The sequence below is a fragment of the Acidovorax sp. LjRoot38 genome (genome assembly GCF_964252975.1).
In the GTDB taxonomy this organism is placed as follows: Bacteria; Pseudomonadota; Gammaproteobacteria; order Burkholderiales; family Burkholderiaceae_C; genus Acidovorax; species Acidovorax facilis.
In genome coordinates this window covers 1-47259 of record NZ_CAXUPT020000023.1, presented here as the reverse complement: position 1 = coordinate 47259, position 47259 = coordinate 1, and the positions used below count along the sequence as shown (strand labels likewise).

Below are 47259 nucleotides of genomic sequence, written 5' to 3'. Positions count from 1 at the left end.
GTGCGCAGGGCTTCGGCTGCCTGGGCACGCACTGCCGCGCGGTCAGCTGTGGAGGTGTATGTCACCACGCGCGAGCCAGCAGGTTCTTGGCTGCGGGTCTGGGCCACCGTGGCGGCTTCAGCGGCCACTTCAGCACGGGTGCGGTTGGTGTCGAATTGGAGCGCAAATTGCGAGCCATCAGCTTCGTCTGCGTGGGCGCCGAAAGAGGCGAAAGCAGCAACAGCGGCGATAGAGAGGAAACGGGCAGTCGTGTTCATGGTGCAAATCCTTGGATAAAAAGCGTCTCAAAAAAAGCCGGAATAAAGCGCCAGAAGCGGATGCTGAAAACTGCTTCAAACCGGGTTCGGTGAGTCGCCTTGCGGGTTCGGCTCATCGATGGGTTGAACTGTACGCCGGTGCTGTTCAGAGAAAAACTACCCAGTCGCAAACTAACTGTTCCAGTATTGGAAACAATTGATCTGCTGCGCCAAGAAGCGCTTCGCAGGGAGGGGTATGCAGGGATTGGAGGCCCATGGGCGTATTTCACCCACTGGGTATTACGGGGAGAAACTCTGGTGCCCGGGCCTGCGACGCCGGGAAAGCGTGGAGCTGTCGAACTGCTCCGCGTCAGTCAGAGCCTGGGCGATGCAGACCACCCGCCGGTGGTGGTGCAGGTGGCCTTGCACGGGGCGTCAGCCCTTCGGTAGCGCTGTTGTGCGGAGGTGGTGGCCCGGCTTGAGATGTGTGGGGGCCAAATTGTCGAAGCGTCTGTTCACGATCTCCGGCGAGACCGTAAACACATGCTCAGGGCTGCACGTACGGGAAATGCCTGCACCGCACGCGCAGCGTTTGCCGCGTCTGGCTACTTTTTCAGGGGGCAGGTATTGATGCCCAGCAGTGTGTAGGCGGGGCAGAAGCGGAACAGGCCAGTGGCCAAGGGGACGACGCCCAACCAGCCCCACCATCCCACAGTGTTTGTGGCAGCCAAGGCAATCAGCACCAAGCCTGCCACGATGCGCAGCACGCGATCCAGGGTTCCAACATTGAAGTTCATGACAATTCCTTTGGGTTACGCATGGGCCCCGGGGGCGGGGCCGTTCTTGCACAGGAGGTGGCGCATGGCTGATGCACCACTGGATCAGTCGAAAGACGGTGGCTCGGGGGACGCCACGGGTTTGCCCGCTGCAGCCCAGGCGTCAAAGCCGCCTGCGATGGACTGCACCTGCAGGTAACCCATGTCGCGCATGGCGCAGGCCGCCAAGGCGGCCCTCCCGCTGGTCTTGCAGTACACCACCACCTTCAGATCGCGCGAGGTGAGTGTTGGCGTGCTGCTGAGCTTGAACTCCAGCACCCCGCGCGAGGCGTGGATGGCACCGGGTATGTGTCCGGCCTGGTACTCGTCGGCCTCGCGCACGTCGATCAGAACATCGGCCAGTCGGATGGCTTCATCGGCTTGGTCGATGGGGACTTCATGGACCTGGGCTTTCGCTGCGGCCACGAGATCGTGGGCTGTTTTCATCGGATGTTTCCTCAAGTAGTGAGACGGTGGATATGCCGTGCTGTCATTTGAGGACGGCGTTGTTGGCGTCCAGCACTTTCAGCACGATGGGAATACCCTGCCCCACGCTCTGGGTCACCGTGCAATAGCTTTCGAACTGGCTCAGCACGCGGTCCAGGTGTTCCAGTTGTGCGGCAGGTACGCCCAGTTGCAAGGTGGCGTCCATGCGCAGCACACGCAGGCGTCCCTCTGGGTTGCGGCCCACCTGGGCCACCACGGTGGCGCGCAAGGGCTCCGGTGACTGTTTGAACTTGCGCAGCGCAAACAGCAGGGAGTCGCTCAGGCAATTGCCTACCGCTGCGCAAAGCAGCTGCACCGGCGATGGGCCCTTGCCAGAGCCCATCGGGGCGGGTTCATCGCCGATCAGGTGGGGGACGGTGCCGCCAAAATGGATGTCAAAGCGGTAGTCCTCTTGCTGGACCAGTTCAACGGTGACTTGTTCGTTGCTCATGGAAATCTCCGGGATCTTCAGAGGGGTTGGCTGGTGGATAGCGTGTCACAGCGCGTTCACGGGAATCTTGAGATAGGTCACGCCGTTGTCTTCTGCCGGGGGCATCGCCCCGGCCCTGATGTTGACCTGCACCGACGGCAGGATGAGAACGGGCATGTCGAGCGTTGCATCGCGCCGGGTGCGCAGTTCGACGAATGCCGCTTCGGTCATGCCGTCGTGCACATGGATGTTGTGGGCGCGCTGAGCGGCGACCGTGGTCTGCCAGGCGGGGGCGCGCTCTGCGGGGGGGTAGTCGTGGCACATGAAAAGGCGGGTCTGTGCGGGCAGGCTGAGCAGCTTGCGCACCGACTGGTACAGCGTGTGCGCATTGCCACCCGGGAAGTCGCAGCGCGCGGTGCCGACGTCGGGCATGAACAGTGTGTCGCCCACCAACACGGCGTCTTCGATCTGGTACGCCATGCACGCAGGGGTGTGGCCCGGCACGGCCAGCGCCTTGGCTTCGAGCTGGCCAATAGAAAACACTTCTTCGTCGTGCAGCAGGTGGTCGAACTGACTGCCATCCGGGTGGAACTCTGGCTCCAGGTGGAAGATGGCTTTGAACACCTCTTGCACCTGGGTGATGGCGGCTCCGATGGCGATTTTTCCTCCCAGCTTGCTGCGAAGGTAGTGTGCGGCGGACAGGTGGTCGGCATGGGCATGGGTTTCCAGAATCCATTGCACCGTCAAGCCCTTGCTCTGGACGAACGCTACCAGACGATCCGCAGAATGCGTGCGGGTGCGGCCTGATTTTGCGTCGTAGTCCAGCACCGAATCCACCAGTGCGCAGTGGCCCCCGGGCTCGTCAAACACCACGTAGCTCACGGTCCAGGTCGCGTCGTCAAAGAAGGCTTCTATCTGGGGCTTCACGGGGGTCTCCTGTTGCAGGCTCAATGGACACAATGCACCGATTGTGGCGGTGGCAAGCGCCTGAGCCCATCAGTCACGTTCGATGGGGCGGCCCAGCTGCAGGGCCACGCTGCTCACACCGCCGCCATTGGACACCTGGCTGTAACCTTGCGTGCGCAACCACTGGACTGCCATGCCCGAGCGTGCGCCCGAAAGGCAGCAAAGCACCATCGGTTGGTCGCGGTGCGGCAGCGCTGCAGCGGCCTGCTGGGCCAGGCTGTCCAGCGGCAGGTTGATGGAGCCAGCCACATGGCCTGCTGCGAATTCGCTAGGCGAACGGACATCGACGACCAGGGGAAGCGTGGAGGCGGGGTGGGGATTCATGGCGCTGGCGGTGTGGGGGTGTGGGATGAGGGCATGGTTGGGGGCGATTCAAGGTGTGGGCGGAGCCAGCATGTGCGCTGTGTCGGTGGCCGCTTGCAACGCGGCCTCATCCAGTTGGCCCGCCAACGCCATCAACTGCAGGCGTTCTTGCGCCATGTGGGTCTGGTGCCCCAGCAGGTTGGATTGCGACTGCATGGCGTCATTGTGTGCCTGCAGCAAATCCAGTGTGGTGCGGTCGCCCACCTGGCGACCCAGTTGGGTCGCCTGCAGCCGAACCTGGGCCGACCTGAGCGCCGACTCCAGGGCCTGGGTCCGGGCAGCTCCGGCCTGCAGGTGCAGCCAGCTGGCGCGTACCTGCTGGGCTACGGCGAGCCGGGCGCTGTCGAGGTCGGCCTGGGCCTTGTCCTGAAGGCGCAGCAGTTCCTGCTGGCGCGCGTCAAGCTGGCCACCGGTGTACAGCGGCACCTGGATCTGCACACCCACCATGTACTGGCGTGCGGAGTTGCTGGCAGAGCCCCACCGGCCTGATCCTGACAGGTGGTCGCCACCGGCCTGGGCCACCAGGTCCACCTTGGTGCTGGCAAAACGCGCCGCCTTGGTTGCCTCTTGCTCGGCCAGTGCGAGGGCCTGCGCCTGGGTGCGCACCTGGAGGTTGTCCTGCGCGGCGAGATTCAGCCAGTGAGGCAGGGGTGCGAGGGGTTTGCCATCGCGCAAGGCGGTGGTTTCGTTGCCCGACGAGGCTGGCAGGTGCAGGGGGGGCAGTTGCGCAGGACTCCAGCCTGTGGTCTGGGCCAGAGCCTGGCGCGCAATCTGCATCTCAACATCGGCTGCTTGCACCAGTGCAGCGTTGGCCTGCGCGCGCGCCTCGGCTTCGCGCACATCCGTGATCGGCGAGTCCCCCAATGCAAAGCGGTCCTGCGCCTCTTTGAGAGCCTGATCGGTTGCCTCCTGCTGGCGCAGTAGCAACGCGCGCTGCTGCTGCGCCAGCACGGCCGAGAAGTATTGCTGGGCCGTTCGCAGCATCAGCTGTTGCTGCACCGAGGCGGCCTGCAGTTCTGCCAGATCGGCGGACAGCAGCAGCTGGCGCCCCTGAGCGCTGCGCTCGGGGTTGTACAGCGGCATGCGCGCCTCCACACCCCAGCGTGTGCCCGGGCCGCTGCGGACCGAGGTGTCAAAGCCCACCCCAGAGGCCTGTGGTGTCCCTGGCATGGAAAACGCAGCCCCCTGGGTAGAGGTCTGTGAGCCCATCGCGCCTGCCGCAGCCTGGGCCGTCACAGAAGGGTTCCACAAACGGCTGGCCTGCACGCGGCGGGCCTCGCCTGCGGCGCGTGTGGCTGCCGCTGCTGCCATGTCCGGGTGTTGCTGCCGTGCGGCCAGCCAGGCCTCGTGCAAATCTGCCGCCTGGGCTGCACCCATGCCGCAGGCCAGCAAGGCAGCGCTCAGGAGGAGTTTGCGCATGGCGTGGTCCTCCTTAGCAGCCTGGGCGCACGCCCAGCTTGCGCAAGATGGTCTCCATCAGGCACCACTTGGTGAGCCCGCTCTGCAGCAGGTTCACGCCCACAAACGCCGTGAAGGCCAGCCACCACTGGCTGGCAAAAACAGGGCTGCTGGGAATGCCCAACGCCAGAGAAAGCAGGATGAAGGTGCCTGCGACCAAACGAACGATTTGCCAGGTTGTCATGATGAACTCCTTGTTAAGAAACGATAGAAACTGGGGGTGGGTGCGTGGTCCCGCGCCGGTCAATGGGGCTTTTGCTCGTGCAGGCGGGTGATGCCCAGGAGCTTGAGCACGTACTTCTCGTAGATAGGCTCGGAATTGCCCGACTTCATCTTGTTCAGGAAGTACTTCTCGAAAGCAATCTTGCCCAGGTGCACCCATTTACCCTTCTTGAACCAGTTGACGTTGCGCGGCGGCATCTGCGGCAGCGCGACAAACGCCGCGCCGGTGTCCCCCATGTCGGCCAGGCAGATGGCGTTCCAAGTGGCGGTGGCGGTGGCGGGCTGGCCCGCGATCTCAGCGGCAATGTTGTGCACGATGGCCGAGACCATGGTCTCGATCATGTAACCCGTCTTGGGCGCCCCGGTGGGGACCGGTGTTACCTCGACGGGTGGAATCGCAACGCAGACCCCGGCCGAGAAGATGTGGGGGTAGGCCTTGCTGCGCTGATGCTCGTCGATCAACACGAACCCGCGCGGGTTGCACAGTCCGGATACGGATGCCACCGCATCAACCCCTTTGAAGGCAGGCAGCATCATCGACAGCTTGAAGCCCAGCTCGTGCTGCTGGTGCACCTGGCCCTTGTCGTCCAGCTGCTCGACAAACATCTTGCCCGCTTCAACCCGTGTGGTGCGCGCGTTGTGGATCCACTTGATGTCCTGGCTGCGCAGCTCGCTCTCCAGCATGCTCTTGCTGTCGCCCACGCCGCCCAGGCCCAGGTGGCCGATGTAGGGCTCGCTGGTGACAAAGGTGATCGGCACCTTGTGGCGCAGCTTGCGCTTGCGCAGGTCCGCTGCAACGATGAATGCGAACTCGTAGGCCGGGCCAAAACAGCTCGCGCCTGGCATGGCGCCAATGACGATGGGGCCGGGGGCTTCCAGAAACTTCTGGTAGTCGCGCCAGAAGTGTTCCGCGTGGTCCACGGAGCACACCGAATGTGTGTGCCCGTTGACGGGGCCTGAGCCCGGCACTTCCTCAAAGGCCAGCCGGGGGCCGGTGGTGATCACGAGGTAGTCGTAATTCACAGTGCTTCCATCTTCCAGCGTGACAGCTTTGCCTGGAGCATCGATGGATTTCACCGGTTGGGCGATGAAATCAATGCCCTTGCGCTCCAGCAAGGGGCGGATCTGCAGGACGATGTCATCGCGCTTTCGCCAGCCCACGGCGATCCAGGGGTTGGAGGGCACGAACTGGAAGTAGTCCACTGCGCTGATCACCGTGATCCGATCCTCGCGTGGCAGCTTGCTGCGCATTTCGTACGCAGCCGGCATGCCTCCAATACCCGCTCCAATAATCACTACGTGTGCCATGTTGTCTCCTGTCGTTGAAGGATGGTTGTTGTTGCCCGGCCGCTTGTGTGGCTCTGAGCGTTCAGTGCGTTCCGTGGTGCACGGCAGCCTCTGTCGGGCTGTTGTCAGGGCGGCCGGCAGGCTCTGCGCCGTCTGGGCCGCTGTCCGCGCTGCGGTCCCGGTACGCTGCGTAGTACAGGGTGGGGATCACCACGAGCGTGAGCACGGTGGAAACAAAGATGCCGAAGATCAGTGAAATGGCCAGGCCATTGAAAATCGGGTCGTCCAGGATGAAGAACGCGCCGATCATGGCCGCCAGCCCCGTCAGCACAATGGGCTGCGCACGGGTAATGGCCGAGTGGACGATGGCCGTCTTCAGGGGTACGCCCTCGCGCACCTGCAGGTTGATGAAGTCCACCAGCAGGATGGAGTTGCGCACGATGATGCCCGCCAGGGCAATCATTCCGATCATGCTGGTGGCCGTGTACTGCGCGCCCAGCAAGGCATGGCCGGGCATCACGCCGATGATGGTCAGCGGAATGGGCGCCATGATGATGAGCGGCGTGAGGTAAGAACCAAACTGCGCTACCACCAGCAGGTAGATCAGGATCAGGCCCACCGCGTAGGCCGCTCCCATGTCGCGGAAGGTCTCAAACGTGATCTGCCATTCGCCGTCCCATTTGACGGCGTAGCCCCTGAGCGCGTCCGCAGGCTGGCGCACGAAGTATTCCTGCACCGATCCGCCGTCAGGCGCCACGATGCGGGCAATCGCGCTGCGCGCCTGGAACATGCCGTACAGCGGGCTGTCCACACGGCCCGCCATGTCGGCCACCACGAAATTCACCGGCAACAGGTCCTTGTGATACACGGGCTGTTCGCGCAGGGTGTCGCTCACCGTGACCAGCTCGCGAATGGGGACCAACTGGCCTTGAGAACCTCGCACCGTCAGGCGCAACAGAGCCTCCAGGTCGCCGTGGCTTTCTGCGGGCAATTGCAAAAGCACGGGCGCCGGGTATTTGCTGGCGTCGCGCAGCCAGGTGGCGGCTTCGCCGCTCAGCCCCGCATGCAGCGTGCTCACGATGGCCTGCTGGGGAATGCCCAGCAGGGCCGCCTTGCGCCGGTCCACGAGGAGTAGCTTGCGGGGTGCATCGGCAATGCTGCTGTCGTCGGCGTCCACAATGCCTTTGGTGGCGGCCAGTGCGGCGCGCACAGCACGCGCCACTTCGCGCCTGCCATCGGCCTCGGGGCCATACACCTCGGCCACGATGGGCGACAGCACAGGTGGGCCGGGTGGCACTTCCACCACCTTCACATTGGCGCCATGGAGCTTGCCGATCTCCTGCAGGGCAGGGCGCACGCGCATGGCAATGGCGTGGCTTTGGTCCTTGCGGTGTTGCTTTTCCACCAGATTGACCTGGATGTCACCGACCTCGCCCCCCGAGCGCAGGTAGTACTGCCTCACCAGTCCATTGAAGTTGATGGGGCCGGAGAGGCCTGCGTAGGCCTGGTAGTCGGTCACCTCGGGCACGGTGGCCAGGTGTGCGCCCAGCTCGTGCAGCACGGCGGCGGTGCGCTCAACTGGCGTACCCGCAGGCATGTCCACCACCACCTGGAACTCGGACTTGTTGTCGAACGGCAGCATCTTGAGCTGCACCCATCCGAGCACCGGCAAAGCGACCGACAAGGCAATGAGTGCCGCTACGCCCAGGCCCAGCCAGCGGCGGTTGCGCCGGCCTTGGGCGTCATCCAGCAAGGGGCTGAAAACCCGCTCGAAAGTGGGCGCGATGCGAGCGCTGAGCCCACTGTGCACCGGACTGGTATGCCCTGGTGGATGGCCAGTATGCTCCTTCATCCACAGCCGGGCCAGCCAGGGGGTGATGACGAACGCCACGGCCAGCGACAGCAGCATGCCCATGCTGGCGTTGATGGGGATGGGGCTCATGTAGGGGCCCATGAGGCCGCTCACAAACGCCATGGGCAGCAGGGCAGCAATCACGGTGAATGTGGCCAAAATGGTGGGGCCACCCACCTCGTCCACCGCGTGGGGGATGATGTCCTTGAGGCTGCGTCCGGGGTGCAGCAGCTGGTGGCGGTGGATGTTCTCCACCACCACAATGGCGTCGTCCACCAAGATGCCGATCGAGAAAATCAGCGCAAACAGCGATACCCGGTTGAGGGTGAAGCCCCAAGCCCAGGACGCAAACAACGTCACCGTGAGCGTCAGCACCACGGCCACGCCCACGATGGCGGCTTCGCGGCGGCCCAGGGCCAGGAAGACGAGTGCCACCACCGACGCTGTGGCGAACAGCAGCTTCTGGATGAGCTTTTGGGCCTTGTCGTTGGCCGTGGCGCCGTAGTTGCGGGTTTCCGTCACCTCCACGCCGTCGGGAATCACAGTGTTGTGCAGTTGCTCGACCCGCTGCATCACCGCATTGGCGACGTCGATGGCGTTCTCTCCCGCCTTCTTGGTCACCGTGAGGGTCACGGCCGGGTATTCGTCCACGGCGCTCTGCGGGGCTTCGCCGCTGGTACTGGCGGTGCTGGCGGCACGCCGTGGAACCCCATGCCAGACATAGCTGCTGGCGGGCAAGGCGCCGTCCTGAACATCGGCCACGTCTTTCAGGAACACCGGCTTGCCCGAGCGCACGCCCACCATGAGGTCGGCCACCTCATCGGCGCGCGCCAGAACGGGGCCGCTGTCCAGCTGGATGGTTCGGTCGCCGCCTAGCAGCTCTCCCACGGGCAGCCCCATGTTGGCCGACTGCAAGGCGCGGCGCAGGTCGTCTACCGTAGTGCCGGTGGCTGCCATGCGGTTGGTGTCCATGCGCACCAGTACGGCGCGGCCCGGGCCGCCCAGGGTCTGCACCTCGCGGGTGCCGGGCACGCGCTTGATCTCGGCCTCCAGGCTGTGGGCCACGCGCTCCAGCGCAAAGGCACCGGAGGTTTCGTCGCGGCTGTGCAGGGTGAGCGTCACCACGGGCACGTCGTCGATGCCCTTGGGCTTGATGATCGGGTCCATGGCCCCAAGCCCCTTGGGCAGCCAGTCGGCATTGCTGCGCAAGGTGTCGTGCAGGCGCACCAGCGCCTCGGTGCGTGGCACGCCCACCTTGAATTGCACGGTCATCACCGCCACGCCGGGCCGGGACACCGAGGTCACGTGCTCCGTGCCTTGCATCTGCGACAGCACCTGTTCGGCGGGCGTCGCAATCATTTGCTCCACATCTGCCACGGAGGCACCGGGGAACGGCACGATGACATTGGCCATGGTGACGTCGATTTGCGGCTCTTCCTCGCGGGGCGTGACCAGCACTGCAAAAACGCCGAGCAAAAACGCCACCACGGCCAGCAAGGGCGTGATTTGCGCGCCCTGAAACAAGGCGGCGACGCGCCCGGAGATTCCGAGCGGAGAAGGGTTTTGGGGGGTGCTCATGTCAGCGCACCTTGGCAGCAGCTTGGGGCTGGAGTGCAATGCGGTCGCCTGCGCGCACGCCGCTCAACACCTCCACCATGTCGCCAGCGGGCCGCCCCAGGCGCACCTGCCGCAGCAGCGGTCGGCCCTGGCCATCCAGCACGTAGACGCCCGTCATTTCCGCGCGCCGCACCACCACACTGGCGGGTACCAGCAGCGGCCCTGAGGCAGTTGCTGTCGGTGAGGTAGTGCCCTTGCCCGCGTCGAGCCACAAGCGGGCGAACATTCCGGGTGCCACGCCCACCAGGCTGGCTGGCAGCTCTACGCGCACTTGCACCGTGTGGCTTTGTGCATCCACGGTGGGCAGCACCTGCACTTTGGATGCAGGGACCGCGATGCGCGAAGCGGAGACTCCCGGAATTTCCACCTGCAGCTCGCCAGTGCCTCCATCGCGCAGCGTGGCGGCCTGTTGCTGCCCCACATAGGCGGTAACGCGCATCAGCGAAGGGTCGTACACGGTCATCAGGGGTTTGCCCGGCATGGCCATGTCGCCCAGGGTGGCTGGCACATGGCCCACCACGCCCGCAAATGGCGCCTTGATGACGTAGAAGCCCGACTGCGTGGCGGCCGCACCGGCCTGCGCCAGCAGGGCCTGTACCTGCGACTGGCTGGCGCGCCACTGGGCCTCTGCCCGGTCCAGCGCTGCCTGGCTGATGTATTGCTTCTGGAACAGCTGCTTTTGGCGCTCGTATTCCTTGGTTGCGACGTTTTGGGCGGCGCGCGCGGCGTCCACCTGGGCCGCGCTGGCGGCGGCGCTCTGTTGCGCAGCGCGTGCGTCAATGCGTGCCAGCTCCTGGCCCGCCGTGACGCGGTCGCCCGCCTTGGCGGAAAGACTGGTCACCGCACCCTGTACCTGGGCGGAGAGGGTGGCGTCCCTCACGGCCTCGACCTGGGCGTCCACACTGCTCGCCAGCTGGGCGGCAGCGGGCTTGACGGTAAAGGTGGCGACCGGCAGCGCAGCGGTGTCGCCAGCCGCCCAGGCGCCGGACACGGCCAGGGAAAGCGCTGCGGTCAACAGGGTCAGGGACTTCATGGCGGCTCCAGGGAATCTTTGTGAGATTGATTATTTAACTAATCAGCTAATTAGTCAATAATGTATCATGTGTTCCCAATGCACGGAGATCCCGCGATGAAAGAGATGCCCCCCGAAGCGCTTGAGCAGGTCGCTGCCTACTTCCAGGTTCTTGCCGAACCCACGCGGCTGCGCATCCTCAATTTGCTGCGGGACGGAGAGAAAAACGTGGGAGACCTGGCGCAGCAATGTGGCTACACGGCGGCCAATGTCTCCAGGCATCTGTCGTTGATGACCAAGCACGGCCTTGTGGCCCGCGAGGGGCGGGGGACCAGCGTGTACTACCGGCTGACCGATGAGTCGGTCGATGCCTTGTGTGATCTGGTCTGCGGCAATATTGCACGCCAGCTGGAGCGGGACTCGGCGGCGCGTGCCGCGTTTCAGGTGGTGCGCTGAGCCTAGCCCACCAGGTTTCTGGGTGCAGTGGCCCGCCTAAAAAACGCCCAGCGCCAAACCCTGCGCCATCGCTTCGCCCAAGGCTTGGCAGCGTTCGAGTTCATCGCTGTCGATGCTCTTCCTGGCCAGAATCGCTTCTGGCGTCTGCGCGTGGGTGCAGACAATGAGGGGCTCTGCGATGGCCCGCAGGCGCCAGCCGGTCGCAATGCGTTCCATCTGCCGGGCCGCGTTGTGTCCATCGCTGCCTGCGCAGACCAGGCATGCATAGGGGCGACCATTGACGTGGTCGAGCACGGCGTAGTAGCTGCGGTCAAAAAAATCCTTGAGTTGCCCGCTGATGGCAGCAAGGTTCTCCGGGGTGGCAAAAATGAACCCGTCCGCGCCCAGCACGTCTGCGGCGCCAGCCTGTGCTGCATGCAGCAGTCGCACTTGAACGGCCCCATCCTTGTCGGCGCACGCGCCTGCCCGTGCTGCCTCTGCCATCTGGCGCGTGCCATCCGTCATCGAGTGGTAAACGATCAACAAGGTCTTGCGGGGGCTCATGGGTAAAGCATAGCCCCTCGCCCTGTGGCCCTTGAAGACCTGCGTGCTGCCATGCAGGGGCGGCCCCATTGACCCGCATTCGAGAAGCGCGTTCAATCCGCCAAGATGCCCGGTTGGTTGCAAATTGTCGCAATTGGTGCGAAGCCCAGGGGGCAGTGCTAGAGCGCCGCCGCAACGCAGATTTCTTCCTTGCAGAGGTGACACCATGAGCATTGCCAGACGCCTTCATGCCATTTCCTTCCTGCTGATTGCGGGACTGGCCGGGATCGCCATACTGGCCTGGATCTATCTGGGTGAGGTCAATCACCAGACCGAACTGGTGGCCCGGGAAGAGGTGCCGCGCCAGATTCAGGCCAGTGCCATGGAGCTGAACGTCACGCGGGTTTCCTTGCAGGTTCGCCATGCCATCCTGGTCCGCACACCCGAAGACCTGGCCGCCACGCTCGCAGATATCGGCGAGAAAAGGCGCCTGATTGACAAAGACCTTGCGGGCTTCCAGCAAGCAGCAGATTCGGCATCGGAAAAGGCACTGAGTGCCGAATTGACCCAAGGACTTGAAGCTTTCTGGCGGGTTGCCGAGCAGAACCTGCAGTTGATCAAGGAAGGAAAGAAGGAGCCAGCGTTTGACTTCCTGGTCGCGTCCACGATACCTACGCGCAATGTGGTGCTGGCCGTTCTTGCCAAGGAGAAGGAACACCAGTCCAAGCTGCTCGATGCCAGCCTTGCCGAGATTGGGCGGGACGTCAAGCTGACCTTGCGTGCGTTGGTGAGCTCCGTTGTGGTGGTGGCTATCGGGCTGCTGCTGTTTTCGTGGCACATCGGCGCTACGCTCCTGCGCCGGGTTGCCGAGTCACAAGCCGTGGCTGACCGCGTGCGCAATGGCGACCTCACCACAGCGGTGGTGGATGCGTCGCGGGATGAATTCAGCCCCCTGCTGGCAGCGCTGGCCGTGATGCAGGACTCGCTGACCCGTATCGTCAGCCAGGTGCGCAGTGGTTCGGAAACCGTGGCGGCGGCCAGCGCGCAGATATCCATCGGCAACAGCGACCTTTCCACCCGGACGGAGAACCAGGCCAGTGCGCTGGAGCAGACCGCTGCCGCCATGGAGGAACTCAATTCCACGGTGCAAAACAATGCGCAGAATGCACGCCAGGCCAATGCCCTCGCCCAGAGTGCATCCACGGTGGCCAAGCAGGGGGGCGATGTGGTGTCGAAAGTGGTGGACACCATGAGCGGCATCAACGAAAGCTCCAAGAAGATTTCCGAAATCATCGGTGTCATTGACGGGATCGCGTTCCAGACCAACATCCTGGCCCTGAATGCGGCCGTGGAGGCCGCCAGGGCGGGTGAGCAGGGACGGGGTTTTGCCGTGGTGGCCTCGGAGGTGCGCAGCCTCGCGGCACGCTCTGCGGAGGCCGCCAAGGAGATCAAAACGCTCATTGCCACGAGTGTCGAGCGGGTTGAGGCTGGCACCGTGCTGGTCGGCACCGCCGGGCAGACCATGAAAGAGGTGGTCTCGTCCATTGAGCGGGTGACGGAGACGGTGGCGCAAATCAGCGCGGCCGGAACCGAGCAAAGCGAAGGGGTGAACCAGGTCAATGTGGCGGTGAACCAGATGGACCAGGCCACCCAGCAAAACGCAGCGTTGGTGGAGGAGATGGCCGCAGCAGCCTCCAGCCTGAGCACCCAGTCGAGGAAGTTGGTGGAAACGGTCGCGACGTTCAAGCTCTCTGGCGCTGCCCAGCCACTGGAATCGGGGCAGCCTGCGGGCCAGCGTTTGATGCTGGCCTGACCATCAGTGCCCTGACGACAGGCCCCGGGCGGAGTGCTGTAAATCAGGGTTGATGAGCCGCTCCTTGCGCAGGGCCAGCTTGCGGTACAGCGTCTGGCGGCTGATGCCCAGGGTGCGCGCTGCGTGGCTCATGTTGCCGCGGCAACTCTCCAGCGCCTGCTGGATGGCCGATTGAGACAGTTCATCCAGGTTTTGCGGAGGGCGCTCCGGGGTGGTCGGGGTGGCAAAACGATCCACGTTTTGCAGTTCTTCCAGAAAGTCGTCCGACAGGTGGTGCCATTCCACCATCTCCTCGTGCGCCTCCAGCATGGCGCAGGCGGTGCGCAGCACGCTGGCGCATTGGCGCAGATTGCCCGGCCAACGGTATTTTTCCAGCGCTGCCGTCAACGAAGGGTCCAGGCGCAAGGGGCGGGCGGGTTCAATGTCCTGGAGCATGCGCTGGCTCAGCGCTTCGAAGTCGGTGCGCTCGCGCAGGGGGGGCAGCTCGACCGCCAGACCGTTGATCCGGTAGTACAGGTCGGTGCGAAACCGCCCCTGCTCCGCCTCTTCGCGCAGCTTGCGGTTGGAGGCGCAGATGAGGGCAAAGTCCACGGCAACTGGCTGCGCGCTGCCCAGTGGAACCACCTGCCGCTCCTGCAGCACGCGCAGCAGTCGCGTCTGGAGGGCCAGTGGCATGTCGCCAATCTCATCCAGAAACAGCGTGCCGCCATGGGCTTCGCGCAGCAGGCCCAGGCGCCCCTCCCGACGGCCGCCGGTAAACGCCCCGGGGCTGTAGCCAAACAGCTCGGACTCGATCAGCGACTCGGGCATTGCGGCGCAGTTGATGGCGATGAAGGGGCCGTCGCGGCGCGGGCCACTTTGGTGTGCACTGCGCGCAAACCACTCCTTGCCCACCCCGGATTCGCCCTGGACGAGCAGGGCGATGGGCTTACCCAGAATGCGCCGTGTTTTGGCGGCCGCTGCGCGCCAGCGGGCATCGCCGGTGTCCAGCTGGGCCAGCGCATCCTCTGGGGGGCGGGTGGGCGCCGATGGGGCCAGGGTCCGCACCGTGCGCTTGTCGGGCACTGGCAGCCCAAAAAGCGGGGCGCCATCGTGCCGCCGCAAGGACAGCGGCGCGTCGGGCCGGCGGTGGTGGCGCGCCAGAAGCTCTTGCAGGCCCACGTTCAGGATCTGGTCCAGTGAGATGCTGCCCAGCTGCGCCACCGAAATGCGCAGCAGCGCCAGCGCACTGCGGTTGCCGCCCACCACCCAGCCGTCTTCCGACACCAGCGCGATGCCTTCGGCCACAGTGCCAATGCCCTCGGGGTGCGTGTGCAGGTGCAGGCGGACATGGCGCTGGCTGCCCGACACCAGCAGCCGGTTTTCGATCATGTGGGCGGCGGTGCTGACCAGCCCCAGCGTGTGCGGATTGCCCCGGCTGTGTTCGCTGGAGATGTCCAGAATGCCCAGTATCTGCCCGGTGGCAGACAGGATGGGTGCGGCGGCGCAGGTCAGAAAGCCGTTGCGCTCCAGAAAATGTTCTGCACCGTGCACTTCCACGGGCGCCATTTCGGCCAGCGCGGTGCCGATGGCGTTGGTGCCGCGCTGCTTTTCGTGCCACGAGGCGCCACTGGTCAGGGCCACCCGTTCGGCCTTGCCCAGAAAGTAGGCGTCACCACAGGTGTCTACCAGCGTGCCGCAGGGGCTGGCCAGCACCACCACGCTCTGGCTGTCGCGTACCTGCTCAAACAGGTACTCCATCACGGGGCGCGAATGCGCCAGCAACTCCTGGTGGTGGCCGCGCAACTGCCGCAAGGCCTGATGTTCCAGGTTGTCGGGGTTGCCCAGCCGCCCGGTGGGCAGCAGGCCGCTGTCCAGGCTGCGCTGCCACGACCGTGCCAGGCGCTCGTCCACGAGGCCGATGGGGCATTGGCCTGATTCCAGCAGGTGCTGGCGGGCTTGCCGCAGTGCCACAGATGTGGAAGTGGATCGCATGGTGTTTGTCTCCTGCCCGGGCGTCATGAACGCGCCCTGTTTGAAAGCCAGTATGGCGGTGGCGAGAGGCCAGGGCAATAGCAAGCGTTGAGGGGCCGCTTCAACTGTTCCATTTCGTGACAGGTGTCGCGTTCTGGAGCGGACACCTTAACGCCCGGTGGGCTGCGTTTTCTTGAGCGCGCGCAAACAAAACCATAAAAATCAAACACTTAGCCAATGGGGCAGGTTGGCACGGGTTTTGAGTCATGTCCTTTATCTGGCGGCGCGGTGTGCCGCACAGATGTCCACAAATCCACCGGAGACAGACACCATGACCGTTTACGCAGCCCCCGGCGCCGCTGGCGCCAAGATCGCCTACAAGCCCCAGTACAACAACTTCATCGGCGGCCAGTTTGTGCCCCCGGTCAAGGGCCAATACTTTGATGTGATCTCGCCCGTCAACGGCAAGGTCTACACCCAGGCCGCCCGCTCCACCGCCGAAGACATCGAGCTGGCGCTGGACGCCGCCCACGCCGCTGCCGACGCCTGGGGCAAGACCGACGCCGCCACGCGCAGCAATATCCTGCTGAAGATTGCCGACCGCATCGAGCAGAACCTGGAGCTGCTGGCCTATGCGGAAACCGTGGACAACGGCAAGGCCATCCGCGAAACGCTGAACGCCGACATCCCACTCACCGTGGACCACTTCCGCTACTTTGCGGGATGCGTGCGTGCGCAGGAAGGCGCCCTCTCCAACATCGACGAGAACACCGTGGCGTACCACATCCAGGAACCACTGGGTGTGGTGGGCCAGATCATTCCGTGGAACTTCCCCATCCTGATGGCGGCGTGGAAACTGGCGCCTGCCCTGGGCGCGGGCAATTGCGTGGTGCTCAAGCCTGCAGAGTCCACCCCCATTTCCATCCTCATCCTGGCCGAGCTGATTGCCGACTTGCTGCCGCCCGGCGTGCTCAACATCGTCAACGGCTATGGCCGTGAGGCGGGCATGCCGCTGGCCACCAGCAAGCGCATTGCCAAGATCGCCTTCACCGGTTCCACCAGCACCGGCCGCGTGATTGCACAGGCCGCCGCCAACAACCTGATTCCCGCCACGCTGGAGCTGGGCGGCAAGAGCCCCAACGTGTTCTTCGCCGACATCATGGACAAGGACGATGCCTTCCTCGACAAGTGTGTGGAAGGCCTGGTGCTGTTCGCGTTCAACCAGGGCGAGGTCTGCACCTGCCCCAGCCGAGCGCTGATCCAGGAAAGCATCTACGACAAATTCATGGAGCGTGTCTTGAAGCGCGTGACGGCCATCAAACATGCCAACCCGCTGGACTCCGACAGCATGATGGGCGCGCAGGCATCCAAGGAACAGCTGACCAAGATCCTGTCGTACCTGGAACTGGGCAAGGCCGAAGGCGCCGAAGTCCTGGCTGGCGGTGGCCAGGCCCACCTGGGTGGCGACCTGGAAGGCGGCTACTACGTGCAGCCCACGCTGTTCAAGGGCCACAACAAGATGCGCATCTTCCAGGAAGAAATCTTTGGTCCCGTGCTGGCCGTGACCACCTTCAAGGACGAAGCCGAAGCGCTGGCCATTGCCAACGACACGCTGTACGGCCTGGGGGCGGGCGTGTGGAGCCGCAACGGCAATGTGGCCTACCGCATGGGCCGCGCTATCAAGGCCGGGCGGGTGTGGACCAACTGCTACCACGCCTACCCGGCGCACGCGGCGTTTGGCGGCTACAAGGAATCGGGCATTGGGCGCGAAACGCACAAGATGATGCTGGACCATTACCAGCAAACCAAGAATCTTTTGGTTTCGTACTCGGAAAACAAGCTCGGCTTCTTCTGATGGTGGTGGCGGTCCACAGACCGTCCCTGGCGTCGTTGCTCTCCCTTGCCGTAGCGTTGCTACTGTCTGCGGGAGAGACGCCTAGCCAGGAACGGCCTGTGAACCGCTGGTGACGCTGCGGCAGAGTCGTTCTGCGGCAGCTTTTTGCATTGGCGCACCAGGAGATCACCATGGTCGAGAGAGTCATTGCCACCGACACAGCCCTGGCGCTGATTGCGCAGCTGCAGGCGCAGCATGGGAGTGTGATGTTTCACCAGTCGGGTGGCTGCTGCGACAACAGTGCGGCCAATTGCTATCTGCCCACCGATCTGACCATTGGGGCGGGGGATGTCTTGCTGGGGCATGTGGGCGGCGCGCCGTTTTACATCGGTAAATCGCAGTACGAGTACTGGAAGCACACGCAGCTCATTCTGGATGTGATTGACGGGCACGGCGGCACGTTTTCGCTGGAGGGCAGCACCGGCAAGGCTTTCCACACCCGCTCGCGCCTGTTCACGGACGAGGAGTGGGCTGGGATTGAACCGCTGGTCGCCCGCGATCTGGCGTGATGTGAGGCGGTGCTCTCTTCACGCGCCGTCGCCGGCGTTGCCCGTGATCGGCAGCACCGTGCCGGTGATGTAGCTGGAGCAGCACGGCGCTGCAAGAAACACGTAGGCGGGTGAAATCTCCTCGGGCTGCGCCGGGCGGCCCAGGTGGGTCTTTGCACCAAATTTTTCGATGTCGTCTGGCGCCTTGTCCGCTGGGTTGAGCGGGGTCCATACCGGCCCGGGGGCGACAGCGTTCACTCGGATGCCTTGGTCGGCAAGGTTGTGGGCCAGGGCCTTGGTGAACGCATGGATGGCCCCCTTGGTGGCAGAGTAGTCGATCAGTTCCTTGCTGCCGCGCAGCCCGGTGACGGAGCCGGTGTTGATGATCGAGTCACCCCGGTGCAGGTGGGGCAGGGCTGCCTTGGCCATGTGGAAGTAGCCGTAGATATTGGTCTGGAACGTTTCGTCAAAACGCTCGGCCGTCAGTTCTTCCAGGGATGCCGCATGCTCCTGGAATGCCGCGTTGTTGACCAGCACATTGAGCTTGCCAAACGCCGTGACCACCTGCCGTACGGCATCCGCGCAGTACGCAGCGTCTTTGACGTCGCCGGGGATCAGAATGCACCGGCCGCCTTCGGCCTCCACCAGCTGGCGAGTCTGCTCGGCATCTTCATGTTCCGCCAGGTACGCAATGGCAACGTCCGCGCCCTCGCGGGCAAACAGCACGGCCACCGCGCGGCCAATGCCCGAGTCACCGCCAGTGACCAGGGTAGAGAACCCTTTGAGTTTGTCGCTGCCCCGGTAGTGGGCTGCCTCGAACTGGGGCTTGAGTTCCATGTCCGCCTCCAGGCCCGGTTTTGTGAGGTGCTGGTCGGGCAGCGGAGGTGCCGGTTCCGCATGACCTGGCCCCGGTGCCGCTGGACTGCCTTTGCCCTGCGTGGGTCGTGCCTTGCTCTTTGGAGGCTGGTGTGTGTCGTGGCGGTCCTGCTCGGTCTGGATCCGCCTCTGCTTCTGGACCGTTGCATGGACCGCTGTGTCGGAAGGGGGCGTTTTGGATGTGTTCATGGCAGAGGGTGCTGGCTCAATGAATGAAAGAAAAACGAAGCGCAGTGGTGTGGCGCGCTGAATGAAGGCCGCAACAGGGGCAAAAAGTAAGGCCGCGCTGCTTCCGGGGTGGAGGCAGCGCGGCCCGAGGTCACAAGGCGGACGCCCCACCGCCGGCTTGCGGCTTGGCGTGCGCCCGTTTGGCCTGTATCAGTCTCACGGCAAGGCGCCGCTCGACGGATCAGCGCTGGTTCTGGGGTGTGCGGCGGGAAGAATCGCCATGTTGCTCACGGCTTCCCTGATTGCCGCTGGAGCCCGAAGGGTCGTTCTGCCCCTGCTGGCGGTTGCCGGATGGGTCGTTGCTTTGCTCGGCCTGCCGGCTGCCCTGGTTCTTGCGCTGGGAGTCGTTGTTGTCGGTGTGCTGGTTCTGGCCTTGAGGGTTGTTGCTGGACATTGATATCTCCTGGTGAAAGAAAAGAAAAATTGCACACGGGGGCCGTGTGTGAATTCATTCTCAAAATGCACCAGGGCAATTTCTGTAGTCCCTGTCCTATAGGCGGGTCGTCCTTTTTCCATCTGCCGTAAGCAAACGCACACCAGGTTTCTGCATCTTGCGAGGCGCGCAAAGGTGCGTGGGATTCTTCTGGATAGTGCAGCGTGGCGCTGTGGCTGTGCTGGCGGGAAGTGCGGGGCGCGTGCGCTAAAGTGAGCCGTTCATTTCTCGCCTGACTATGCGCAACTGCTGCGAGCGTGGTGGATGGTTTAAATGCTATAAAAATAATAGCTGTTTGCGCTTATCCATCAAGCGCTGGGGCCCTATTGCACTCTAAATTTGATGCGCAGTCCGACCAACCTGGAGGCGCACCACCACCAGTGCGCTTCCCGTGCCGCCGGCCTACGGGCCGGCGGCGATGCAGCTCAGTAGGTCTCCAGGTGCAACCGTCCTTCGCGCTGGAGTGCGGCGCCCACAGCGTCCCACTCCAGTCCGGCTTCGCTGGCGATGTCGCGCAGGGCCATCACCACGCCTTCTTCCATGCTCTTCAGGCCGCAGACATAGAAGTGGCTGTTGCCGTCGCGCAGCAGCGCAGCCAGGTCAGCGGCGCGCTCGCGCATCAGGTCTTGCACATAGCGCTTGGGCTGCCCGGCGGTGCGGGAGAACGCCAGGTTGATGTCGATGAAATCCTTGGGGAGGTTTTGCAGCGGGCCAAAGTACGGCAGCTCCTGCTGCGTGCGTGCGCCGAAGAACAGCATGAGCTTGCCGCCTTCAAACTTGCCGCTGCTGCGCAGGCGCCGACGCCATTCGGTCATCGCGCGCATGGGGGCGCTGCCGGTGCCGGTGCAGATCATCACGATGTGCGAGCGCGGGTGGTTGGGCATCAGGAAGGAGCTTCCAAACGGCCCCACCACCTGGACCTTATCGCCCACTTTCAGGTCGCACACGAAGTTGGAAGCGATGCCGCGCACGGCGTTGCCGTCGTGGTCGGTGGTCACGCGCTTTACCGTGAGTGCCAGGTTGTTATAGCCGGGCCGCTCGCCATTGCGCGGGCTGGCGATGGAGTACTGGCGCGCGTGGTGCGCCTTGCCCAGCGCGTCGGTGCCGGGCGGGATGATGCCGATGGACTGCCCCTCCAGCACCGGGAACGGCATGCTGCCGAAGTCGAGCACCACGTGGTGCGTCTCGCTCTCAAAGCCCGCCTCGGTGCAGTTGAAGTTGCCAACCACGGTGGCGGTGGTGGGGCTCCTCGGGGGGAACAGGTTGGTGTAGGGGTGTGCGGCCGACCAAGGTGGCACCGTGGCGCCGTACTGCGCCGAGCGGAACGCCTGCGCACCCGGCTCCATGGGCGTGGTCGGTGCAGCCACTGCAGACGGCAGCTTTGTATCCCCGGCTGAAGTCGCCCCGCCCTCAGCGGCCAGCTCATCGGGTGTGAGTTCGGGCGGCAGTTCTTCCCAGGTGAGCTGTTCTTCGATGCTGTAGGCACGTGCCAGCGGCATGGTGCGCCAGTTGTCGATGGAGCCGGTAGGGCAGGGCGAGATGCAGGCCATGCAGCCGTTGCAAACATCGGCGCGCACCACGTAGTTGTTGTCGTCGTGTGTGATGGCACCCACCGGGCAGGTGGCCTCGCAGGTGTTGCAGCGGATGCAGATCTCGGGGTCGATCAGGTGCTGCTTCAGGATGCCGTTGTCGATCAGCGTGGTGGTGGTCATGCCCATATTCTTCTTCCAACAGTTGTTCCGGTGCCATGTCCCTGCGCCATTGCGCGCAGCGGTAAGCAGTGGCGCGACCTGATGCCAGTGCCATCGCGGAACCGGCTTTGCCGGGCCGCTGGAGGTGTCCCCTTCAGGGGGAAAACGCGCAGCGGCTCAGGGGGATCAACCAAACCGCACGTATTCGAAATCGACGGGCTGGCGGTTGATGCCCATGACCGGCGGCGCGATCCAGCCCGCAAACTTGCCGGGCTCCACCACGCGCCCCATCAGCGAGGCAACGAAGGCAAAGTCCTCGGGCGTGGGCAGCCACTCGGCCTTGCGGGCTGTCCATTCGGCTTCGCTCACCACGCGGCCGTCGGGTGACATCTTGATGCCCGCCAGCGCCCCGATCTGGCGGTTGAAGGCCTTGTGTGGCACGGCCAGGCGCGTGGGGATGCCGGCCTTTTCCAGCACCTTGTTCCAGCGACCTACGCCCGCCATCGAGTCCTTGATGAAATCGTCGCGCAGCACCTCGTTCAAGGCGTTGAGCATGGGCACTTCCTTCTCCTGCAACTGGCCGTTGACAACTTCCAGCACCTTGTAGGTCTGGCCCTTGAGGATGTGGTCGTCACTCCGCTTGCCCTCTTCGTAGCGGCCCTTGAGGCCGGAGCTATAGAACGTGGCGGCGTTGCTGGACTGGTCGGCACCGAACAGGTCGATGGTTACGCTGTAGTGGAAGTTCAGGTAACGCTGGATGGTAGGCAGGTCGATGGCACCGGCCGCGCGCACCCGGGCGGGGTCGTCGGTCTTGAGGTCGTTCATTACCTGCGCGGTGCGGCTGAGCACGCGCGAGATGCCGCTTTCGCCCACAAACATGTGGTGCGCCTCTTCGGTCAGCATGAACTTGGTGGTGCGCGCCAGCGGGTCGAAGGCACTCTCGGCCAGCGCTGCCAGCTGGAACTTGCCGTCACGGTCGGTGAAGTAGGTGAACATGAAGAACGCCAGCCAGTCGGGCGTCTTCTCGTTGAACGCGCCCAGAATGCGTGGGTTGTCCACGTCGCCCGAGGTGCGCTGCAGCAGTGCCTCGGCCTCTTCGCGGCCGTCGCGGCCAAAGTGCTTGTGCAGCAGGTAGACCATGGCCCACAGGTGGCGGCCTTCTTCCACATTGATCTGGAACAGGTTGCGCAGGTCGTACATGCTGGGCGCCGTCAGGCCCAGGTGGCGCTGCTGCTCGACCGAGGCGGGCTCGGTGTCGCCCTGCGTCACGATGATGCGGCGCAGGTTGGCGCGGTGCTCGCCGGGCACGTCCTGCCAGGCCTTTTCGCCCTTGTGGTCACCAAAGTGGATTTCGCGGTTGGCGTCACCGGGGTTCAAAAAGATGCCCCAGCGGTAGTCGCGCATCTTCACGTGGCCGAACTGCGCCCAGCCGTTGGGGTCCACGCTCACGGCGGTGCGCAGGTACACCTCGTGGTTGGTGGAGCCCTCGGGGCCCACGTCGTCCCACCAGTTGATGAAGTTGGGCTGCCAGCCTTCGAGCGCGCGCTGCAACGTGCGGTCTTCGCCGAGGTTGACGTTGTTGGGGATCTTCTCGCTGTAGTTGATGGTGCTCATGGATGTCTCCTCGTTGGATGGAAAACCGAACGGTCGGGGTTGGGGCTAGACGCGATTCAAGTCGAAACCGGCTTTCTGGCCCGTGCCATAGACCTTGAGCGCGCCTTTGTCGCCCACGGCGTTCGGGCGGTTGAAGATCCAGTTCTGCCAGGCGGTCAGGCGGCCGAAGATGCGTGTGTTCATGTTCTCCTTGCTGGCAAAGCGCAGATTGGCCTCCAGCCCGGTGAGCGAGTCGGGCGACATGGCCGCGCGTTCTTCGATGGCGATGCGGATCTCGTCGTCCCAGTCGATGTCATCTGGGGCGGCGGTGACCAGGCCGAGTGCCAGAGCGGCATCGGCGTCCAGTGGCTTGCCGGCGGCCGAGCGGGCTGCCTCCATGGGCGTGGCTTCTTCGTAAAAGCGGCGTTGCAGGCGGCTCTGGTCGTTCACCATCGGCAGCAGGCCGAAGTTGAATTCGTTGAGCGTGATCTTGGGCGCGCGCTCGGCATCGTCGGGCAGGGCGAGCATGTAGGTGCGGTCGGCCGCAAACGCCAGTTCTGCCAAGGAGCCTGCAAAGGCCGAGCCGGATTCGACCAGCGCAAACAGGCTGCGCGACGACACATCCAGCCGTGCAAAGGTGCGGCGCAGTGCGCCAATGGTTTCGCGCACGAGCCAGTGGTCCTGGTGCGCGATCAGCGTGGCATCGCTGGCCAGCACGGCCTGGGCATCACCTTCGGTCTTGAGCAGCCAGGTGCCGATATCGAGCTCGTTGGTACGCAGGTTCAGGATGGCGTCGTCCAGCTGGCGCGCCAGGGCCAGCGGCCACCAGGCGGCGCCTGCGGCTTCGATGCCAGCGATGTCCGTGGGTTGCGCGCCGGTGGGGGCCTTCAGCGTGAGCGTGGCGGTGCGGCGGGTGCGGTCGATGTCCACGCTGACGTGTGCGTAGCGCAGGCTGTCGGCGCTTTCTTCGCGCTCCACGCGGGTCAGGGCCACGCCCTGCGCGCTGGTGGGGCGGGGGCTGCCTTCGGACAGGCGTGCGGCGGTTTCATCGACGGCGGCGGCAAATTGCGCGGGCTTGGCGATGCGATCCACCAGGCGCCAGTCCACCGCGCGTTGGCCGCGCACACCTTCCACGCTGGTGCAGAAGATGTCGGCCAGGTCGTGGCGCACATGGCGCTTGTCGGTCACGCGGGTCAGGCCGCCAGTGCCGGGCAGCACGCCCAGCAGCGGCACTTCAGGCAAAGACACGGCCGACGAGCGGTCGTCCACCAGCACGATCTCGTCGCAGGCCAGGGCCAGCTCATAGCCACCGCCCGCGCATGCGCCATTCACGGCGGCGACGAACTTCAGGCCCGAGTGTTTGGACGAATCCTCGATGCCGTTGCGCGTCTCGTTCGTGAATTTGCAGAAGTTCACCTTCCAGGCGTGGCTGGAGACACCCAGCATGAAGATGTTGGCGCCCGAGCAAAAGATGCGGTCCTTGGCGCTGGTGACGATGACGGTGCGCACCGTGGGGTGCTCGAAGCGGATGCGGTTGAGTGCGTCGTGTAGCTCGATGTCCACACCCAGGTCATAGCTGTTGAGCTTGAGCTTGTAGCCGGGGCGGATGCCACCGTCTTCGGCGATGTCGAGCGACAGGCGCGCCACCGGGCCGTCTACGGCCAGCGCCCAGTGGCGGTATTGGGTGGGATCGGTGCGGTAGTCCACGCGGGTGGGGGCGGGTGTGGTCATGGGGTCTCCATCCATCTGCTAACAGGAATAATAGTGCATTAAATGCATCGTTGATGTGCATCATCATGCATATCAATAGGCAAGTCAATGCATGTCGCTGTTTTCTGCGGATTTTTCTGAAACCACGCGGCGGCAGCCCCAGAGAGCTTCGAGGCTGTGGGCTGGTGGTGGGGAGGAGGTCAGCCTGGCCGGGCGGTCATCAGCTTGCGCACTCCGGTGCGCAGTTGCTGCAGGCTGTCTTCCAGGCTGCTCCCGGAGGTGTCGATGGTGAGGTCGGCTTTGGAATAGAAGGCCGCGCGCCCTTCCAGGATGCGGCGCAGGTCGTCCATGGCCTCCTTGCTGGCGGCCATGGGGCGCATATCGCCCTGGGCCAGCACGCGGCCCATGTGTTCCTCGGGTGCGGCGCGCAGCCACACGGTGGTGCAGTGCGCGAGCAGCTCGTTGAAGGTGGCGGGGTCCGAGACGATGCCACCGGGCGTGGCGATAACCACTTCGCTGTGGATCTGCACGGTTTCTTCGAGGGCGCGGCGTTCGTAGCGGCGGTAGGCCGTGGTGCCGTACAGGTCGTGGATCTCCCGCACGCTGCAGCCCGCCAGGGTTTCGATCTCGCGGCTCAGCTCAATAAAGGGCACGTCCAGGTCGCGCGCCAGCAGGGGGCCCAGGGTGGATTTGCCCGCGCCCCGCAAGCCAATGAGTGCGATGCGCCTGTGGCGTGCCGTGTCGCTGCCACCGCCGCTCAACAGTTCGTTCAGCGCCAGCCGCGCACGGCGCAGCTCGGGCTCGCTGCGGTGCTCCAGCAGCTCCCGGATCAGCAGCCATTCCGGCGAGCGTGTGGTGAAGTCGCCCACCAGCTCGGCCAGCGAGCAGTGCAGGGCGCCTGCCACTTGCTGAAGCACCAGGATGGACGCGTTGCCGGTGCCGTATTCGAGGTTGGCCAGATGCCGCTCGGACACGTCGGCCGCCACCGCCACGGCCTTGCGCGTGAGGCCGCGCTGTGCGCGCAGGTTGCGCACGCGCTCGCCCAGCGCGACCAGCAGGGGGTTCTTGGCCTCTTCCGCAGCCCCCGGCATGTTGTCGGCACGCGTGGAGAGCGCGGTTTCTGCGTCTTCTTGTTCGGTCATGCCCATCTTTCTTGGAACAGGTTCTTACAGCCCATTGGCGGGTATTGGTGGGTAGTGGCAGGTCGAGCGCGCTCTGGGGCGCTTCACCACGGCGCATTTCCACCCCTTCGGTGAAAACAATTTATGCACTATAGTGCTTGACATTCAACCATGCATTACCTATCGTTCATGTGCAAGCAAAATACTGCACATCTGAAAAATCCACAAGGATACAGATCAAAAAGGTGTGCGGGCCCCCATTTTCCTAGCCCCCGAGAAGCCATGCCCCACAAAGCCGCATTTCATCAAGCCCTGGTGGATCTGACCGCGCAGATCGCCGGGCGACCTCTGGATTCCGAACTGCAGGACTGGCTCAACCAGACCCATGGGCCTGACAGCGCTGCCTATGCAGGGCTCAAGGCGGCCTGCCTGGTGGGCGTGGAAGAGGGGTGGCTGTGCGACCGCGAAGGTGGCGGCATCCGCTACGGCCGCGTCTTCAAGGCTGACGATGCGCTGCACCGCTTTTCCGTCGATGTGGTGGACATGCAGGACATTGCGGGCCCTCACCACAGCCATCCGCTGGGGGAAATCGATTTGATCATGCCGCTCACGGCCGGTGCCACCTTCGACGGGCACCCCGCTGGGTGGTGCGTCTATCCACCGGCCAGCGCCCACCGCCCCACGGTGGCCCAGGGGCGTGCGCTGGTGCTCTATCTGCTGCCGGAGGGGCAGATCCAGTTCACACGTTAAAGCGGTCCCTCCTTTCTGGCGCTTCTCGCCATACCGATCCCTTTTTTTGAAAGACCTGCATGACTGAACTCCTGGCCAACTTTGCCGCTGGACGCTGGCAAACCGGAAACGGCCCGGGCACCGTGCTCAGCGACCCGGTGTTGGGCGACGCGCTGGTGCGCGTCGATTGCACGGGGCTGGATCTGCCGGAAGCCTTTGCCTTTGCACGGGATCGCGGCGCCGCCGCCTTGCGCGCCATGACCTACCGTGAGCGGGCCGCGCTACTGGCGGCGGTGGTGAAGGTACTGCAGGCACACCGTGAGAGTTACTACGACATTGCAACCGCCAACTCTGGCACGGTGAAGAACGATTCGGCGGTGGACATCGACGGCGGCATCTTCACCTTGGTCCAGTATGCGCGGTGGGGCGATGCGCTGGGTGATGTGCGGGTGTTGCGCGATGGCGACGCGGTCAAGCTGGGCAAGGAGCCGGTCTTTTTGTCGCAGCACCTGCAGGTGCCCACGCGGGGTGTGGCGCTGTTCATCAATGCCTTCAACTTTCCGGCCTGGGGGCTGTGGGAGAAGGCGGCGCCTGCGTTGCTGTCTGGCGTCCCGGTGATCGTCAAGCCCGCCACCGCCACGGCCTGGCTCACGCAGCGCATGGTGAAGGATGTGATCGATGCGGGCGTACTGCCTGCGGGGGCGCTGTCGGTCGTCGCGGGCAGCTCTGCGGGCTTGATGGACCAGCTGCAGCCTTTCGATGTGGTCTCCTTCACGGGCTCGGCGGAAACTGCGGCTGTCATCCGGTCGCACCCGGCCGTGGCGCACCGCTCCGTGCGGGCCAATATCGAGGCCGACAGCCTGAACTCTGCCCTCCTGCTGCCCGACGCCACCGTGGGCAGCGATGCCTTCAACCTGCTGGTGCGTGAAGTGGTGCGCGAGATGACGGTCAAGTCCGGGCAGAAGTGCACGGCGATCCGCCGCATTTTGGTGCCCGCTGCGGTATACGACGCTGCGGCCGAGGCCATCGGTGCCAAGCTCGCAGGCATCAGCGTGGGCAACCCGCGCAACGAGAGCGTGCGCATGGGTTCCCTGGTCAGCGCCGCGCAATTGCACGCGGTGCGCGAAGGTCTGGCCGCTTTGAGCGCCCACACCGACCTGCTGCACGATGGCCGCGCACGCCCGCTGGTGGATGCCGACCCTGCCGTAGCGGCCTGCATGGGGCCGGTGCTGCTGGGTGCGCGCGATGCCGATGCGGCATCTGCGGTGCATGACATGGAAGTATTCGGCCCTGTCGCCACGTTACTGCCCTACCGTGACCTGGACCATGCCCTGGCGCTGGCGCACAGGGGCCAAGGATCGCTGGTGACCTCGCTGTTTGGTGCTGACGAGGCAGCCTTGGCAGCTGCGGCCGTGCAGCTGGCCGCGAGCCACGGGCGTGTGCATGTCGTCACACCCGATGTGGCGCAGACTCACACAGGGCACGGCAATGTGATGCCCATGTCGCAGCACGGGGGGCCGGGGCGCGCTGGTGGTGGTGCAGAGCTGGGCGGCTTGCGTGCGCTCGACTTTTACCACCAGCGCAGTGCGGTGCAAGCCAGCCCAGGTGTGTTGGCATCGCTCGGTCTATGAGGCCTGCCAAGGCCTGTGAATTGCCCAGAACAATACGGAGACATCCCCATGACCAGCCTGCCAGAGCGATTCAATTTCGCCGAACATCTGTTCGACCTGAACCGGGCGCATACCGAGCGCACGGCCTACATCGACGACCGGGGGCGCCTGAGCTATGGCGATCTGGAAGACCGCGCCCGGCGGCTGGCCAGCGTGCTGGCTGAGGCGGGGGTGCGGCGCGAAGAGCGGGTGCTGCTGCTGATGCACGACACCAGCGACTGGCCCGTGTGCTTTCTGGGCTGCCTGTATGCAGGGGTGGTGCCGGTGGCGGTCAACACCCTGCTGACCGCAGACGACTATGCCTACATGTTGGCGCACAGCCGGGCGCAGGCTGCTCTGGTATCGGGGGCCTTGCTGCCTGTATTGTCCGAGGCCATGGCGCGCGGTCCTCATGAAGTGGGCACGCTGCTGGTATCGCTGCCGGTGGGCAAGCTGCATGCGGGCGCCCGCGATCTGGAGGCGGCCTTGAACAGTGCGTCTCCGGTGGCCGCACCAGCGCCCACCGGCGCGGACGACCCGGGCTTCTGGCTTTATTCGTCGGGCTCTACGGGCAAGCCCAAGGGCACGGTGCACACCCACGGCAACCTGTGGTGGACGGCCGAGTTGTATGGCAAGCCGGTGCTCGGCCTCACCCAGCAGGACGTCTGTTTCTCAGCCGCAAAGCTGTACTTCGCCTACGGCCTGGGCAATGCGCTCACCTTCCCGCTGTCCGTGGGCGCCACTGTGGTGCTGATGGCCGAGCGGCCCACGCCCGATGCCACCTTCAAGCGCTGGGTGGACCACCAGCCCACGGTGTTTTTTGGCGCGCCTACAGGCTTCGCGGGCATGCTCGCATCACCCCGGTTGCCAGCGCGTGCGGCGGTGGCGTTGCGCATGTGCTCCTCGGCAGGCGAGGCGCTGCCCGCAGAGATTGCGCAGCGCTTCAAGGCGCACTTTGGCTGCGACATCATCGATGGCATTGGCTCCACCGAGATGCTGCACATCTTTTTGTCCAACCGCCCGGGCGACATCCGTTATGGCACCACCGGCAAGCCCGTGCCGGGCTACGAGGTGCAACTACTTGGCGAGGACGGCCAGAGCGTGCCCGACGGCGAGGTGGGCGACCTCTACATCCGAGGCCCCAGCGCTGCTTTGATGTACTGGAACAACCGCGAGAAGACGCGCGACACCTTCCAGGGCGGGTGGACCAAAAGCGGAGACAAGTATGTGCGCGACGCGGACGGCTATTACACCTACGCAGGCCGCAGCGACGACATGCTCAAGGTCAGCGGCATCTACGTCTCGCCGTTCGAGGTGGAGGCCACGCTGATGCAGCACACCGCAGTGCTGGAGGCCGCCGTGATCGGCAAGCAGGACGCAGACGGCCTTACCAAGACGAAGGCGTTTGTGGTGCTCAAGGATGGCAAGGCCGCGACGCAGGACGAGCTCAAAGCCTTCGTGAAGGAGAAACTCGCGCCCTACAAGTATCCGCGTTTCATCGAGTTCGTACCGGAGCTGCCCAAGACCGCCACGGGCAAGATCCAGCGTTTCAGGCTGCGCGAGCTGGAGTCCCGGGCGTGAACGGGGGCATCAGCGGCGGTACCAGCAGTGCCTGCGAATTCGTCACGATCGACTGGCGCGGTCGGCCGGTGCAGGTGGAATACCAGTGGATCGCGCCCGAGCGCCGTTCCGCACCTTTGGTGGTGTTCTTGCACGAAGGGCTGGGTTCGGTGGCGATGTGGAAGGACTTCCCGCAGCAGCTTTGCGAGGCGGGAGGCTTTCGGGGTCTGGTGTTCTCGCGGCCGGGGTATGGGCGCTCCACACCACGAGCGCCCGACGAAGCCTGGGGTGTGGACTTCATGCACCGGCAGGCGCGGGAGGTATTGCCTGCTTTTTTGGAGGCTGTGGGCGTTAACGAGCCGCCTTGGTTTTTTGGCCACAGTGATGGCGCATCCATTGCCTTGCTGCATGCATCGATGTTCCCGCAGCGGGTCAGCGGTCTGGTGGTGTTGGCGCCCCACCTCTTTGTGGAGGATGTGACCATCCAGAACATCGAGCAGGCGCGGGATGCCTACGAGACCACCGACCTGCCCCGGAAGCTGGGCCGTTACCACGACGACCCGGACTCCGCTTTCTGGGGCTGGAACCGCATCTGGCTCGACCCGACATTTCGCGCGTGGAACATCGAAAAAGAGCTGGGCACCGTGTGTGTGCCCGTACTGGCCGTGCAGGGGCTCAATGACGAGTACGGCACGCTGGCCCAGATCCACGGCATTGCCGCCCGTGTGCCCGGAACGCAGCTGCTGGAACTGTCCGATTGCGCGCATTCACCCCACCGCGATCGTTCCGACGATGTGATCGCTGCGACCTTGACGTTCGTGATGGCAGCAGGCCGAAATCCGTGAACACCCGATAGGCCTGCACCTGCGCCCATCGAACGCCGCGCCGGCCCTTACTCCACTCTGCGGCGCAGTTCTTCCAGGTTCACCACAGTGATACCGCCGTACTCGATCTGCAGCACACCCTCGGCCTCCAGGCGCTTGAGTGCTGCGTTGCAGCGCTGGCGCGAGACACCGGACAGATTGGCGATTTCCTCCTGCGATACCTGCAGGTGAGGGTCGCTGCCAGGGTGCAGCCAGGGGTGGAAAAGGCCTGCCAGCGCTCGCGCCACCTGGCTGTCCGTGTCCAGCAGGTGGTGGGCCGTGAAATTGCCCAGAAACCAGTGCATGCGCTCGTTGATCTGGCGCAGCAGAAAGTGGTCAAAACTGCGCTGGGTGGCGTGCAGCCATTCAAAGGTGTCCACGGGTAAAAGCGCAACCCGGCTGGGGCGCAGCGCAATGATGTCCGCCGTACGCGGCACGCCACGCAGCAGGGTTCCTTCACCAAACCAGCTGCCTGCAGAAAGACCGCCGAGGGTCACCGAGCGCCCGTTGTCCGAGGTCACCGTCCACTTGAGCAGTCCTTCAACGGCACCATACCAGTGCAGGGGAACGTCGCCGCGCCGGCACAGGGCGCTGCCTTGGGCCACTTCGACTTCACGCAGGTCGTCCAGGACGCGTCGCCGCGCGCTCTCGTCCAGCAAGGGAAACCAGGCTGAGTTTTTCAGGAGATCGGCGACCGTCGGCGGCGCCAGTTTGACCAGCATGGTGTGAGGCTCCAGAGTGAAGGAGAAAGGCGTCCTCGTATACCCTGAGTCCAAATGTCATCGCGATGACTGAGTATGCAGACGCTAAAAAAAATAATGGGTGCATTACCATTTTCCACCAGTCCATGTCATGACAAAGCGCAAAGTCATCGTCACCATCGCTCCCACCGGTGGCATGGCCCACAAGTCGCAGAACCCGCACCTGCCCACCCAGCCCGGTGAAATTGCCGACGATGTCCAGCGGTGCTGGAACGCAGGGGCCAGCGTGGTGGCCATCCATGCGCGGCGCCCGGATGACGGCGCCACTTGCAACGCAGATATCTACCGCGACATCAACACCCGCATCCGGGCCAAAGGCTGCGACATCGTCATCAACAACTCTACCGGCGGTGGTGTGCATGGCGACATGGTGCGGCCGCTGTCCGGTGACCGCTGGGAGATCGCCTGGGAAGAGCGCATCAAGGGCATGGATGCGGGGGCCGAGATGTGCACCCTGGATGCCACCACGCTCAATCTGAGCTTTGACGGCCGCGAGATCCTCATGGACACCCCGCTCAGCAAGGGGCGCGAACTGGCACTGGGCATGAAGGCACGCGGCATCAAGCCCGAGTGGGAGGTGTTCAGCCCCACACACATCCTGCAGGATGCCACCACCTTGATCGATGAGGGGCACGACGAGGGCCCGCATTTCATCAACCTCGTGATGAACGTGCACCGCAGCTTCCAGAACGCCATGCCGTATTCGCCGCGCTACCTGCAGATGATGGTGGACACCCTGCCGCGCAACAGCATCTTTTGCGTGAGTGGCATCGGCCCCTCGCAGCTCGAAGCCAATGTGGCGGCGCTGCTGCTGGGTGGGCATGCCCGCGTGGGGCTGGAGGACAACCTGTATTTCCGCCAGGGCGAACTGGCCACCAATGTGCAGCTGACGGAGCGCATCGTGCGCATCATTCGGGAGCTGGACATGGAGCCCGCTTCGCCGGCAGAGGCCCGCGCCCTCATGGGTCTGCCCCGCGCAGGCGGCGTTCGCCCCGCCTTTGCGATCGATTGAGTTGTTGCGATTTCACCCACCAAGAAAGAGGAGACAGATGATGCAGACACGCCGCCAATTCATGAATCACCTGGGCTATGCAACCGCGCTGGGGGCACTGACTCCCTGGAGCGCGATGGCCCAGACGCTGGAGCAGGTGAAGATTTTCTACGGCTTCCCGGCGGGCAGCGCGGGTGACAGCGTGGCGCGCAGGGTGGGTGAGAAGCTGGCGGGTTCGTCGTATACCCGCAATGTCGCCGTGGTGGAGAACAAGCCCGGTGCCGGCGGGCGCATTGCGCTGGAGGCGCTCAAGGGCGCCCCCACCGATGGCAGCGTGCTCACGCTGTCGCCGTTTTCCTGCACGTCCATCTATCCGCACATCTACAGCAAACTCAGTTACGACCCCACGAAAGACTTCGTGCCGGTGTCCATCGCCGCCGTTATGCACCATGGGCTGGCCGTGGGGCCGCTGGTGCCAGCCTCGGTGAAGAACGTGAAGGACTTCCTGGCCTGGGCCAAGGCGAACCCGGGGCAGGCCAACTACGGCTCGCCAGCGGCGGGCTCTACCCCCCATTTCATCGGTGCGCTGCTGGGGCTGAACAACGGTGTGGACCTCAAGCATGTGCCCTACCGGGGCTCCATTCCCGGTGTGACCGATGTGGTGGGTGGGCAGATTGCCTCCATGGTGACGCCCAGCGGCGACTTCATTCCCAACCACAAGGCGGGCAAGCTGCGGTTGATCGCCACCTCTGGCCAGGCGCGTTCGCCGTTTTCGCCCGAGGTGCCCACCTTTGCGGAGCAGGGCTTCCCCGAGCTGACGACCGAGGAGTGGTTTGGCTTCTACGCACCCGCCAAGACAGCGGCCAGCGTGGTTGCAGCCGCCAACGCTGCCATCAACATGGCGATCAAGGAAAAGTCGGTGATCGACAGCCTGGCTGTGGTGGGCCTGATTGCCAAGGGCTCCACCGCCGCAGAGATGGCCGCATCGCAACAGGCGGAGGCAGATCGATGGGGGCCTCTGGTCAAGAAGATCGGCTTCACGGCCGAGTCCTGAAGGGCACGGACATGGATGCTTCCGTGAACCGGGTGGCGGTGGTCGCCACTGGCGTCATTGGTGCAAGCTGGGCTGCGTACTTTCTCGCTTGGGGGCTGGACGTGGATGCCACAGATCCTTCCCCGGGGGCCGAGCAGCGCCTGCACGATGCCGTGGCACAGCACTGGCCGGTGCTCCAACGGCAAGGGCTTGCGCCGGGCGCCAGCACGGCAAGGCTGCGCTTTCATGCTCGGCTGGAGGACGCCGTGGGGCAGGCGGACTTCGTGCAGGAAAACGGGCCGGAGCGGCTGGACTTCAAGGTGGATCTGCTGCGCCGCATAGACGAAGCCGCCCCGTCGCATGCCATCCTGGCTTCCAGCTCTTCAGGGCTCTCTGTTACGGCCATGCAGGCCCAGTGCAAACACCCGGAGCGCGTGGTGCTGGGCCATCCGTTCAACCCCCCGCACATGATCCCGCTGGTGGAGGTGGGAGGAGGCGAAAAGACATCGGCCCAGGCGATCACTACCGCGATGGATTTCTACACCGCCATCGGTAAGCGCCCCATCCATGTTCGGCGCGAAATCAAGGGGCACATTGCCAACCGCCTGCAGGCGGCGCTGTGGCGGGAGGCGTTTCATCTGGTCCACGAGGGGGTTGCCAGTGTGAGCGACATCGACACCGCCATTGCCCATGGCCCGGGGCTGCGCTGGGCGCTGATGGGGCCTTTCATGAACTTGCACCTCTCCGGCGGCGAAGGTGGAATCGCCCATTTGCTCGCGCACCTAGGCGGCCCCATCGAAGACTGGTGGCAGGACCTGGGGGCTCCGCAGATGACGCCAGCGCTGCAAAGCCGTGTCGCTGACGGCGTTACGCAGGCGCTTGGAGGGAGAACCAGTGCGGAGCTGGTGGCTGCACGCGACGCCTTGCTGGTAGACCTTCTGCGTGCCAAGCAAGATGCCCGCGTCCTGGACTGAGAGCGGCCAACAGAACCCTGCTGGCGTTGTTGCCGCGTCTTGCCGTACTACCCGTACTGCCTGCGACGCAGCGCCCGGCCAGAACCGCTTCGCTGAGTTTTGTTCGCCGGTCTGAATCCGCTATTGCACCGTGCGGTCCTGCCGCATGGGTTTATTCGACGGGTTCAACCAAGCGCTTCCAGCAGTGGTGCTGCGCACCGCCGCGCCGCTGGTTAGCGCTGTGTTGCCCATTTTTGTTGCTGCCCCAAGAACACGAGAGACCACCCACACCATGCACCCCGAATTTCTTGGCGATGAAAACCAAATCGCACCGCCCGCCACGGTGTTGGTCCATCAGGACGACGGCTCGTTCGTATTGCGTTCCCCCGTGGCGCTGGGCGCGTATGCGCGCTGCATCGGTGAATGGGTGGAGCAGTGGGCGCGCGAGACACCCCACGCGCTGGCCTTGGCGGAGCGTGACGAGACGGCCGAGCACTGGTGCACTCTGACCTATGGCGAATTGCGCCAGGCTGTGGGCGCCGTTGCGCAGTCATTGCTGGACCTGAAGCTGCCGGCGGGCCGCCCTATCGCCATTCTTTCCGACAACGCGGTAGACCACGCGGTGCTCATGCTGGCGGCGATGCATGTGGGCATCGCGCCCTGTTCCTTGTCGAGCGCCTATGCACGATCCCGTGACCCGGGCCGCCTGCACAGCATGCTTGCGGTGCTGGAGCCTTCGCTGGTTTATGCATCGGACGCCTCGGTCTACGCGCCCGCCCTGGCGGGGTACGCGTCCGATACCGTCAAGGTCTTCAGTCGCCATGCCGAGGCCGTGCCTGGCGCCTTGCCTTTTGCTCAACTGCTGGCGGGCCTAGAAAGCCCGGCCGTGTCGCAGGCGTTTGAGGCCATCCAGCCCGACGACCCTGCCAAGTACCTGTTGACGTCGGGCTCCACGGGCCATCCCAAGGTGGTCATCAACACCCACCGCATGCTGTGCGCCAACCAGCAGATGATGGCCCAGACCTGGCGGTTCCTGGCCCACGAAAAGCCTGTGCTGGTGGACTGGCTGCCGTGGAGCCACACCTTTGGCGGCAACCACAACCTCAACATGGTGCTGTGCCATGGGGGCGCGCTCTACATCGATGAAGGGCGGCCCGTGCCAGGGCTTATCGAGAAGACGGTGCGCAACCTGCGCGATGTGAAGCCGACGATGCTCTTCAATGTTCCGCGTGGTTTCGACATGCTGTTGCCGTTTCTGGAGGCAGACGCCGCGCTGGCCGCTGAAATCCTCTCGCGCATGCGCCTGGCGTTCTATGCCGCGGCAGCGCTGGCCCCTTCCACCTGGCAGCGGCTGGAGGCCGTGGCAGCACGCGTGCGGCCCGCGTCGCCGCTGTGGCTGACCACGTCCTGGGGATCCACGGAGACATCGCCCGCAGTGACCAGCGCCCACTGGCGCATGGACGGCGCTGGCTGTATCGGTGCGCCGTTGCCCGGGCTTGAACTCAAGCTGGTGCCCAACGGCAGCAAGCTCGAAATGCGGGTCAAGGGTGTATCGGTGTTTCCGGGCTACCGCAATGCACCCTCCGAGACGGCCGCCGCATTTGACAGCGATGGCTTCTACCGCATCGGTGACGCGGGATACCTGGTGGACCCTGTGCGGCCGGAGTGTGGCGTGGTCTTCAACGGCCGGGTGGCCGAGGATTTCAAGCTCTCCAGTGGGAGCTGGGTGTCGGTGGGCACGCTGCGGGTGGAACTGGTGTCCGAGTTGGCCCCCCTGGTGCAGGACATCGTGCTTACGGGCCACAACCGGGACGAAGTGGGCATGCTGGTGTTTCCCTCTGTCGCCGGTGCAGCGGACCGCGCGCGGCTGGACGACGCCCTGCGTGGTGTCATGCAGGCCCGCCGCACTGCTGGCGCGGGTTCATCGCAGTGCCCTGCGCGTGCACTGGTGATGGCGACGCCGCCCGACCCCGATGCAGGAGAAATCACCGACAAGGGCTATATCAACCAGGGCGCTGTGCTCTCGCGCCGTGCTGCACAGGTCGAGCTGCTGCATGCCGGCCCTGCTGCCCCCAACGTGATCTCAATCTGACGGGGTGCCGTGGCAGCGCCTTCTGCGGCTTTTCGAATCCACCCGTAAAAAAGGACCCGCTGCCTTGGGCAACGGGTCCTTATTTTGCGGGAAGGAATGATGGGGCATCACCCCGTCATGCCCTTCGCAACGGCTGAGATCAGACCGTGGCGTCCTTGAGCTTCTTCAGCGCGCGGGTCTTGATCTTCACGGCTGCAGGCTTGGCGGGGAACCAGCGCTCTTCACCGGTGAAGGGGTCTTTGCCGAAGCGTTTCTTCTTGGCGGGGATTTGCTGCAGGCCGATTTTCATGAGGCCGGGCAGCGTGAATTCGCCGGAGCCCTTCTTGTGCACCGAACCCAGGATGGTGGCTTCGAGTGCGGCCAGCACGGCCTTGGTGGCCTTGGGTTCCACACCAGCCTGCTCGGCCAGGTGGGCGATCAGCGTGGTCTTGTTGAAGGCAGTCTTGATCGGCTTGATGCCTGCAGCAACAGGCTTGGCCACTGGTGCGGCGGCCTTCTTCGCTGCGGGGGCTGCAGCCTTCTTGGCGGCAGGTGCCGCCTTCTTTGCAGCAGCAGGTGCTGCCGCCTTGACGGCCTTCTTCGCGGGCGCTGGAGTCTTTTTTGCAGTTGCCATGATGGTGATTCTTCTTTGTTCAGAGTTGCAATATGCCTCCCCCCAATGAAGGGAAGGTGCGCAATTTTAGGTGCGACTGCGGCATACCGTGCAAAAACGAAGACCCGCCAGCATTAGAGGCTTCTGAGAAGAGCTGTAGAAAGACGCTACGAGTGAGGGGCCGTGCGCAGTTGGCGTCTGCTGAAGGCCGTGTGTGCTGCGTGCGATCACGCGCTCGCATACATGCATGCACGCATGTGTCCGTCTTGCTGCTGCGTCAGCGGTGCGCAGGGGTCTCGTGGCGTTGGCGCCACTGGTGGTAGCGCTGGCGCTGCAGCGCCAGCAACTCCACCAGACCCCAGGCCAGCGCACAACCGAGGGTGCCGCACAGCAGGGCGATGCGGTGCACCTCAGTCCTGCGCTGCGGCTGCGTCTTCATAGTGGGTCCATCCGTCGGGGCTGGGCAAATCGAAGCTGGGCCAGCCCGGGGCATCGAAGAGTTCATCCAGCAGCCGCTGCAGTCCGAGCAATCTCCAGAGCATGATCGTGTGCCTCTTCGAAGGGTTGTGTCTGCGGGCAAGTTAACGCGCTTGTGTGACAGTTCCGAGTCGTTTCGCCGAATTCACACAGAGGCGTCATGGCGCTGTTGGCGCGTGCGGGCCGGGGCTATGCTTGCTGCCTATCGCCTTGCTGCACAGCCCCACGCCGCCATCGCCATCCACCATGAACACGCTGCCCGAGTTGCTGGCGCTCGAAAAAATCATCGAGCTGGGGGCACCCCATCTGCAGGTGCAGGTGGTTCGGCAGGTGCAGCTGGCGTCGGGCCACAGCTTTCCGATCCATGCCATCGGCGTGGGCAACCCGTCGCTGGACGTGCCTGCCATCGGCTTTTTCGGAGGCGTGCATGGGCTGGAGCGCATCGGCGCCGAGGTGGTCATCGCCTACTTGCAGAACGTGGTCATGCGGCTGCAGTGGGACACCACGCTGCACCGCCAGCTGGAGCAGATGCGCCTGGTTTTCATGCCGGTGGTCAACCCGGGTGGCATGTGGGCCGCCACGCGCGCCAACCCGCGCGGGGTGGACCTCATGCGCAATGCCCCGGTCGATGCCACGGATCGCGTGCCGCCCTGGATCGGCGGGCAACGCATCAGCGCGGGGCTGCCTTGGTACCGGGGGCGCGCGGGCGATGCCATGGAGGCCGAAAGCCAGGCGCTGTGCGAGGTGGTGGCCCAGGAGTTGCTGGCGCGGCCGTTCAGCATGGCCATCGACTGCCATTCGGGGTTTGGCGTGCGTGACCGCCTGTGGTTTCCGTTTGCCCACACGCGCAAGCCTATTGCGCACCTGGCCGAGTTGCATGCGCTGCAGGAGATCTTTCTGCAGGCCCACAGCCACCACCAGTACGTCATCGAGCCGCAAAGCGCCCAGTACCTGGCGCACGGCGACCTGTGGGACCACCTGTACCTGCAGGCCTGCCGCGAGGCGCCCACACACACCTTCCTGCCGCTCACGCTGGAGATGGGGTCGTGGCTGTGGATCAAGAAGAACCCGCGCCAGCTGTTTTCGCGCAACGGCATCTTCAACCCGCTCATCAACCACCGCCAGCAGCGGGTGCTGCGGCGCCATCTGTCACTGCTCGATTTTCTGGCCCGCGCGGCCTGTAGCCACGAGCGCTGGGTGCCAGCTCCCGAAGCGCGGGCGCAGCGCAGGGCGGATGCCCTGGCCGCGTGGTACTGAAGAGGTGTTCCCCATGCACCATCCATGGATTCTGCTCAGAGGCCTCACGCGCGAGGCCGCGCACTGGGGGGCGTTTGCCGAAGCGTTCAGGCACGCCCTGCCGGGTGCCCACGTTGTGGTGCAAGACCTGCCGGGCAATGGCCTGCTGCACCGGGCCGTGTCGCCCGCCACGGTGCGGGGCATGGTGGACGCCTGCCGTGCCCAGCTGGCCGCGCAAGGTGTGCGGCCACCTTTTCGGGTGCTGGCCATGTCGCTGGGCGCCATGGTGGCGACCGAGTGGGCGCGGGTGGCGCCGGAGGAGCTGGTGGGCTGTGTGTTGATCAACACCAGCCTGCGGCCCTTCAGCCCCTTCTACCAACGGCTGCGTCCAGCCAGTTATCTGCAGGTGCTGCGCTGCGCCACGCCTTGGAGCAGCCCGCTCACCATTGAACAGACCGTGCTGCGAATGACCAGCAACCTTGCCCACGCCAGGGGGGCGGTGGTAGACGATTGGGTGGCCCTGCGCAGGCAGCGACCGGTGTCGGCATCCAACGCCCTGCGCCAGTTGGTGGCTGCAGCGCGCTACACGGCGCCTGTTGCAACGCCCCTGGTGCCGGTCTCAGACAGCCCCCGCATCCTGCTGTTGGCCAGCCAGAACGATAGGCTGGTGTCTTGCCAGTGTTCGCAGGCCATTGCACGGGCGTGGGGGGTGCCGCTGCGCATGCATCCGTCGGCCGGACATGACCTGCCGCTGGATGACGCGCAGTGGGTTATTGGGCAGGTGCGGTCCTGGATGGAGGGCTCGCCGTGAGGTGGCGCAAACCCCGCGCTGGCGTTCACTCCCCCAGACCGGCAAGCCCGCCCTGGGCCACCAGTTCGCGGTACCACTCCTCGTAGCCAGCGCTGCTGGGGTGCAGGCCGTCGGCGGCGTTCAGTGCCTTGCTACGGGCCACGAACGGGTCTTCATGGCGTGGCTTGAGCAGGCGCACATAGCGCGCCTGGCGCGTGGCTGCGACGTCTTTGACGATGGCGTGCAGGTCCTCAGAGCGGTGCGACATCACCCACGAAACCGGGGGGATGAAAAACGGCGCATGCCCCACGTTCCCACACGGCATCAGCACCACGTGCTGGCCCTTTTGTTGTGCAAGGGTTACCACCTGCTCGATCTGGGGGCGCAGGGTATCCAGCGCTGTCAACCGGATCACGTCGTTGCCACCCGCGAGCACCAGCACCAGGTCGTAGCCCGCAGACGCCCGATCCAGCTGGGCGGCCACGTCGGCGTAGCGTGCACCGTTGGCGGCCAGGTTGTCGATGTGCCACTTCGGGTGGTCCTGGCCAATGCGCCCGGGCAGACTGTCGAGCGGGGCATTGGCCCCTGTGCCCACGGCCGTGCTGTCGCCCACCACCAGAACCCGCCGCACGGGTTGACCCGGTTGCGCAGTGTAGGGCTGGGCCTCGCGGGCCAGGTCTGCGGCGGTCCACATGCGCCAGGGCGCGCAGGCGGTGAGCAAGAGTGCGCCTGTGGCAATGGCCACCAGGGTCACCATGCGGCGCGAGGATGCGGGGCGGGTACGGACGGCGTGTTTCATGGGCTGGAGCAAGAGTAGGACCTTGCTGCAGCCTACCGGCGGGCAGGGGCCGGATGCGTCGGTGGCGGGCAACGGAGCGAGTAGGACGGGCGCGTAGGACGGGCGCGTAGGACGGGCGCGCCGCTACAGTCGGCTACTGCTTGAAAACCACAGCTTCCAGCGCCATCGCCCGGATCGACGCGGCCGCAGCCTCTGCCTTCGCCCGGCTTTCATAGGGCCCCACGCGCACGCGGATGCGGCGGCCCTTGGCGTTGTTCAGCTCCTGGCGAAAGGCGGGTAGCCCTTCGTTGAGCAAGCGAGCCTGGGCCTTGCGGGCGTTGGCCTCGTCGGCAAACAGGCCCACGTTGATGTAGTAGCCCGCCGCCGTGCCCACGGTGGGGAGAGGGGCTGAGGATGCTGGCGCAGCGGCCGAAGCGGAGGCTTTGGGCGTTTTGGCCTTGGCTGCAGAGGCCGCGCGGCTGGCGGGCTCGGCGGGGGGCGTCGTCTTTGCAGAGGGCTTGGGGGCTGCCGTGGCGGGCGCTGAAGAGGGCGTTTTGGACACCGTGGAGGCTGCAGAGAGCGTAGCCGGAGCGGGGCGGTTGGCCTCAGAGGATCGCGCTGGCGTGCTAGCTGTTGCTGCGGCCTTTGGCGCTGGGGTTGCCGGGGCCGCTGCCGGTTTCGCCGGGTCAGGGGCCGAGGCGGTGGTGGCGGGAAGGGCGGGGGTAGGGGGCTCTTGTGCAGGAACCGGAACAGGTACGGGTGCTGGTGCTGGTGAAGGCGCCGCCGCAATGGCAGCGGCTGGTGCAGAAGCCGCTGCGCTGGGCCGGGATGCTGCTGCCGCCGTGGCTTGCGCCACCGTTACGGCGGGCTCCAGGGCCAGCGGCTTGGTGTCTGAAGGGGCCCATACCAGATAAGCCAGCGCGACTGCGGCCACCAGCACCAGGTTGGCCAGCACCAGTGCCTGCAGCCGCTTGCGTGAGCTGGCCTGCTTCTCCAGCAGCACACAGGCCTCAGGCAGCGTGCGTGAGGCCGCCAGCGCGCGGGCCACCCGTTTGCGGATGTCGGCATACAGGATGGCGTTGCCATACAGGCCCGGCACCGCAAAGGCCAGCATTGCAAAGGCGCCCAGCACGCCCAGTTCCACGCCCGGCGGCCATTGCAGGAAGGTCCGGCCGATGCCATACACGATGAGCGCCAGCCCTTCGGCCGCCGCCAAGTAGACCAGCGCGGGGGTCCACAACTGCCGGAACAGCATCCAGTTGAGCGTGGCAAGGCAGGCCGCCCAGTTCCAGGTGGTGGTGGTGCGGCCCGTGTTGTCAAAGCGCTCGAAAACGGCCATGTAGTAGGTCGTGTTCACGGGCCCCAGCGCCAGCCGGGACAGCGCCGTCATGGCGTTGTCGGACGGTGAGTCGAGCGACATGGCCGGGATGATGGAGGCGACAGGGTCCGTGTGGTCGAGCATGGGCCGATTCTGTCATGGGCCGATGTTTGCGCCACCTGGTTTGCGCGCGGGTCAGCGCGGGCGCAACGCTCTGGCCTGATTTCGTTTGGCCCACGCGGGCCTCGCCACTGGACTTTGATTAAAAATGGCCTCTAGCGCTTATCTTTTAAGCGCTAGTAGCTATTAATAGTATAGCGTTTGCCGCAATGGCTGTGGCGTGTCAGGCACCGCGCACCATCGCCATGATCTTCCCCGCGTCCAGCGTGGCGGCCTTTTGCTGGATCTGCGGCAGGTACTGCGACTGCATCTGCTTGGCGGGGCCCAGCAGGTTCTGGAAGGTATCGCGCAGCATGGCCGTGCTCATGACCCGGCCCCCGGCGTAGTAGCGCTTGGCCACCTGTCCCAGCGCGTAGGTGGTGGCAAACGAAAACGCCATGCCCGTGGCGGCGCTGCCCAGCCCGCCGATGGTCCGGCCCGCCGCCTTGCCCAGCAGGCCACCCAGCAGCTTGCGGCCAAACTGCTCTAGGTACTGGGACGTCATGCCCACGCCCGCAGCGGCGATGAACTCCTTGATGTGGCCCTGGTCCAGCTCTACGCCATGGGCCTTGCCAATGCCGTACACCATCTTCACTTGCATGGGGATGATGGCCATTGACGCCCAGGACTGCGGCAGCAACTCCAGCGCACCGTTGAGCAGCGCGTAGTTGAGGATGGATTTGTCCAGCTCGGCATCCAAAGCACTGCTGGGGGCTGCGGCGGCTGCCCCTGGGAACGCGATAGGCGCGGACACAGGCACGGATAAAGGCACGGCCTTTTCCGCCACATCCACGATTGCATCGGCTTCCCGGTCAAACGCGTCGGTCTGCGGTGCGCCCAGCTGCAGCGCCGTCTTCAGGCCGCTCAGAAACTCGCGTTCTGCCGCCGTCTGGCGGCCATCCACGTCGCACACACACACGGCCATCTCGTAGGCCAGCTGGCGGTGCATGGGGTCGCTTAGGGCCTGCACCGCCGCCTGCACGCTGGTGCGCCGGAGCAGCACGTCCTGGTAGATGCGTGGAAGGTCCGCCATGCCAGCGTCGCCCGCGAGCGACTGGGCAATGCGGCGGATCTCTTCGCGCTCGGCGTCGTCCTTGTTGCCGTCCGCAAACGCGGCCAGGAGGGCGATGGTGAGAATGGATTTTTGCTGGTCCAGGTTCATGGGGTGTTGCCTGCAAGGCGTTGGGTAAAAACGGTGGTGCGCTCGCCTGGGTGGGCTGGCCGCGCGCATGGGATCAGATGCAGTCTAGGCAACGGAGTTTCAACGCCACAGCCTGTGGGGATTTGGGCGCGCGTGGTAACTGGGTGTTTCGGGGGCGGGCCGGGTTATCCCTTGGGTATTTTGGCGACTGTGCGCCAGCGCCCGGCGTGCCTACAGTGCCTGCAGTGCCAACAGGTCTCCACGGCTGTGGAGGCGGCTGACCCTGAAAAATCCCCTTGTTGTGGAGTGCACACTATGAACATCGCCCACCTGCTGCGCCGCAGTGCTTTGCTGCATGCCCACCAGCCCGCTGTACTCCAGGGGAGTGACGTGCTGTGGTCCTACGGCGACCTGGGCGCACGCGCTGCCGCCTTGGCCGCCTATCTGCACACGCAATGCGGCGTGGCCCCCGGTGACCGAGTGGCCATCTACGCCGCCAATGCGCCCGAGTACCTGGACGCCCTGCACGCCATCGTGTGGGCCGGGGCCGTGTCGCTGCCGGTCAACTACAAGCTGCATGCCAAAGAACTGGCCTACGTGCTGGCCGACTCCGGCGCGCGTGTGGTGCTGGCATCGCAGGCGTTGGCACCGGCCGCGCGCGAGGCCGGGGCGGCGGATGCCGGTCTGCTGGTGTTCGGCTCCGAAGCGTACCGCGCCGCCGTCACGCACGCGCCCATGGACGTTTGCGACCGTGCACCCGAGGATGTCGCCTCACTGTTCTACACCTCCGGCACCACTGGCCGCCCGAAGGGGGTGATGCAGACCCACCGCAATCTGCTGGCCATGACGGCCTGCTACTTCACCGACGTAGACGATGTGCTGCCCGGCGACGCCATGGTCTACGCCGCGCCCATGTCGCACGGCGCTGGCCTCTACAACTACGCCCAGGTGCTGCGCGGCGGGCGGCATGTGGTGCCGCTGTCGGGTGGCTTTGAGCCTGCGGAGCTGGTGCAGCTTGCGGCCAGCGTGGGCCAGCTCACGTTGTTTGCTGCGCCCACCATGGTGCACCGCCTGGTGGACCATGTGCGCGCCACGGGTGCCGATGTGAGCGGCTTCAAGACCATCGTCTACGGTGGCGGTCCCATGTATGCCGACGACCTGCGCAACGCGCTGGCCGTGATCGGCAACCGCTTCGTGCAGATCTACGGCCAGGGCGAAAGCCCAATGACGATCACCGCCCTGTCGCGCGCCCAGCTGGCCGACCGCAACCACCCGCGCTGGGCCGAGCGCATGGTATCGGTCGGCGTGGCGCAGTCGCTGGTGGAGGTGCGTGTGGTCGATGCTGCAGGCCAGCCGATGCCCACAGGCGAGACCGGGGAGGTGGTGGTGCGCGGCGACACCGTCATGCCCGGCTACTGGAACAACCCCGAAGCCACGGCGCAGACGCTGCGCGATGGCTGGCTCTACACCGGCGACATGGGCGCGCTGGATGCCGATGGTTTCCTCACCCTCAAGGACCGCTCCAAGGACGTGATCATCTCTGGCGGCTCCAACATCTACCCGCGCGAGGTGGAGGAGGTGCTTCTGCTGCACCCCCAGGTGCGCGAGGTGGCCGTGGTGGGGCAGCTCGATGCGGAATGGGGCGAGGTGCCTGTGGCCTTTGTGGTGGCGGAGGAGGGCGTGAGCCCTGATGCACTGGACGCGCTGTGCCTGGCCCATATAGCCCGTTTCAAGCGCCCTCGGCTGTACCGCTTTGTGCAGGCTTTGCCCAAGAACAGCTATGGCAAAGTGCCAAAGACAGCACTTCGAGAGATGCTCTCGGCGGATCGAACGGGTTAGCGCGGGTGTTCGGCGTCTTTGTCAGTTTGCGCAGCAGAGAACGCACGGGCGCTGCGTCAACGAAATTATTCAGCGGTGCTAATCCGTGGCCAAGCTTCCCAGCACCATTCCGCCCCATTCCTGCAGCTGCTTTTGTTTCTCGTCATCCGTCAACTGGTTCGCATCCTGCTGCCGTTTCAATTGCTTCAGCAAGGGCAGCAAATCTGTCTGCTTTGACTGCACATGAGCTGGCTCTGCCGTGTTCTCGGTGATCTTGTTGTTTTCCACCTTGAGGACGTGCAGCGATTGCGAGGCGGCCTGCGTGATCAGTGCGCGCACAGGCTCATCCTTCTCGTAGCCTAGCTCTACCTGCGTGCTGCTGCTGTCTTCCACCTTTTCGTAGGAATAGTTCTGGGTTGCAGAGTCTGATGTCAACTTTGGTGCTGCTCTTGAGTGCAGCGATTGGTGATAGGCAGCAGAAAGCTTGGCGGACTGGGTCTGGGTGAAGCCGCGGTTGCTGGGGGATGAGCCGGAGATCTGAGTGGACTGTTTGAGTGTGTATTCGAAGGTGTCAACCTCTTTGGTGCGGCGCGGATTGGACGCACGGCGGGTTGCGGCAATCGATGCATCAAAGTCCGCCAGGCCGGTGAGCAGGCTCTTGTCACCTTCACTGAAGGCGTTAGCGTCGCGCGTCAGATCGACCGGGTCGCCAATGCTGATACTGGCGCTGCCTGACCTCCCAGGGGAGTTTGCCGATTCATAGCTGCCGTTCAGGGCGGCGAAGCTGGACTTGAACAGGTCAACCAAGCCGCTGTCTGCATGCCCGCGCTCTGCTGCCTTGTCGATGCGGCTGAGGTACTGTCGCACGGCGTAGGCCTTCTGGTCTGCGGTGCCCCATAGCGCGGGCTGCCGCAAATCGGTTTTCATTCTTACGGTGCCTTCAGGGCTCTTGAGTTCAATCTCGCGGGTTTTGGCGTCTGCGCTGATGTTGGCACCGAGCTTCAGGATGCGGACGCCATCCTGGTCCACCCCATAGATATCCACCTTGAATTCCAGCTTGGTGAAGAGCTTGCTATCGAACTTCAGCAGACCGTCCAGCCGCAGCACAGGGGATTCAGCCGTCAAGCCCTCGATAGCAAGATCGAAACCTTCTGCCAGAGATTGGAGTGCGTCCTTTTCCTGCTGCGTAAGGTTGCCATCCACCTCGATCTGCACAGCGATGCCAGAGCCTGTGGCGCGTTGCTCCCGCTGGTCGGCTATGGAGATCCGCACCGTGGCGCCAGATTGAGTGGTGATGGCAAATGTCGCACTGGCGCTGGGGCTGGATTGAATGCCCCACATAGCGCCAGTAGCCTTGCCTTGAATTTTGTCGGGCGAACTCACTGCACCCAGGTTCACCACAGTCTGACGGTAGCTCGAGCCGGTGCGGGCGGCCTGCTCTATCAGGGCGGACCCCAAACCGGCAAACCGCGCCTTTTCCGTCGTGGCGCTCGCGTTTCGGCCGATGATCTGATCCACAGCGGTCGTTGGTGTCTGCTCCCATACCTGCATTTGCCGGCTGCTGGTCTGCGATGGGGCGATTGCTTCGTAGGTGACGTCGATCGACTCCATCGCCGAGGGCCACTGGGTAACGTGCAGAAACCGGGTGTCACCCATCGTCGAAGGCACGGCTTCCGGGATGGCAGATGGAGTGAAGTTTGTGACGCTGTTGCGGGTCACGTCCGGCGATACGGCGCTCGCTATCGGTACGCGTGAAGAAGCCTGCGCAGAGGCCGTCACCGATGCTGGGGTGGAATTTCCTGACGGGCTCCAGCTTGTGGAAAGAGGGGAGAGGCTGATCGCACTCATTCAGGATATTTCATAGCTGTCTGACGGATATCGGCAGAAACGAGGAGGACTGAAGCCTGGCGTTCTGCGCTAGCGTGCAACACCACACTAGAGAACACTGGGGCAGGAAGCGGGCGCTTCAGGGGCACAAAAGCGCCCTCCTGCGAAGGCCAATGCATTGGTCTACCATCCAGCTCTGATTTTTTGAGCTTGCCATGACTACCAAAACCCTCAAGATCGATTTCGTCTCCGATGTCTCCTGCCCCTGGTGCATCATCGGCCTCAAAGCGCTGGAGCAGGCGGCCGATCGCCTGAAGGGCGAAGTGGCCCTTGACATGCACTTTCAGCCTTTCGAGCTGAACCCACAGATGGGCCCCGAGGGCCAGGACATCAACGAGCATCTGCAGGAAAAGTATGGCTCCACGCCCGAGCAGCTCGAACGCAACCGCGAGGCCATTGCCGCGCGTGGCGCGGACTTGGGGTTCACCTTTGGTAAAGGCAAACGCAGCCGCGTTTACAACACTTTTGACGCGCACCGTCTGCTGCACTGGGCCGAAGAGAAGGGCTTGCAGCCGCAGCTCAAGCATGCGCTGTTCAAAGCCTATTTCACCGATGGGCAAGACCCGAGCAACCACGAAGTGCTGGTGCGCGTGGCGGGTGAGGTCGGGCTGAATGTGGACGAGGCGCGTGAACTATTGGCGTCTGACCGTTTTGCCGAAGAGGTGCGCGAGCGTGAGCAGTTGTATTTGCAAAATGGCATCCACTCGGTGCCCGCCATCATCATCAACGAGCGCCACCTGATTCAAGGTGGTCAGCCGGTGGAGGTGTTTGAGCAGGCGCTGCGGCAGATTGCCAGCCAGGCTTGATGAATACTATTGTTTTGATAGCTGCTGGCGCTTGATGGATAAGCGCTAGGAGCTGGTTTTATATAAAAAACAGAAAGGGGCCATGGCCCCTTTCTGTTTTCTGT

General features: G+C 64.5%; 43 protein-coding genes. 16 read left to right on the top strand and 27 right to left on the bottom strand.

Annotation, left to right across the window (positions count from 1 at the left end; all coding sequences use genetic code 11):
• From ACSQ22_RS25085 to ACSQ22_RS25035, 11 genes are all read right to left on the bottom strand, one after another.
• The coding region (locus tag ACSQ22_RS25085) for a DUF4148 domain-containing protein (protein ID WP_436131861.1) at window positions 1–257 on the bottom strand (257 nt) is incomplete at its 3' end.
• 584 nt (window positions 258–841) lie between these two features.
• Window positions 842–1033 (bottom strand): YgaP family membrane protein, encoded by a 192-nt coding sequence (locus tag ACSQ22_RS25080; protein ID WP_176887060.1) that lies wholly within the window; start codon window positions 1031–1033, stop codon window positions 842–844.
• 84 nt (window positions 1034–1117) lie between these two features.
• A complete protein-coding gene (locus ACSQ22_RS25075) occupies window positions 1118–1498 on the bottom strand; it encodes a rhodanese-like domain-containing protein (RefSeq protein WP_436131860.1) in 381 nt (126 codons plus the stop codon).
• Between the two features lie 43 nt (window positions 1499–1541).
• Window positions 1542–1988: an OsmC family protein gene (locus ACSQ22_RS25070; protein WP_436131859.1), complete on the bottom strand. Its 447-nt coding sequence runs from the start codon at window positions 1986–1988 to the stop codon at window positions 1542–1544.
• A 45-nt stretch (window positions 1989–2033) separates the two neighbouring features.
• Entirely contained in the window at window positions 2034–2894 is an 861-nt protein-coding gene (locus tag ACSQ22_RS25065) for an MBL fold metallo-hydrolase (RefSeq protein ID WP_436131858.1), read from the bottom strand.
• 69 nt (window positions 2895–2963) lie between these two features.
• The gene (locus ACSQ22_RS25060; protein ID WP_436131857.1) at window positions 2964–3257 is read right to left on the bottom strand and encodes a rhodanese-like domain-containing protein; all 294 of its coding nucleotides are present in this window, start codon (window positions 3255–3257) and stop codon (window positions 2964–2966) included.
• 48 nt (window positions 3258–3305) lie between these two features.
• On the bottom strand, window positions 3306–4715 hold the full coding sequence (locus ACSQ22_RS25055) for a TolC family protein (RefSeq protein WP_436131856.1): 1410 nt from the start codon (window positions 4713–4715) through the stop codon (window positions 3306–3308).
• 13 nt (window positions 4716–4728) lie between these two features.
• A complete protein-coding gene (locus ACSQ22_RS25050) occupies window positions 4729–4938 on the bottom strand; it encodes a YgaP family membrane protein (RefSeq protein ID WP_436131855.1) in 210 nt (69 codons plus the stop codon).
• Window positions 4939–4997: 59 nt separating this feature from the next.
• A complete protein-coding gene (locus tag ACSQ22_RS25045; RefSeq protein ID WP_436131854.1) occupies window positions 4998–6284 on the bottom strand; it encodes an NAD(P)/FAD-dependent oxidoreductase in 1287 nt (428 codons plus the stop codon).
• Window positions 6285–6345: 61 nt separating this feature from the next.
• Window positions 6346–9693, bottom strand: coding sequence for an efflux RND transporter permease subunit (locus tag ACSQ22_RS25040; RefSeq protein WP_436131853.1), 3348 nt, complete (start codon window positions 9691–9693; stop codon window positions 6346–6348).
• Between the two features lies 1 nt (window position 9694).
• Complete coding sequence (locus ACSQ22_RS25035) at window positions 9695–10765, bottom strand: efflux RND transporter periplasmic adaptor subunit (RefSeq protein WP_436131852.1); 1071 nt, start codon at window positions 10763–10765, stop codon at window positions 9695–9697.
• Between the two features lie 96 nt (window positions 10766–10861).
• Between ACSQ22_RS25035 and ACSQ22_RS25030 the strand changes: the two genes are divergently transcribed.
• On the top strand, window positions 10862–11200 hold the full coding sequence (locus ACSQ22_RS25030; protein ID WP_055395322.1) for an ArsR/SmtB family transcription factor: 339 nt from the start codon (window positions 10862–10864) through the stop codon (window positions 11198–11200).
• Window positions 11201–11236: 36 nt separating this feature from the next.
• Here the strand turns inward: ACSQ22_RS25030 and ACSQ22_RS25025 are convergent, their stop codons facing one another.
• Window positions 11237–11743: a flavodoxin family protein gene (locus ACSQ22_RS25025; RefSeq protein WP_436131851.1), complete on the bottom strand. Its 507-nt coding sequence runs from the start codon at window positions 11741–11743 to the stop codon at window positions 11237–11239.
• 205 nt (window positions 11744–11948) lie between these two features.
• Here ACSQ22_RS25025 and ACSQ22_RS25020 point away from each other — a divergent pair, with 205 nt between their 5' ends.
• Entirely contained in the window at window positions 11949–13535 is a 1587-nt protein-coding gene (locus tag ACSQ22_RS25020; RefSeq protein WP_436131850.1) for a methyl-accepting chemotaxis protein, read from the top strand.
• Window positions 13536–13538: 3 nt separating this feature from the next.
• Here ACSQ22_RS25020 and ACSQ22_RS25015 read toward each other — a convergent pair whose 3' ends face one another.
• Window positions 13539–15509 carry a sigma-54-dependent Fis family transcriptional regulator gene (locus tag ACSQ22_RS25015; protein WP_436131849.1) on the bottom strand — a complete coding sequence of 657 codons (1971 nt, stop codon included), beginning with the start codon at window positions 15507–15509 and terminating at the stop codon, window positions 13539–13541.
• Between the two features lie 310 nt (window positions 15510–15819).
• Here ACSQ22_RS25015 and exaC point away from each other — a divergent pair, with 310 nt between their 5' ends.
• A complete protein-coding gene (gene exaC / locus ACSQ22_RS25010) occupies window positions 15820–17343 on the top strand; it encodes an acetaldehyde dehydrogenase ExaC (protein ID WP_436131848.1) in 1524 nt (507 codons plus the stop codon).
• Between the two features lie 170 nt (window positions 17344–17513).
• The gene (locus ACSQ22_RS25005; protein WP_436131847.1) at window positions 17514–17891 is read left to right on the top strand and encodes a DUF779 domain-containing protein; all 378 of its coding nucleotides are present in this window, start codon (window positions 17514–17516) and stop codon (window positions 17889–17891) included.
• Window positions 17892–17909: 18 nt separating this feature from the next.
• Here the strand turns inward: ACSQ22_RS25005 and ACSQ22_RS25000 are convergent, their stop codons facing one another.
• The 6 genes from ACSQ22_RS25000 to ACSQ22_RS24975 all read right to left on the bottom strand — a co-directional run bounded on the left by ACSQ22_RS25000 (window position 17910) and on the right by ACSQ22_RS24975 (window position 25543).
• Window positions 17910–18935: an SDR family oxidoreductase gene (locus tag ACSQ22_RS25000; RefSeq protein WP_436131846.1), complete on the bottom strand. Its 1026-nt coding sequence runs from the start codon at window positions 18933–18935 to the stop codon at window positions 17910–17912.
• A 220-nt stretch (window positions 18936–19155) separates the two neighbouring features.
• Complete coding sequence (locus tag ACSQ22_RS24995; protein WP_055395311.1) at window positions 19156–19368, bottom strand: hypothetical protein; 213 nt, start codon at window positions 19366–19368, stop codon at window positions 19156–19158.
• Between the two features lie 464 nt (window positions 19369–19832).
• Window positions 19833–21119, bottom strand: a complete 1287-nt coding sequence (gene boxA, locus ACSQ22_RS24990) for a benzoyl-CoA 2,3-epoxidase subunit BoxA (protein WP_436131845.1) — start codon at window positions 21117–21119, stop codon at window positions 19833–19835.
• A 165-nt stretch (window positions 21120–21284) separates the two neighbouring features.
• Window positions 21285–22712 (bottom strand): benzoyl-CoA 2,3-epoxidase subunit BoxB, encoded by a 1428-nt coding sequence (gene boxB, locus ACSQ22_RS24985; RefSeq protein ID WP_431150729.1) that lies wholly within the window; start codon window positions 22710–22712, stop codon window positions 21285–21287.
• Window positions 22713–22757: 45 nt separating this feature from the next.
• Window positions 22758–24422 (bottom strand): 2,3-epoxybenzoyl-CoA dihydrolase, encoded by a 1665-nt coding sequence (gene boxC / locus ACSQ22_RS24980; protein ID WP_436131844.1) that lies wholly within the window; start codon window positions 24420–24422, stop codon window positions 22758–22760.
• Between the two features lie 179 nt (window positions 24423–24601).
• Window positions 24602–25543 (bottom strand): helix-turn-helix transcriptional regulator, encoded by a 942-nt coding sequence (locus ACSQ22_RS24975; RefSeq protein WP_436131843.1) that lies wholly within the window; start codon window positions 25541–25543, stop codon window positions 24602–24604.
• Between the two features lie 261 nt (window positions 25544–25804).
• Between ACSQ22_RS24975 and ACSQ22_RS24970 the strand changes: the two genes are divergently transcribed.
• The 4 genes from ACSQ22_RS24970 to ACSQ22_RS24955 are packed head-to-tail and all read left to right on the top strand — an operon-like array spanning window position 25805 to window position 30305.
• The gene (locus ACSQ22_RS24970; RefSeq protein WP_228896179.1) at window positions 25805–26272 is read left to right on the top strand and encodes a 4-hydroxylaminobenzoate lyase; all 468 of its coding nucleotides are present in this window, start codon (window positions 25805–25807) and stop codon (window positions 26270–26272) included.
• Window positions 26273–26331: 59 nt separating this feature from the next.
• Window positions 26332–27882: a 3,4-dehydroadipyl-CoA semialdehyde dehydrogenase gene (locus tag ACSQ22_RS24965; RefSeq protein WP_228896181.1), complete on the top strand. Its 1551-nt coding sequence runs from the start codon at window positions 26332–26334 to the stop codon at window positions 27880–27882.
• A 48-nt stretch (window positions 27883–27930) separates the two neighbouring features.
• Window positions 27931–29481 carry a benzoate-CoA ligase family protein gene (locus ACSQ22_RS24960; RefSeq protein ID WP_436131842.1) on the top strand — a complete coding sequence of 517 codons (1551 nt, stop codon included), beginning with the start codon at window positions 27931–27933 and terminating at the stop codon, window positions 29479–29481.
• A complete protein-coding gene (locus ACSQ22_RS24955; RefSeq protein WP_436131841.1) occupies window positions 29478–30305 on the top strand; it encodes an alpha/beta fold hydrolase in 828 nt (275 codons plus the stop codon). The genes ACSQ22_RS24960 and ACSQ22_RS24955 overlap by 4 nt, the downstream gene beginning before the upstream one ends.
• A gap of 47 nt (window positions 30306–30352) precedes the next feature.
• Here the strand turns inward: ACSQ22_RS24955 and ACSQ22_RS24950 are convergent, their stop codons facing one another.
• A complete protein-coding gene (locus ACSQ22_RS24950; RefSeq protein ID WP_436131840.1) occupies window positions 30353–31045 on the bottom strand; it encodes a Crp/Fnr family transcriptional regulator in 693 nt (230 codons plus the stop codon).
• A 130-nt stretch (window positions 31046–31175) separates the two neighbouring features.
• Between ACSQ22_RS24950 and ACSQ22_RS24945 the strand changes: the two genes are divergently transcribed.
• The 4 genes from ACSQ22_RS24945 to ACSQ22_RS24930 all read left to right on the top strand — a co-directional run bounded on the left by ACSQ22_RS24945 (window position 31176) and on the right by ACSQ22_RS24930 (window position 36153).
• Window positions 31176–32096, top strand: a complete 921-nt coding sequence (locus ACSQ22_RS24945) for a 3-keto-5-aminohexanoate cleavage protein (protein ID WP_055393320.1) — start codon at window positions 31176–31178, stop codon at window positions 32094–32096.
• 40 nt (window positions 32097–32136) lie between these two features.
• Window positions 32137–33129 (top strand): Bug family tripartite tricarboxylate transporter substrate binding protein, encoded by a 993-nt coding sequence (locus tag ACSQ22_RS24940; protein WP_436131839.1) that lies wholly within the window; start codon window positions 32137–32139, stop codon window positions 33127–33129.
• 11 nt (window positions 33130–33140) lie between these two features.
• Window positions 33141–34082, top strand: coding sequence for a 3-hydroxyacyl-CoA dehydrogenase NAD-binding domain-containing protein (locus ACSQ22_RS24935; RefSeq protein WP_436131838.1), 942 nt, complete (start codon window positions 33141–33143; stop codon window positions 34080–34082).
• Window positions 34083–34353: 271 nt separating this feature from the next.
• Complete coding sequence (locus tag ACSQ22_RS24930; protein WP_436131837.1) at window positions 34354–36153, top strand: feruloyl-CoA synthase; 1800 nt, start codon at window positions 34354–34356, stop codon at window positions 36151–36153.
• Window positions 36154–36292: 139 nt separating this feature from the next.
• Here ACSQ22_RS24930 and ACSQ22_RS24925 read toward each other — a convergent pair whose 3' ends face one another.
• The 3 genes from ACSQ22_RS24925 to ACSQ22_RS24915 all read right to left on the bottom strand — a co-directional run bounded on the left by ACSQ22_RS24925 (window position 36293) and on the right by ACSQ22_RS24915 (window position 37287).
• Window positions 36293–36766 (bottom strand): HU family DNA-binding protein, encoded by a 474-nt coding sequence (locus ACSQ22_RS24925; protein WP_121421155.1) that lies wholly within the window; start codon window positions 36764–36766, stop codon window positions 36293–36295.
• Window positions 36767–37022: 256 nt separating this feature from the next.
• Complete coding sequence (locus ACSQ22_RS24920; protein ID WP_176887027.1) at window positions 37023–37184, bottom strand: hypothetical protein; 162 nt, start codon at window positions 37182–37184, stop codon at window positions 37023–37025.
• Window positions 37156–37287, bottom strand: coding sequence for a hypothetical protein (locus tag ACSQ22_RS24915; RefSeq protein ID WP_255354175.1), 132 nt, complete (start codon window positions 37285–37287; stop codon window positions 37156–37158). The genes ACSQ22_RS24920 and ACSQ22_RS24915 overlap by 29 nt, the downstream gene beginning before the upstream one ends.
• A gap of 181 nt (window positions 37288–37468) precedes the next feature.
• Between ACSQ22_RS24915 and ACSQ22_RS24910 the strand changes: the two genes are divergently transcribed.
• Entirely contained in the window at window positions 37469–38479 is a 1011-nt protein-coding gene (locus ACSQ22_RS24910; RefSeq protein WP_121421154.1) for a M14 family zinc carboxypeptidase, read from the top strand.
• A gap of 13 nt (window positions 38480–38492) precedes the next feature.
• Complete coding sequence (locus ACSQ22_RS24905) at window positions 38493–39269, top strand: alpha/beta fold hydrolase (protein WP_436131836.1); 777 nt, start codon at window positions 38493–38495, stop codon at window positions 39267–39269.
• Window positions 39270–39294: 25 nt separating this feature from the next.
• Here the strand turns inward: ACSQ22_RS24905 and ACSQ22_RS24900 are convergent, their stop codons facing one another.
• The 3 genes from ACSQ22_RS24900 to ACSQ22_RS24890 all read right to left on the bottom strand — a co-directional run bounded on the left by ACSQ22_RS24900 (window position 39295) and on the right by ACSQ22_RS24890 (window position 42665).
• The gene (locus ACSQ22_RS24900; RefSeq protein WP_436131835.1) at window positions 39295–40047 is read right to left on the bottom strand and encodes a GDSL-type esterase/lipase family protein; all 753 of its coding nucleotides are present in this window, start codon (window positions 40045–40047) and stop codon (window positions 39295–39297) included.
• 133 nt (window positions 40048–40180) lie between these two features.
• The gene (locus ACSQ22_RS24895; RefSeq protein WP_436131834.1) at window positions 40181–41488 is read right to left on the bottom strand and encodes an SPOR domain-containing protein; all 1308 of its coding nucleotides are present in this window, start codon (window positions 41486–41488) and stop codon (window positions 40181–40183) included.
• Window positions 41489–41687: 199 nt separating this feature from the next.
• Window positions 41688–42665 carry a YcjF family protein gene (locus ACSQ22_RS24890; protein WP_436131833.1) on the bottom strand — a complete coding sequence of 326 codons (978 nt, stop codon included), beginning with the start codon at window positions 42663–42665 and terminating at the stop codon, window positions 41688–41690.
• A gap of 294 nt (window positions 42666–42959) precedes the next feature.
• Between ACSQ22_RS24890 and ACSQ22_RS24885 the strand changes: the two genes are divergently transcribed.
• The gene (locus ACSQ22_RS24885) at window positions 42960–44483 is read left to right on the top strand and encodes an AMP-binding protein (protein ID WP_436131832.1); all 1524 of its coding nucleotides are present in this window, start codon (window positions 42960–42962) and stop codon (window positions 44481–44483) included.
• Between the two features lie 78 nt (window positions 44484–44561).
• On the opposite strand, the gene ACSQ22_RS24880 is transcribed toward ACSQ22_RS24885, so the two are convergent.
• Window positions 44562–46310 carry a hypothetical protein gene (locus tag ACSQ22_RS24880; protein ID WP_436131831.1) on the bottom strand — a complete coding sequence of 583 codons (1749 nt, stop codon included), beginning with the start codon at window positions 46308–46310 and terminating at the stop codon, window positions 44562–44564.
• 194 nt (window positions 46311–46504) lie between these two features.
• On the opposite strand from ACSQ22_RS24880, the gene ACSQ22_RS24875 reads away from it, so the two are divergent.
• Window positions 46505–47155: a DsbA family oxidoreductase gene (locus ACSQ22_RS24875; RefSeq protein ID WP_121421146.1), complete on the top strand. Its 651-nt coding sequence runs from the start codon at window positions 46505–46507 to the stop codon at window positions 47153–47155.
• Window positions 47156–47259: the final 104 nt, after the last annotated feature.

Excerpts from the sequence above, each read along its gene's own strand:
- ACSQ22_RS25080 (WP_176887060.1), bottom strand. The coding sequence starts at position 1,033 with ATGAACTTCAATGTTGGAACCCTGGATCGCGTGCTGCGCATCGTGGCA.
- ACSQ22_RS25045 (WP_436131854.1), bottom strand. The coding sequence starts at position 6,284 with ATGGCACACGTAGTGATTATTGGAGCGGGTATTGGAGGCATGCCGGCT.
- ACSQ22_RS24925 (WP_121421155.1), bottom strand. The coding sequence starts at position 36,766 with ATGGCAACTGCAAAAAAGACTCCAGCGCCCGCGAAGAAGGCCGTCAAG.
- ACSQ22_RS24875 (WP_121421146.1), top strand. The coding sequence starts at position 46,505 with ATGACTACCAAAACCCTCAAGATCGATTTCGTCTCCGATGTCTCCTGC.
- ACSQ22_RS25050 (WP_436131855.1), bottom strand. The coding sequence starts at position 4,938 with ATGACAACCTGGCAAATCGTTCGTTTGGTCGCAGGCACCTTCATCCTG.
- ACSQ22_RS24950 (WP_436131840.1), bottom strand. The coding sequence starts at position 31,045 with ATGCTGGTCAAACTGGCGCCGCCGACGGTCGCCGATCTCCTGAAAAAC.
- exaC (WP_436131848.1), top strand. The coding sequence starts at position 15,820 with ATGACCGTTTACGCAGCCCCCGGCGCCGCTGGCGCCAAGATCGCCTAC.
- boxC (WP_436131844.1), bottom strand. The coding sequence starts at position 24,422 with ATGACCACACCCGCCCCCACCCGCGTGGACTACCGCACCGATCCCACC.
- ACSQ22_RS24885 (WP_436131832.1), top strand. The coding sequence starts at position 42,960 with ATGAACATCGCCCACCTGCTGCGCCGCAGTGCTTTGCTGCATGCCCAC.
- ACSQ22_RS25035 (WP_436131852.1), bottom strand. The coding sequence starts at position 10,765 with ATGAAGTCCCTGACCCTGTTGACCGCAGCGCTTTCCCTGGCCGTGTCC.
- ACSQ22_RS24880 (WP_436131831.1), bottom strand. The coding sequence starts at position 46,310 with ATGAGTGCGATCAGCCTCTCCCCTCTTTCCACAAGCTGGAGCCCGTCA.
- ACSQ22_RS25040 (WP_436131853.1), bottom strand. The coding sequence starts at position 9,693 with ATGAGCACCCCCCAAAACCCTTCTCCGCTCGGAATCTCCGGGCGCGTC.
- ACSQ22_RS24905 (WP_436131836.1), top strand. The coding sequence starts at position 38,493 with ATGCACCATCCATGGATTCTGCTCAGAGGCCTCACGCGCGAGGCCGCG.
- ACSQ22_RS24960 (WP_436131842.1), top strand. The coding sequence starts at position 27,931 with ATGACCAGCCTGCCAGAGCGATTCAATTTCGCCGAACATCTGTTCGAC.
- ACSQ22_RS24940 (WP_436131839.1), top strand. The coding sequence starts at position 32,137 with ATGCAGACACGCCGCCAATTCATGAATCACCTGGGCTATGCAACCGCG.
- ACSQ22_RS24920 (WP_176887027.1), bottom strand. The coding sequence starts at position 37,184 with ATGAAGACGCAGCCGCAGCGCAGGACTGAGGTGCACCGCATCGCCCTG.
- ACSQ22_RS24895 (WP_436131834.1), bottom strand. The coding sequence starts at position 41,488 with ATGCTCGACCACACGGACCCTGTCGCCTCCATCATCCCGGCCATGTCG.
- ACSQ22_RS25000 (WP_436131846.1), bottom strand. The coding sequence starts at position 18,935 with ATGAACACATCCAAAACGCCCCCTTCCGACACAGCGGTCCATGCAACG.
- ACSQ22_RS25005 (WP_436131847.1), top strand. The coding sequence starts at position 17,514 with ATGGTCGAGAGAGTCATTGCCACCGACACAGCCCTGGCGCTGATTGCG.
- ACSQ22_RS25070 (WP_436131859.1), bottom strand. The coding sequence starts at position 1,988 with ATGAGCAACGAACAAGTCACCGTTGAACTGGTCCAGCAAGAGGACTAC.
- ACSQ22_RS24890 (WP_436131833.1), bottom strand. The coding sequence starts at position 42,665 with ATGAACCTGGACCAGCAAAAATCCATTCTCACCATCGCCCTCCTGGCC.
- ACSQ22_RS25055 (WP_436131856.1), bottom strand. The coding sequence starts at position 4,715 with ATGCGCAAACTCCTCCTGAGCGCTGCCTTGCTGGCCTGCGGCATGGGT.
- boxB (WP_431150729.1), bottom strand. The coding sequence starts at position 22,712 with ATGAGCACCATCAACTACAGCGAGAAGATCCCCAACAACGTCAACCTC.
- ACSQ22_RS24975 (WP_436131843.1), bottom strand. The coding sequence starts at position 25,543 with ATGACCGAACAAGAAGACGCAGAAACCGCGCTCTCCACGCGTGCCGAC.
- ACSQ22_RS24935 (WP_436131838.1), top strand. The coding sequence starts at position 33,141 with ATGGATGCTTCCGTGAACCGGGTGGCGGTGGTCGCCACTGGCGTCATT.
- ACSQ22_RS24965 (WP_228896181.1), top strand. The coding sequence starts at position 26,332 with ATGACTGAACTCCTGGCCAACTTTGCCGCTGGACGCTGGCAAACCGGA.
- ACSQ22_RS24930 (WP_436131837.1), top strand. The coding sequence starts at position 34,354 with ATGCACCCCGAATTTCTTGGCGATGAAAACCAAATCGCACCGCCCGCC.
- ACSQ22_RS25030 (WP_055395322.1), top strand. The coding sequence starts at position 10,862 with ATGAAAGAGATGCCCCCCGAAGCGCTTGAGCAGGTCGCTGCCTACTTC.
- ACSQ22_RS25015 (WP_436131849.1), bottom strand. The coding sequence starts at position 15,509 with ATGCGATCCACTTCCACATCTGTGGCACTGCGGCAAGCCCGCCAGCAC.
- ACSQ22_RS24995 (WP_055395311.1), bottom strand. The coding sequence starts at position 19,368 with ATGTCCAGCAACAACCCTCAAGGCCAGAACCAGCACACCGACAACAAC.
- ACSQ22_RS24910 (WP_121421154.1), top strand. The coding sequence starts at position 37,469 with ATGAACACGCTGCCCGAGTTGCTGGCGCTCGAAAAAATCATCGAGCTG.
- ACSQ22_RS25075 (WP_436131860.1), bottom strand. The coding sequence starts at position 1,498 with ATGAAAACAGCCCACGATCTCGTGGCCGCAGCGAAAGCCCAGGTCCAT.
- ACSQ22_RS24900 (WP_436131835.1), bottom strand. The coding sequence starts at position 40,047 with ATGAAACACGCCGTCCGTACCCGCCCCGCATCCTCGCGCCGCATGGTG.
- ACSQ22_RS24970 (WP_228896179.1), top strand. The coding sequence starts at position 25,805 with ATGCCCCACAAAGCCGCATTTCATCAAGCCCTGGTGGATCTGACCGCG.
- ACSQ22_RS24945 (WP_055393320.1), top strand. The coding sequence starts at position 31,176 with ATGACAAAGCGCAAAGTCATCGTCACCATCGCTCCCACCGGTGGCATG.
- boxA (WP_436131845.1), bottom strand. The coding sequence starts at position 21,119 with ATGACCACCACCACGCTGATCGACAACGGCATCCTGAAGCAGCACCTG.
- ACSQ22_RS25025 (WP_436131851.1), bottom strand. The coding sequence starts at position 11,743 with ATGAGCCCCCGCAAGACCTTGTTGATCGTTTACCACTCGATGACGGAT.
- ACSQ22_RS24915 (WP_255354175.1), bottom strand. The coding sequence starts at position 37,287 with ATGCTCTGGAGATTGCTCGGACTGCAGCGGCTGCTGGATGAACTCTTC.
- ACSQ22_RS25060 (WP_436131857.1), bottom strand. The coding sequence starts at position 3,257 with ATGAATCCCCACCCCGCCTCCACGCTTCCCCTGGTCGTCGATGTCCGT.
- ACSQ22_RS25020 (WP_436131850.1), top strand. The coding sequence starts at position 11,949 with ATGAGCATTGCCAGACGCCTTCATGCCATTTCCTTCCTGCTGATTGCG.